The 46,241-nt window shown below is 56.1% G+C and carries 43 protein-coding genes, 2 tRNA genes and 1 pseudogene; 19 read left to right on the top strand and 27 right to left on the bottom strand.

Translation table 11 applies throughout. The annotated features are described in order from the left end of the window. Positions 1-188: 188 nt before the first annotated feature. From mksF to mksB, 3 genes are read right to left on the bottom strand one after another with little or no spacing between them, the layout of a single operon-like run. Positions 189-3,029 (bottom strand): Mks condensin complex protein MksF, encoded by a 2,841-nt coding sequence (mksF, locus tag CJF39_RS18960; RefSeq protein ID WP_094994820.1) that lies wholly within the window; start codon positions 3,027-3,029, stop codon positions 189-191. Then, positions 3,026-3,691, bottom strand: coding sequence for an Mks condensin complex protein MksE (mksE, locus tag CJF39_RS18955; RefSeq protein ID WP_094994819.1), 666 nt, complete (start codon positions 3,689-3,691; stop codon positions 3,026-3,028). The genes mksF and mksE overlap by 4 nt, the downstream gene beginning before the upstream one ends. Next, complete coding sequence (gene mksB, locus CJF39_RS18950) at positions 3,681-4,961, bottom strand: Mks condensin complex protein MksB (RefSeq protein ID WP_094994818.1); 1,281 nt, start codon at positions 4,959-4,961, stop codon at positions 3,681-3,683. Before mksB ends, mksE begins: the two co-directional genes overlap by 11 nt. A gap of 169 nt (positions 4,962-5,130) precedes the next feature. Between mksB and CJF39_RS18945 the strand changes: the two genes are divergently transcribed. Both CJF39_RS18945 and rimI read left to right on the top strand, forming a co-directional pair. Continuing rightward, the gene (locus CJF39_RS18945) at positions 5,131-5,904 is read left to right on the top strand and encodes an energy transducer TonB (protein ID WP_094994817.1); all 774 of its coding nucleotides are present in this window, start codon (positions 5,131-5,133) and stop codon (positions 5,902-5,904) included. Beyond that, positions 5,897-6,349: a ribosomal protein S18-alanine N-acetyltransferase gene (gene rimI / locus CJF39_RS18940; protein ID WP_047281800.1), complete on the top strand. Its 453-nt coding sequence runs from the start codon at positions 5,897-5,899 to the stop codon at positions 6,347-6,349. The genes CJF39_RS18945 and rimI overlap by 8 nt, the downstream gene beginning before the upstream one ends. 48 nt (positions 6,350-6,397) lie before the next feature. Here the strand turns inward: rimI and CJF39_RS18935 are convergent, their stop codons facing one another. Next, positions 6,398-6,814 carry a serine kinase/phosphatase gene (locus CJF39_RS18935; RefSeq protein ID WP_094994816.1) on the bottom strand — a complete coding sequence of 139 codons (417 nt, stop codon included), beginning with the start codon at positions 6,812-6,814 and terminating at the stop codon, positions 6,398-6,400. Between the two features lie 153 nt (positions 6,815-6,967). Here CJF39_RS18935 and can point away from each other — a divergent pair, with 153 nt between their 5' ends. Beyond that, entirely contained in the window at positions 6,968-7,612 is a 645-nt protein-coding gene (gene can / locus CJF39_RS18930) for a carbonate dehydratase (protein ID WP_094994815.1), read from the top strand. Between the two features lie 52 nt (positions 7,613-7,664). Here can and CJF39_RS18925 read toward each other — a convergent pair whose 3' ends face one another. Beyond that, entirely contained in the window at positions 7,665-9,083 is a 1,419-nt protein-coding gene (locus CJF39_RS18925; RefSeq protein WP_094994814.1) for a short-chain fatty acid transporter, read from the bottom strand. Positions 9,084-9,281: 198 nt separating this feature from the next. Between CJF39_RS18925 and CJF39_RS18920 the strand changes: the two genes are divergently transcribed. Continuing rightward, the gene (locus CJF39_RS18920) at positions 9,282-9,458 is read left to right on the top strand and encodes a metallothionein (protein ID WP_432760255.1); all 177 of its coding nucleotides are present in this window, start codon (positions 9,282-9,284) and stop codon (positions 9,456-9,458) included. Positions 9,459-9,513: 55 nt separating this feature from the next. Here the strand turns inward: CJF39_RS18920 and CJF39_RS18915 are convergent, their stop codons facing one another. Continuing rightward, positions 9,514-9,744, bottom strand: coding sequence for a DUF6555 family protein (locus tag CJF39_RS18915; protein WP_094994812.1), 231 nt, complete (start codon positions 9,742-9,744; stop codon positions 9,514-9,516). A gap of 223 nt (positions 9,745-9,967) precedes the next feature. Here CJF39_RS18915 and CJF39_RS23775 point away from each other — a divergent pair. The 7 genes and pseudogenes from CJF39_RS23775 to CJF39_RS18885 all read left to right on the top strand — a co-directional run. Next, positions 9,968-10,744: pseudogene (locus tag CJF39_RS23775) on the top strand (PAS domain-containing protein); the annotation flags it as partial. Between the two features lie 108 nt (positions 10,745-10,852). Then, positions 10,853-11,284, top strand: coding sequence for a methyl-accepting chemotaxis protein (locus CJF39_RS23770; protein WP_432760256.1), 432 nt, complete (start codon positions 10,853-10,855; stop codon positions 11,282-11,284). 97 nt (positions 11,285-11,381) lie between these two features. Next, on the top strand, positions 11,382-12,266 hold the full coding sequence (locus CJF39_RS18905; protein ID WP_094994810.1) for a Dyp-type peroxidase: 885 nt from the start codon (positions 11,382-11,384) through the stop codon (positions 12,264-12,266). Between the two features lie 114 nt (positions 12,267-12,380). Further along, a complete protein-coding gene (locus tag CJF39_RS18900; protein WP_094994809.1) occupies positions 12,381-15,149 on the top strand; it encodes an ATP-binding protein in 2,769 nt (922 codons plus the stop codon). 11 nt (positions 15,150-15,160) lie between these two features. Then, a complete protein-coding gene (locus tag CJF39_RS18895) occupies positions 15,161-16,357 on the top strand; it encodes an EAL domain-containing response regulator (RefSeq protein WP_094994808.1) in 1,197 nt (398 codons plus the stop codon). A gap of 279 nt (positions 16,358-16,636) precedes the next feature. After that, positions 16,637-17,287, top strand: a complete 651-nt coding sequence (locus tag CJF39_RS18890) for a response regulator (RefSeq protein WP_094994807.1) — start codon at positions 16,637-16,639, stop codon at positions 17,285-17,287. Positions 17,288-17,345: 58 nt separating this feature from the next. Continuing rightward, positions 17,346-17,990, top strand: coding sequence for a response regulator (locus CJF39_RS18885; RefSeq protein WP_094994806.1), 645 nt, complete (start codon positions 17,346-17,348; stop codon positions 17,988-17,990). 1 nt (position 17,991) lies between these two features. Here the strand turns inward: CJF39_RS18885 and CJF39_RS18880 are convergent, their stop codons facing one another. The 7 genes from CJF39_RS18880 to CJF39_RS18850 all read right to left on the bottom strand — a co-directional run bounded on the left by CJF39_RS18880 (position 17,992) and on the right by CJF39_RS18850 (position 24,485). Next, the gene (locus CJF39_RS18880) at positions 17,992-18,498 is read right to left on the bottom strand and encodes a fimbrial protein (RefSeq protein WP_170942703.1); all 507 of its coding nucleotides are present in this window, start codon (positions 18,496-18,498) and stop codon (positions 17,992-17,994) included. A 19-nt stretch (positions 18,499-18,517) separates the two neighbouring features. Continuing rightward, positions 18,518-19,000 (bottom strand): fimbrial protein, encoded by a 483-nt coding sequence (locus CJF39_RS18875; RefSeq protein WP_094994804.1) that lies wholly within the window; start codon positions 18,998-19,000, stop codon positions 18,518-18,520. 47 nt (positions 19,001-19,047) lie between these two features. Then, positions 19,048-19,539, bottom strand: coding sequence for a fimbrial protein (locus CJF39_RS18870; RefSeq protein ID WP_094994803.1), 492 nt, complete (start codon positions 19,537-19,539; stop codon positions 19,048-19,050). Between the two features lie 20 nt (positions 19,540-19,559). Beyond that, positions 19,560-20,486 carry a fimbrial protein gene (locus CJF39_RS18865; RefSeq protein WP_094994802.1) on the bottom strand — a complete coding sequence of 309 codons (927 nt, stop codon included), beginning with the start codon at positions 20,484-20,486 and terminating at the stop codon, positions 19,560-19,562. Continuing rightward, positions 20,479-23,109 (bottom strand): fimbria/pilus outer membrane usher protein, encoded by a 2,631-nt coding sequence (locus CJF39_RS18860; RefSeq protein WP_094994801.1) that lies wholly within the window; start codon positions 23,107-23,109, stop codon positions 20,479-20,481. The genes CJF39_RS18865 and CJF39_RS18860 overlap by 8 nt, the downstream gene beginning before the upstream one ends. A 35-nt stretch (positions 23,110-23,144) precedes the next feature. Next, on the bottom strand, positions 23,145-23,843 hold the full coding sequence (locus tag CJF39_RS18855) for a fimbrial biogenesis chaperone (RefSeq protein WP_094994800.1): 699 nt from the start codon (positions 23,841-23,843) through the stop codon (positions 23,145-23,147). A gap of 66 nt (positions 23,844-23,909) precedes the next feature. Beyond that, positions 23,910-24,485, bottom strand: a complete 576-nt coding sequence (locus CJF39_RS18850; RefSeq protein WP_094994799.1) for a fimbrial protein — start codon at positions 24,483-24,485, stop codon at positions 23,910-23,912. 180 nt (positions 24,486-24,665) lie between these two features. Here CJF39_RS18850 and CJF39_RS18845 point away from each other — a divergent pair, with 180 nt between their 5' ends. Beyond that, positions 24,666-27,902: a hybrid sensor histidine kinase/response regulator gene (locus CJF39_RS18845; RefSeq protein ID WP_094994798.1), complete on the top strand. Its 3,237-nt coding sequence runs from the start codon at positions 24,666-24,668 to the stop codon at positions 27,900-27,902. Positions 27,903-28,175: 273 nt separating this feature from the next. Here CJF39_RS18845 and CJF39_RS18840 read toward each other — a convergent pair. Further along, a tRNA-Met gene (locus CJF39_RS18840) sits at positions 28,176-28,252 on the bottom strand. A gap of 172 nt (positions 28,253-28,424) precedes the next feature. Here CJF39_RS18840 and CJF39_RS18835 point away from each other — a divergent pair. Beyond that, complete coding sequence (locus CJF39_RS18835; RefSeq protein ID WP_094994797.1) at positions 28,425-29,639, top strand: MFS transporter; 1,215 nt, start codon at positions 28,425-28,427, stop codon at positions 29,637-29,639. A gap of 28 nt (positions 29,640-29,667) precedes the next feature. On the opposite strand, the gene CJF39_RS18830 is transcribed toward CJF39_RS18835, so the two are convergent. The 9 genes from CJF39_RS18830 to CJF39_RS18790 form a co-directional block, all read right to left on the bottom strand. Beyond that, entirely contained in the window at positions 29,668-30,726 is a 1,059-nt protein-coding gene (locus CJF39_RS18830) for an FUSC family protein (RefSeq protein WP_094994796.1), read from the bottom strand. A 134-nt stretch (positions 30,727-30,860) separates the two neighbouring features. Beyond that, entirely contained in the window at positions 30,861-31,961 is a 1,101-nt protein-coding gene (ychF, locus tag CJF39_RS18825; RefSeq protein ID WP_094994795.1) for a redox-regulated ATPase YchF, read from the bottom strand. 23 nt (positions 31,962-31,984) lie between these two features. After that, the gene (gene pth, locus CJF39_RS18820; protein WP_048375550.1) at positions 31,985-32,569 is read right to left on the bottom strand and encodes an aminoacyl-tRNA hydrolase; all 585 of its coding nucleotides are present in this window, start codon (positions 32,567-32,569) and stop codon (positions 31,985-31,987) included. Between the two features lie 163 nt (positions 32,570-32,732). After that, positions 32,733-33,323 carry a 50S ribosomal protein L25/general stress protein Ctc gene (locus tag CJF39_RS18815; RefSeq protein WP_047273316.1) on the bottom strand — a complete coding sequence of 197 codons (591 nt, stop codon included), beginning with the start codon at positions 33,321-33,323 and terminating at the stop codon, positions 32,733-32,735. A 140-nt stretch (positions 33,324-33,463) separates the two neighbouring features. Continuing rightward, on the bottom strand, positions 33,464-34,405 hold the full coding sequence (locus CJF39_RS18810; protein WP_003208392.1) for a ribose-phosphate pyrophosphokinase: 942 nt from the start codon (positions 34,403-34,405) through the stop codon (positions 33,464-33,466). Between the two features lie 45 nt (positions 34,406-34,450). Beyond that, positions 34,451-34,525: transfer RNA gene (locus CJF39_RS18805), tRNA-Gln, on the bottom strand. Between the two features lie 10 nt (positions 34,526-34,535). Then, entirely contained in the window at positions 34,536-35,411 is an 876-nt protein-coding gene (gene ispE / locus CJF39_RS18800) for a 4-(cytidine 5'-diphospho)-2-C-methyl-D-erythritol kinase (protein WP_094994794.1), read from the bottom strand. A 1-nt stretch (position 35,412) separates the two neighbouring features. Next, positions 35,413-36,039, bottom strand: a complete 627-nt coding sequence (gene lolB, locus CJF39_RS18795; protein ID WP_094994793.1) for a lipoprotein insertase outer membrane protein LolB — start codon at positions 36,037-36,039, stop codon at positions 35,413-35,415. A gap of 3 nt (positions 36,040-36,042) precedes the next feature. Further along, positions 36,043-37,767 (bottom strand): tetratricopeptide repeat protein, encoded by a 1,725-nt coding sequence (locus CJF39_RS18790; protein ID WP_094994792.1) that lies wholly within the window; start codon positions 37,765-37,767, stop codon positions 36,043-36,045. Between the two features lie 210 nt (positions 37,768-37,977). Here CJF39_RS18790 and hemA point away from each other — a divergent pair, with 210 nt between their 5' ends. The 6 genes from hemA (at position 37,978) to CJF39_RS18760 (ending at position 43,342) form a co-directional block, all read left to right on the top strand. Continuing rightward, a complete protein-coding gene (gene hemA / locus CJF39_RS18785; RefSeq protein ID WP_094994791.1) occupies positions 37,978-39,264 on the top strand; it encodes a glutamyl-tRNA reductase in 1,287 nt (428 codons plus the stop codon). Beyond that, positions 39,264-40,346, top strand: coding sequence for a peptide chain release factor 1 (prfA, locus tag CJF39_RS18780; RefSeq protein ID WP_047292244.1), 1,083 nt, complete (start codon positions 39,264-39,266; stop codon positions 40,344-40,346). Before hemA ends, prfA begins: the two co-directional genes overlap by 1 nt. Then, positions 40,347-41,177, top strand: a complete 831-nt coding sequence (prmC, locus tag CJF39_RS18775; protein WP_094994790.1) for a peptide chain release factor N(5)-glutamine methyltransferase — start codon at positions 40,347-40,349, stop codon at positions 41,175-41,177. Beyond that, positions 41,171-41,926, top strand: a complete 756-nt coding sequence (locus tag CJF39_RS18770) for a molybdopterin-synthase adenylyltransferase MoeB (RefSeq protein ID WP_094994789.1) — start codon at positions 41,171-41,173, stop codon at positions 41,924-41,926. Before prmC ends, CJF39_RS18770 begins: the two co-directional genes overlap by 7 nt. Then, positions 41,919-42,710: a glutamate racemase gene (gene murI, locus CJF39_RS18765; protein ID WP_094994788.1), complete on the top strand. Its 792-nt coding sequence runs from the start codon at positions 41,919-41,921 to the stop codon at positions 42,708-42,710. The genes CJF39_RS18770 and murI overlap by 8 nt, the downstream gene beginning before the upstream one ends. Positions 42,711-42,823: 113 nt before the next feature. Beyond that, positions 42,824-43,342, top strand: a complete 519-nt coding sequence (locus CJF39_RS18760) for an acyloxyacyl hydrolase (RefSeq protein WP_094994787.1) — start codon at positions 42,824-42,826, stop codon at positions 43,340-43,342. A 2-nt stretch (positions 43,343-43,344) separates the two neighbouring features. Here CJF39_RS18760 and CJF39_RS18755 read toward each other — a convergent pair whose 3' ends face one another. The 4 genes from CJF39_RS18755 to CJF39_RS18740 are packed head-to-tail and all read right to left on the bottom strand — an operon-like array spanning position 43,345 to position 46,240. Further along, positions 43,345-43,650, bottom strand: a complete 306-nt coding sequence (locus CJF39_RS18755; RefSeq protein WP_094994786.1) for a YkgJ family cysteine cluster protein — start codon at positions 43,648-43,650, stop codon at positions 43,345-43,347. A gap of 56 nt (positions 43,651-43,706) precedes the next feature. Beyond that, positions 43,707-44,201, bottom strand: coding sequence for a DUF2878 domain-containing protein (locus tag CJF39_RS18750; protein ID WP_094994785.1), 495 nt, complete (start codon positions 44,199-44,201; stop codon positions 43,707-43,709). After that, the gene (locus CJF39_RS18745; RefSeq protein WP_094994784.1) at positions 44,194-45,465 is read right to left on the bottom strand and encodes an SAM-dependent methyltransferase; all 1,272 of its coding nucleotides are present in this window, start codon (positions 45,463-45,465) and stop codon (positions 44,194-44,196) included. The genes CJF39_RS18750 and CJF39_RS18745 overlap by 8 nt, the downstream gene beginning before the upstream one ends. Next, positions 45,452-46,240, bottom strand: a complete 789-nt coding sequence (locus CJF39_RS18740) for a DUF1365 domain-containing protein (protein WP_094994783.1) — start codon at positions 46,238-46,240, stop codon at positions 45,452-45,454. The genes CJF39_RS18745 and CJF39_RS18740 overlap by 14 nt, the downstream gene beginning before the upstream one ends. Position 46,241 lies beyond the last annotated feature (1 nt).

Raw genomic sequence — 46,241 nt, 5'->3', positions numbered from 1 at the left:
CAAGTTTTGCGGCGATGGTCTCATTGGCCTGCGCTATGCGGTGCTTGCGACAATACTTTACGTACAGAGCCTAAGGCCTGTTGCGGGAAGTCATTTTTTGCGTTATCGCGTGCGGTTATAAAGCACGTGTCGAAGGGGAAAAAAAACCGCGATCCGGGATCGCGGTTTTCGGTTACAGGTAATTAGCCTCAGGCTTCGTCCAGCTCAGGCAATGCCGCGTTTATGGGCTTCACGGAGTGTGCTTCGTCATGGCGGCGAATGTACTTCCAGTCGTCCTCATCGATATAAATCCCGTTAGGCCCGCTGCCGCCTTCAAGGTCGATAGCGACGTGAGCGCAGACCTGCGGTTTAACGCTGGCCAGAATCGGCACAAATCCCAGTTGCAAACTGGTTTCCAGTAGCGCGGTCTGGTTTTTTTCGTCGATGTCCGCCGCCTCGTCCAAGTAATACGGCAGGCGAATGCGCCCGGCCAGGTCGCGGTCCATCAAGTGCAACAACAAATACATGTTGGTCAGCGCCTTGATGGTCATGGTGGTGCCGTTGGACGCAGCGCCGTCAATGTCGGTGTGGATCACTGGCTGGCCATTGACCTTGGTGATCTCAAACGCCAGCTCGAACAAGTCCTTGAGGCCCAGCTGGTTATGGTTGGCGGCCACCAGGCGTGCCAAATACTCCTTGGCTTCCTCGTTTTTGTTGTCCTGCTCGGCGCTTTGGCTGAGGTCGAACACCGACAGGGTTTCGCCTTCTTCGTACTGGCCGGCGCTGTGGATAATTTGATCGATGTGCTTGAGCGCTTCCTTATTGGGCGCCAATACGATGCGGAAGCTTTGCAGGTTGGACACCTGGCGCTTGTTGATCTCGCGGTTAAACAGCGCCAGTTGATGCTCAAGGCTGTCGTAGTCACTGCGAATGTTGCGCAAGGTGCGGGCGATGTCGGTGACGGCGGCACGACGTGCCTTGCCCAGGGTCAGCGCTTCTTCGGTACGGTGCGCGTAAGCGTTAATCAGCAGTTGCAGGCGGCGTTCCATGTCGTCTTCGCTGTCGAACTTGGCGACGCCTTTCAAGCGCACTTGGGCATACAGCGCTTCGATCTGGCCGTCACAGCGCAGCAAGCCCTGCCAAGTGTCCTGGTAGTCGTTGAGCAAGGGCAGCAGGTTGTCCATGGTGTCGTCGACCGGGTCCATGAACGGCGTACCGAACGGCAGGTCGGCGGGCAGTAACTGACGGCGACGCAAGCTGTCATCCAGTGTGCGCTGTTTGGCTTCCATGTCGCCCAGTTGACGGGCAACCAGTTGCAGCTTGGCCGACAGCTGCTGAACGCGCTCAGTGAAGGCATCACTGGAGCGTTTCAACTCGTCCTGCGCGGCCTCAGCCTGGGCCAGTTGTTCGAGTTTTTCGCCTTCCTCGGCACTTAACGTCTGGCTGCGGCGGAAATCCTCCAGCGCCTTTTGCGCGTCAAGCACCTGTTGGTAAAGCGACTCGGCTTCGCTCTTGCTCGCTGCCCGATCAGACGTCACGGCCTGCTGGGTTTTAAGCTGCTTGAGCTCTTTGTCCAGACGCTCTTTCTGGTCGCGCAACGCTGCCCGGTCAGCCAGCGCTTGCAAGGCTGGTGGCTCGATGTGGCTCAGGTCGATAGATAACCCCGGCGCTTCAAAGCGCTCGCCCTTGAAGCCGTCGAGGATCATCTCCAATGACTTGACCCACGCGTTGCTGTCGTCCAGCGCAATCCCGTGCTCACCCAGCGGCAGGCTGAACAGGGCGCTGTTGAACAGGCGCATCAGGCGCTCGACGTCCTGCTGGGAAAACTCTTCGCGCAGGCGGGCATAGCTGTTGTTGTCGGCGTGATCTAGTTGCTGCTTGACCGACTTGAGGCGTTTTTCTAGGTCCCGGACCCGTTCGTCCAGGTCTTCGGCACTGAACTGACGCGATTGCGCCAAGGCACCGGCCAGTTCGTCGTGGGCGTCCTTGGCCGCGAGCAATTGCTGCTCCAGCACTTTCACATCATCGACCAGAGCGAAACGGTGCTTGAGCACGGAAAGCTCACCCAGCCAGCGCTGGATACTGGCGATCTCACGCTCCAGGCGCATCAACTCCTGAGTGCTGCTGCGCTGATCGTTTTGCAGTGCGTCTTGCTCATTGCGGTAGTGTTCGGACTGGATCAGCAGCTCTTCTTTGCGTGCTCCGCAATAGTCCTGCCAAGTGCCGAGCAACGAGTCCAGCAGTGGTGACAAGCGATGCAACTTGCCGCGCAGCAGGTCGCGCTGGCGCACCCCGGCCGCCAGCGACTCAACCAATGGCCCGGCACCGACCAGGGCGTTGTAGTCCTGCTCCATGCGACGTACGTCGCGGAAGGCCTCTTCACAAGCGGCAATGTAATCCACACTGCCCGAGCGCAGGCTGTGCTCGAAGGCATCGAGGAACAGCTGCTTGAGTTTGGCGGCGGTGATTTCGCGCATGTGCAACAGGTTGATAAACAGCGCGCGGAAGGTTTTCAGACTTTGCTCGCTGGTAGAACGCAGTGGAATCAGCGTCAGGTCCAGCGGGATCGACGTATGGCCGCCCACCAGCAGACGTCGCAGTTCATCGGGTTTGAGCTCGTAGGCTTTAAGGCCGTTGCGCTCAAGGTTGCTGAACAACTCTTTTTGCCGCAGGCAGGTGTCATCTTTTTGATAGTGCGCCAGATCCAGTTGACCGGCGTAGGCAAAAAACTGGTGCCCGAAACCGCCCCCCGGGCCGCGGCCGACCACCCCAATCACGTGAGGGCCGTGGGGCAACGAGACTTCGACGAGGATGTAGCTGGTGTCGGAAGCAAAGTAGAAGCGACGCGATTGTTCGAGGCTGTACTTGCCGAAGCTCATGTCCGACATGCGCGCCAGAATCGGGAACTGCAAAGCATTGATCGAGGCCGACTTGCCGAGGTTGTTGGCCCCGTACACCGACAGCGGGTGTTCCAGCGGAAACAGCCCGAGGCTGTAACCGGCGGTGTTCAACAAGGCGAAGCGGCGTATTCCGTAGCGTTCCTGGCTCATGCGTCCATCTCCTGTTGCTCGGCGGCAATGGCGCGTGCCAGAGCGGCTTCTTCGTCTGCTTCCTCGACCTCAACAGGGTCGTCCCCCGCCAATACCGGTGTGGGCAAGGGCAAGATGCTGTGCAGGCTGGCGGCCAGATCGCGGTCTTGCTGCACGGACAGGCACACGTCCAGGAAGCGGTGCATGGGCGGCAGAAAGCGATAAATCCCGTTTTCTTCACCCGCGAAGCCGAGTTGGGTCATGCGCCGCATGATCTTCTCTTCCAGCTCGTCCTGGGTCGTGACCTCGGCCTGAACAAACAGGTCGCGGTACTTTTCCAGCAGTGCGGGCAGTTCATCGCGCCCCAGGCTGCCGCCATCGAGCACGGCAATCGGGTCGCGGCCCTGATCGGCCAGGTGCTCGACAATGATGAAGGTGAACAGCGCCAGACGCTGTGCGGTTTTGTTCACCTGCGCGGTGGCGGTGTCGGGAACGAAGTAATAAAAGCCACGGGTATCACACACCAACTCAAAGCCCAGCGCTTTGAACAGCGCGCGGTATTGATCCTGGAAATTCGACAACTGCGCATACAGCTCAGGGTCGCGTCGGCTGACGTGATACCCCTTGAACAGTTCGCGAAAAATCGGTGCCAGTTGGGACAGTTCGGACAGATCAAGATGCATGGAGAGGGCTCGCAGTAGGCTCGGTTGCGTCTTCGCTACGTGACAGCAGGGCGAAAGAGCGCAGGCTGACCATGTGTTCGTGGGTGTGATACTCGCGGCGTTCGAGACGCTCGCGCACGAAGCGTTTTTCTCGCGACAGGCGCGAAAACCAGTACAGCAATTCGTCGGTGTCGCCTTCAGGTTCCTGGGTCAGCAGCCAGCTCATCAAGTCCGGCATGGGGAGCGCATCGCTACAACGGTCCAGCATTTCCTTGACCGTGCGCGGGGCTTTCGGGGCTTCACCGCCTTTTTGGGTTTTGTGCGCTTTGGGGAAGCGCGCCGGTTTGGGTTCAAAACGTGCCAGCGCATACACATACGCTTCGACCTGGCTGGCGCTGCCCAAGAACGTACTTTGAGGGCGGGTGAACATCGGCATCGCCGCTTGCGGTACCGCGTCCAGGCCCTTACGGCGGATGGCGGCAAGTGCCAGCGCCGCGCCGCGGGTCACGGCATTGTGGCGCCGGGCCTCTTCACGTAATGGCAGCAATAACTCACGGGCATGACGCAGGGTCAGTTGAGCACTGGTTTGCATTTCGAGGATGCGCGCGTGGGTACGCAGCAGCATGTCGTCGTCCACCAGATGGCCAAGGCGTTGCTGCTCGCTGAGCATGCGCAGCAGCACGTTTTCGACCTTGCGCACACCTTGCTCAAAGGCGCCGTCGGCGTTGACCAGCTGAATCATCGGCTCGACGTATTCATCCCACGTGGCCAGCACCTCGGCGTAACGCTGGCGCAACGGGATCTGCCGGTCGCTGGTCTTGGCGCGCTCTGCCACGGCCACCAGGGCCTGTTCATCGTTGGCCAGTTTTTTCAGCACATCGCGCACCCGCATATCCAGCAAGCGCAGCTGGCGCGCCAGGTCATTGCCGTCGCGGATGTCGAACGCATCCTGGATATAACCCGCCAGACGCTCCAGATGGCGCAGGTAGGCTTCGATTTCCAGGCACAGGCCGAGGCGGTGCTCACGGCGCAAATAGGCCAGGAAATCATGGATTTGTGCATTGAGCTCGAAGCGGTTCGGGCTTTTGGCGACCGGCACCAGAATGTCGAGTCGGATCCAGCTGTCGAGCACGTTCGTGATGTCTTGCGGGGTGCTGTCCAACTGGTGCGCTGCCAGTTGCAGGCGCAATTCGCTGAGGCTCAACGTGCCTTGGTCGAAGTGTTCGCACAAGGGCTCAAGGAGTGCCCAGTGTTCGGCAAGGGCACGTAAAACGCGCTTGGGTTCGATCATGGGAGGGCCGGTCGATTGGCAATGAAAGGCGGCGATTGTACTGCGCACATCTTCCCTTGGCGATCCGCCTCCCGGATCGCGCGTCCACCGTTTAGCGATCAACTGCGGGCGGGAAGGGCAGAAGGGCGGTAGAATCCCCGTTCTTTAGTTATCCACAGATGGCCGACCCTTGTTGAACGAGTCCCGCCGCCGCGCTTATTTGACTGCCATGCAGGTGGTTACGTGGTTACCCCGCACTGAGTTACCGTTCGCCGCCCCCTCGCGGCCCGAACTGCTGGTGCTCCCCGAGCCGCCCGCAGCACCTGTGATGGCGCCGCCAGCCAACGTGGCAGTGGTGCCGAGCAAACCTGTCGAACGGACGAAGATTGAAGTGCCTCGCCCGTCCGTCGCCCCGCGTGCGACGAGCGTTCCGGTGACTGAAGCCGAAAAACCGCCCGTGGTCGCCAAAGTGGTGCCCCTGCCAGCGCCGCGTTTTGCCTTGCAACTGCTGCGCGCGGGACGCTGCCTGGTGCTGGTGGAGTTACCCACAGGCGGCGCGTTCCAAAGCCGCGATCCGGCTTACCTGTTACTTAAAGACATGCTGCGCGCTGCCGGTTTACCTGACAGCCCGCAAATCATTGGCGAGCCGATTCGCTGGCCTTTGCTGCGCCGTGGCAATGTCGATCAAGGCCCGGAGGCCGCCCGCGAATTTGTGCAGGGTTTCCTGATGGCACGCCTTGAAGACGCAGAATGTGCCTGTTTGTGGCTGATCGGTTTACCGGCCGTGCGCTTTGCGGGCGAAGCCAACGCCGAGGTCTATAACCGCGAACTGGAAATTGAAGGGCTGGGCTGCGTCTGGGCGCTGCCGGGCCTTGAACTCTTAATGGATGAGCCACAACGCAAAGCGGATGTGTGGCAAGCCATGCGCCGGCTGATGGCGCGCTGGAAACCAATCAATGAGTGACGCTGTAACTTTCCGCCCGATGACCGAGGCGGACCTCGATGCGGTGTTGAAAATCGAATATGCCGCTTTCAGCCACCCCTGGACGCGGGGCATCTTCCTCGACGGGCTGGGCAAATATCACATTTGGTTGATGTTCGAAGGCGAGCAACAAGTCGGTCACGGCGTGGTGCAAATCATTCTGGATGAAGCACACCTGCTCAACATCACGGTAAAACCTGAAAGCCAAGGCCGTGGCTTGGGGCTCAAATTGCTGGAACACCTGATGTCGATTGCGTATCAACATGACGCTCGCGAGTGCTTCCTTGAACTGCGCGACAGCAATACGGCTGCGTTCAAGCTGTATGAACGTTATGGTTTCAACGAAATCGGCCGTCGTCGCGACTACTACCCGGCAGTGGGCGGGCGTGAAGATGCAGTGGTCATGGCGTGTACGCTGGTGGATTGATTCACACACCCTGTAGCCGCTGTCGAGCAGCGGCTACAAAAGAGGGACTCACCGTTTTTTGCGGCCCACCGGATCTATATCCGCCAGCTCAGCCTCATCCAGCCCGCGGCCTGCGCCGATCTCGTCTTCATTCACAACGCTCAAATCCCAGTCTGCCGCGCCGCCCTGTTCTTCAAGTGCTTCATATGCATCACGGGCACCGTCTTCGGGCGTTAGCATGTCGGCGTCCAGATCATCCGGGCTCGAATCGCGCCCCGGCAGCGCAGCACCGCTCACTTCCCGATTACGCGGGCGATGAGGGGCAATGTGACGTGCGTATTCCTCATCTGTCACCAAGTCGGTCAGCGGCTCGTGAGTATCTTCGGGATCATCGAAATCCAGCGGCTCAACCGATCCCATGCGGTCTTCGGTGTCGTCGATGTCCAATGGTTCTTCTGCCCCGAACGGGCGACGTGAATCGGTCATGGTAAATCCTCATACTGTGGGGCCTTGATACGGTGGACTGTAGCTAAGCTTGAAGATTCCACCCGATTGACCACTGGATTTGGCATTTGCCCACGTGACCCCGGCCATCGGTCGGCTGTCATACCTGCGCATCAACTCTTGAGGCCTTACCGTATGAACGAACTACAAGACCTGATTGATAACAACGAACGTTGGGCTGATGCGATCAAGCAGGAAGATCCCGAATTTTTTGCCAAACTGGCCCGCCAGCAAACGCCGGAATACCTATGGATTGGTTGTTCGGATGCGCGCGTGCCGGCCAACGAGATCGTCGGCATGTTGCCCGGCGATCTGTTTGTGCACCGTAACGTGGCCAACGTGGTGCTGCACACCGATTTGAACTGCTTGTCGGTGATTCAGTACGCCGTGGATGTATTGAAGGTCAAACACATTCTGGTCACTGGCCACTACGGCTGTGGCGGCGTGCGTGCTTCGATGAAGGACCAGCAATTGGGATTGATCGACGGCTGGCTGCGCTCGATCCGCGACCTGTATTACGAAAACCGTGAAGTGCTGGCGCAGTTGCCTACTGAAGAAGAGCGGGTTGATCGCTTGTGCGAGCTCAATGTGATCCAGCAAGTGGCCAACGTTGGTCATACCAACATTGTGCAAAATGCCTGGCACCGCGGGCAGAGTCTGTCGGTACATGGGTGCATCTACGGGATCAAGGATGGTCGCTGGAAGAGCTTGAACACGACCATCAGCGGTCTGGACCAATTGCCGCCCCAGTACCGTTTGCGGCCAGTTAACCCTGTCTAGTTGTTCCTTGATCCTGCCCCTCTCCCAAAAGGAGAGGGACAGGGCGAGGGTTTTACGGCATCACAGGCGGCAGGTAAGTCAGTGTCGTCCCCAGCGCCCACAGCAAAAATAGCACCAGCGGCGCATGCACCAGCAACTGCACGAACGAAAAGCCGATCAAGTCCCGTGCTTTCAAGCCCAGTACGCCCAACAGCGGCAGCATGTAAAACGGGTTGATCAGATTCGGCAGCGCTTCGGCCGCGTTGTAAATCTGTACCGCCCAGCCCAAGTGGTATTCCAGGTCATTGGCAACTTGCATCACGTAAGGCGCTTCAATAATCCACTTGCCGCCACCCGACGGAATGAAGAAGCCCAGCACTGCGGAGTACACGCCCATCAGGACGGCGTAGGTGTCGTGGGAGGCGATTTGCACAAAAAACGTGGAAATGTGATGCGCCAGGGTTTCGCCGTCAGTGCCTTTGACCACGGTCATCAGGGCTGCAATCGAGCCGTACAGCGGGAACTGGATCAACACCCCGGTGGTGGTTGGCACCGCGCTGGCCACCGCATTCAGAAAGCTGCGCGGGCGCCAGTGAAGCAGTGCACCGAGCATCAGAAACAAAAAATTGTACGTATTGAGACCTGAAATGGCGCTGATCGCCGGTTTGGTCGAGAACTCATGGAACAACCAGCCTGCAGCCAGCAGTACCAGCAAAAGGGTCAGCACCGGGCTGTATTCCAGCCACTCGCCGGGCCGTGTGCGTTCTGGCAACGTGGGCAGGCTGAAGGCCGGATCAACACCGCAGGCCGCCGCATCACGGGCAGATTCCGGTCCTGGCGCCGTGGCGTAGGCAACGATGAGCGACACCACCACCAGCGCCGCCAGCAACACACCGGATTGCCACAGGAAGATGGTTTCAGTGAACGGAATTACCCCGGTAATCGCCAGAATCGAGGGCGGCAAACTCGCCGGGTTGGCTTGTAACTGGGCCGCCGAAGATGACAGGCCCAGCGCCCACACGGCACCCAACCCCAGATAAGCGGCTGCACCGGCGGCGCGGTAGTCCATGCGCAGGTTCGTGCGGCGGGCCAGCGCGCGCACCAGCAACCCGCCGAACACCAACGACAACCCCCAGTTGAGCAACGACGCAACCATCGAAATCAGCGCGACCCAGCACACCGCCTGTCGGCCGTTTTTCGGGACGTGCGCCAGTTTGTCGATGAGTTTGACCGCTGGCGGTGAACTGGCCACCACGTAACCTCCAATCACGACGAAGGCCATTTGCATGGTGAAAGGGATCAGGCTCCAAAACCCGTCTCCGAACGCCATCGCGGCATCGGTGGGTTTGGCACCCATCGCCATGGTGGCCAGCGCCACGGTGATCACGGCGACGGCGGCAAACACCCAGGAATCAGGGAACCAGCGTTCTGCCCAATTGGAGCAGCGCAGGGCAAAGCGGGCATAACGGCTGGATTCAATCTCAGCGGCCATGGGAACTACCTCGTTTTTCTTATGATTATGGTGACGCCTCGCGCAGCCTTTTTTGTTTCAAGGCATCAATGGCGACGGCGCACACAGTAAATCAATCCGGGGGAATTTCCGATGGGCAGACGCTTTGAACCCTCGCAACCGGTCTACAGTCACTGCCTGTACGCGGCAATCCTGCCGTGGTGAAACGACCATGACAACATGGAGTTCACGATGAAAGAGCAAACGTGTGATTGTCCGACCTGTCATTGCAAAGTCGGTACTCAAGGGGTAGAGCGGGACGGTAAACATTACTGCTGCAAGGCGTGCGCCGATCATCATCCTGACGGCCAGGGGTGTGCATCATCCAGTGGTTGCCATTGCGGCGAAAAACGCTAAATGAGCTGAGTGCAGACCCGCGCAGTCGTGGACTGCGCGTTTGCGCGGTTGCCTCTCATGTTGAAGCCAGGCGCCACTTGACGTTGGCAATGCCTTTTCTCTCCATTTGCGCACGATCCAGCTTTTTAGCCGCTTCACGCTCATTGCGGGCAATACGTTCAACGCCTGCATCACACCCCGCCCAGTACCAGGCCGTGACATTGTCCAGCGCGGCATGGCGGATGATGAATGACTTGGGCTTGCCATGCAGCGTGTAATCAATAATGAATAATTTTGCCGAGTTCATGATTCAGATAGATCTCCCTGTATTGAATAAGTGAGTCTCTGGCGTTCAAAAAATTCACTCAAAATGAGCGCCGGATCACTGGGTCCGTTGCTATCAATCGTCTGATTGATGTGGATCCATAAAAAGGCTGAATTTATTTGATGGCCGGTCGTCTCACTGGCTCCAGAAAATCGGCTTGGCGCCGATCTCGTTCTACGCAGACATCCCTTTCATCAGGTACTCCATGTTTAACAAACGCTTGAAGCAAGAGCTATCGGCTCTTCGTGAAGAATTGTCCAGCCTCCAGCAAGTCAAGGAGAGTCTGGACAGTGAAATGCTGGTGCTCTCGCTTGGAGCGGACGGACGGATCGAGACCGCCAACCACAACTTTACCCAAGAAATGCTCTACGCCAACTGTTCGCTGGTTGGGCGACACATTGACGACCTGGTGCCCGTATACCTGAAAAATGACGAGCATTACCGCCGGTTCAAAACAGCGATGACCCGCAACGAGCATTTCAGCGGCACCGTGCGGTTGCTACGCGGTGATGGGCAGGAGGCGTGGCTGCGCTCGATCATGCAGCCGATTCTGGATTCCAGCGGCCGTGTGCTGCGGATTTCAATTTTCTCCAGCGACCTGACGCGCACCATCGAAGCTTCCCGCGATCATGAAAACCTGATGAGTGCGCTATTGCGCTCCACAGCCGTGATCGAGTTCAACCTCAAGGGTGAAGTCCTGACCGCCAATGATCGCTTTCTGCAAGGCATGGGTTACACCCTGGCGCAGATTCAGGGCAAGCACCACCGTATGTTCTGCACACCTCAGGAGCAGGGCAGCGAGGCGTATCAGGCGTTCTGGAAGCGGCTGAATGCCGGTGAATTTGTTGCCGGTCGTTTCCAGCGTATCGACAGTCATGGTCGTGATGTCTGGCTCGAGGCCTCGTACAACCCGGTGCGGGACGCGAATAACACGCTGTACAAAGTGGTCAAATTCGCCACGGTGATTACCGATCAGATCCATCAGGAACAAGCGGTTTCCGAGGCCGCCAGCATTGCTTACAGCACCTCCTTGCAAACGGATGAAAGCGCCCAGCGCGGCACTAAAGTCGTGACCCAGGCGGTCGAGGTGATGCGCGACCTGGCCAAACACATGCAGCAGGCAGGCAATGGCATTGAGGCGTTGAACGATCAGTCGCAGGTAATTGGCAGCATCGTCAAAACCATCAGCGGCATTGCTGAGCAAACCAATTTGCTGGCGCTTAATGCGGCCATTGAAGCCGCCCGCGCGGGTGAGCAAGGGCGCGGCTTTGCGGTGGTGGCAGACGAAGTGCGGCAATTGGCATCGCGCACCAGCAAGGCCACTGAAGAGATCATCAACGTGGTGCGTCAAAACCAGGACATGGCCCGTGATGCCGTGACCTTGATGGCCGACGGCAAGCTGCAAGCGGAAGAAGGGTTGGCGCTGGCGGCGGAGGCGGGCACGGTAATTGTCGAGATTCAGGACGGCGCCCAGAAAGTAGTGGATGCAGTCGGACAATTTGCAAATCAACTGTCGACCTAAGCATTGACGTGCGAGGGTTGCACCTAAGAAAAGTAACCCTCGGGTGACTGAAAAAGTACTGGTGGGAGTAAACTCTGCGCTTTCCAAAGGAGTTTCTATGAGTCTCTACCAGTCGAGCATTCTGGCTAAACCTATCCCTTCGCAAGCGCGTTACCTGTTTTTCGCCCTCAAGTCAGTAGAAGCATTGCCGGCTGCACTCGACGTTCTGTCGCAGTGGGTGGACGGCAAAAGCGTGGTGGCGGGGTTTGGCTCGCCGCTGGTAATGGCGTTGGGGGCAAAAGTCCAAGGCTTGCGCGTCTTCCCGGCACTCAATGCCATGGTTGAAAACCCGTCGACCCAGCACGCCCTCTGGTTGTGGCTGTTGGGCGATGACCGTGGGGAGCTGCTGCACCGCAGCCAAAAAATCGAGACTGCGCTGGCGTCTGCTTTCAACCTGCTGCAAGTGACTGAAGGTTTCCGCTACGGCACCGACCGCGACCTGACCGGCTACGAAGACGGCACGGAAAACCCTGTTGACGACGCGGCGGTCGAGGCCGCCATCGTCGCCAATGCTGGCGCGGGACTGGACGGTGGCAGCTTTGTGGCCATCCAGCAGTGGCAGCATGACTTGAACGGTTTTGCGGCATTGCCCCGCGAAGAGCAAGACAACATCATGGGCCGTCGCATGAGCGACAACGAGGAACTGGACGACGCGCCGGCGTCCGCCCACGTCAAGCGCACTGCACAAGAAAGCTTCACGCCTGAGGCCTTTATCGTACGTCGCTCCATGCCCTGGACTGAAAACGGCAAATCCGGCCTGATGTTTGTCGCCTTCGGTCGCACCCTCAACGCCTTTGAAGTGCAACTGCGCCGCATGAGCGGCATGGAAGACGGCATCGTCGATGGCCTGTACCGCTACAGCCGCCCGCTCAATGGCGGTTATTACTGGTGCCCGCCGCTCAATGATGGCCGTTTGGATTTGAGCGCGCTTCACCCCGCCTAAGCGCGTTGTCGCTGGCAAGGGACGCGGCCCTGCCAAGCTTGTCAGCGACATTTTTTTGGATGTTTCAGGAATCGTCTGATTATTTTCAAGCATTCTGCCGCTTAGGCTGGCGGTATGAAATCGACCCCTCAAGCTGCCAGAAAGCTGCTTTATTTATTTGCCGCAGGCCTGATCATCACGGTTATTGCCGGTTCGTTACTCTATTTGCGCGCTGTGTTTAACCAAGAGGTCTCTCAGCGTCGCAGTTTTATGAACGAGGCGGTGTTTCACGCCCAAGATTTTTTCGTCAGCCGCCAGACGTTACTCAAAAGTCTGGTGCTCACCGCTGTGCCTGATACAGCCGGGCACGAGCCCTTCATCAGTGTTGCCCCGGAAGAAGAGAAAAAAATCAGTCTTGGCAGTGAGTCTGACCACTGGAGTCTGTGGTTGACCCAACGGATGATGGACTACTTACGCGCAAGTAAAGTTAATCTGTTGTATGTGCCGCAAACTGAAGACCCTCAAGTTGTGCGCTTGTTTGATGTTTCAAGCAACTCGGGGGTTGTGCCCAAGGCAGTCTTGCAACGATTGGTGGATGTGGGCAGCCAGTGGTATTCACTGAGCGATGAGCTGTGGCTGACGGATACAAAAAAGCTGGACTCGGCTTTTTATTTGTTCGCTCGACTGGATGAGCGCAACCACGCCTCAGGGTGGTTGGGCATTGAGGTTCAGGTGCCTGATCTTGTAGCGGCGTTGGGCAGTGAAAACGCTGGCGATTTCATGTTGCTGGACGGTCAGGGTCAAATCATTTTCACTAATGCTGCGCAATCCACGTTGGTGGAGTCATTGCATAGCTTGCCTCCCCCAAATTCCTTTGGATTCATCGGAAGTCGATGGTTGCCGGACAGTCTGGCGATCAGCAAGAAACTCGGCTATTCAGGTTGGCAAATTGTTTACGCTGTCGATATACACGCTTTGCTGACGGTCTTGGTTTGGCCTTTGATTACTTGCGTACTGCTGTGTATCGCCGTGTGCATCGCTTTGCGTCTGCTCATACGGCGTATTGATCTGCGACTGATTACACCGGGTGAAAATCGTATTCAGGCACTGATTGAAAGTGAGGCATTCAACCGGGCTGTGCTGCAAGTGGCTCCGGTCGCCCTGTGTGTGATTCGCCGCACAGATGGCACCGTCGTGCTGGAAAACTCCCTCTCGCAACAGTGGTTGGGGCATGGCGGGGAACGAAGCAAACAGTGCCATGGTTGGATTTTTCGTGCGTTCGATCAGCAAGACGCGAGCAACAGCGATGAGGTTGAGATGGAAGATGGCCGGCTGCTGTACCTCGCGTTTGCCCCAACCCGTTATAACGGTCAGGACGTGTTGATTTGTGCCTTCAGCGATATCAGTGCGCGCAAGCAGATTGAGGTGACGCTGGAGCGTGCCCGGCAGTTGGCTGATCGTGCCAATGAAGCCAAGACGTTATTTCTGGCTACCATGAGCCATGAAATTCGCACCCCGTTGTATGGCGTCTTAGGCACGCTCGAGCTGCTGGCGCGCACGGAGCTCAATGAGCAGCAAGATAACTACCTAAAAGCCATCGAGCGATCTTCCGGCAATCTCTTGCAACTGATATGTGACGTGCTGGATGTATCACGCATTGAGGCGGGGCAATTGCAACTGGAACTCAACACCTTCAGCCCGATGGAGCTAATTGAAGAAGTGATCCAGGGCTATAGCGGCGCCGCGCAAGCGAAAGGGTTGCAACTGTTTGCCCTGATTGACTCGACAGTGCCCGAATGGCTCAGCGGAGATGTCTCTCGCATTCGTCAGATCCTCAATAACTTGCTCAACAATGCGCTGAAATTTACTGACAACGGCAAAATTGTCCTGCGGCTAAAAATGGACAGCCGTGATGATGAGCGCGTGCACTTGAGTTGGCAGGTTTCAGATACCGGCAAAGGCATAGCCTTAGAAGAGCAGGCTCAGCTGTTCGAACCTTTCTATCAAGCGGACTCGGCCAAGAATGTCGTTGCCGGAACCGGTCTTGGCTTATCCATCTGCAAGCGTCTCATGCACTTGATGAACGGCAGCATGCGCTTGGTCAGCGAACCCGGCTTGGGCAGTAGCTTTACCCTGCATCTGCCCTTGGAACAGGTCCGAGATGCAAAGCATGTCAGCCCTTTGGGCGAACTGGCACCCAATGTGGTGTATGTGGTGTCGCAACTGCGTGAAGTGGCTGAGTGTTATTGCGGCTGGCTGCGGCGTTGGGGCGCGCGTGCTCACTTGGGCCTTCCCAGACCAGGGGATGTACTTGACGGTGCTGTGTTGTTGGAGCTGCATCCGGGAGGTGCTCAACAGATGCTAGAACCCGGTTGGACAGGTCCGGTTGTAGTGGCTGCCAGCGACTTTTCGTCTATGTCGAGCTTGCCCGACATGTGTTGGCATGCCGACCTTAACAGCCTGCAAGACGTTTACCGGGCGATGGCTAAAGCCCAGGGAACGAGGATGGAGACACTTCTTGAAGCAGGCGCTGCCAAGCAAGAACTCAAACTGGGTTTAAGAATTCTGGTGGCCGAGGACAATGTGATTAATCAACTGATTTTGCGAGATCAACTTGAAGAGCTTGGCTGCACAGTGACCTTGGCCAGTGATGGTCTTGAGGCCTTGGAGTTATGGCAGGAAGCCACATTCGATTTGATACTGACTGACGTCAACATGCCCAGAATGAACGGCTATGAGCTGGCAGCGCAGTTAAGGGCCATGAAAGTGGCACTGCCCATTATTGGCGCGACGGCCAATGCCATGCGCGACGAGGGTGAGCGCTGTCTTAGCGCCGGAATGGACCACTGTTTGATCAAGCCTTTTACGCTGCACACCTTATACAACTGTCTTCAGCACTTCTAAAGGAGGGGCCAGTGAAGCCCTATCGTGTCTTGGTCGTCGAGGATCATCCTTTTCAGCATGAGTATTTACTGAATGTTTTCAGTGAGGTCGGCGGCTTTCAAGTTGACACCGTATGGGACGGAGATGAGGCGTTGGAAAGCCTCACACGTCGTGACTATGACCTGCTACTGACAGATCTACTGATGCCTGTAATGGATGGCGTGCAACTTATCCAGAAAATTGCCGCCCTGAAAAAACGGCCTGCACTGGCGTTGATGAGCGCATCGTCGCGCCGAATGTTAATTAGCGCGGGCTTGGCCGCAAAAAATTTAGGCATGTCGGTGGTCGGTCTGATCTCAAAACCTGTCGAGCTCAATGCCGTCATGCGGCTGAAGGAGCGGATGGCGATTTTTCGTGGAAACGGTGAAGTCGACCCCGCGTTGGCGATAGAAGTTGATCCTCAAAGCATTGTTCGGGCAATGGACAGTGATCAAATTCAGGCCTGGTTCCAACCCAAAAAGTCTCTGCACGACGGTAATATCCTCAGCGCCGAAGCCTTGGTCCGCTGGGTTCATCCGCAGGCGGGTTTATTACTGCCCAAAGACTTTCTATCGCTATTGATAAAAGAGGGGCTGGAAGAACCGCTGTTATGGCTAATGTTGAAGAAAACCTTGCAAGCGCAAAGAGAATGGCGCCGGCAGGGTTGGGATATTCCGGTTTCGATCAATTTGCCGACGCATTTGCTCGATGACCACGACCTGGCTGATCGCTTGCGTGACTATGTGATAGCCGATGGTGGCGAGCCGCGTAGCATCGTGTTTGAGCTGATGGAAAGCTCCATCACAGAAGAGCTCAGCAATTATTATGCGGGGGCTTGTCGCTTGCGCATGATGGGCTTTGGATTGGCTCAAGATGATTTCGGTAAAGGCTTTAGTTCCTACTTCAACCTGGTTTCCACGCCGTTCAGTGAACTCAAGATAGACCGTTCGCTGGTGCATGGCTGTGTTGAGAATGAGAACTTGGCCTCCGCTTTGCGCAGTCTGGTTGAATTAAGTCAAAAATTAGGCCTGACCGTGGTCGCTGAAGGTGTCGAAACCCAAGCCGAACTTGCTTTTCTAAGACGTATCGGCTGTGATCAAGCTCAAGGTTTTCTGATCTGCGGGGCGGTGTCCTGCGCTGATTTTGGAACTCTTTTATTCGAAGATAGCTCCAAGCCATCATGGGAATAACGCCAGGCAAAGCCTGATTTATACAGCGTTGGGTCACGTCTTTTTACTCTGATAAAACCATGTACGACGGTTCAGAGAATCACACGATCATCGTTTTTTGCTGGCTTTAGGCGCGCGGGCCAAGCTGATTGTCATAACCGTTCATGCGCTCCAGGTTCGTGATGTGTACTTCTATTCAAGCCTTGTTCAGTGCTCGCTCGATTGGCTGGCTGAACACTGACTCAGCGTTGAATCCACACAGCGATATATAGCAGTGCGTCATTCGTTTGGAGCCAGGCAATGCGCGAATTAAAGGCAGTAATTGCCGATGATCACCCGGTGGTTCTTCTGGGTCTTCGGGAGGTGATTCAACGTGATGAGCGCTTCGGATTGGTAGGTGAAGCGCTCAACTCATCGGCATTGGTCCGTCTGTTGGTCTTGCACCAACCGGACGTAGTAATCACCGATTTCAACATGCCAGGTGACGATACTTACGGCGATGGTTTGCCATTGATTGAGTACATCGTTGAGCATTTTCCAACGGTGAAAATCCTGGTGCTGACGATGGTCAGCAATCAATTGATCATTTCGCGGCTGCTGGAAATGGGTGTGGTCGGCGTCATCGCCAAGAATCACATCCATGAGGAAATCGGCAAAGCTCTGAATGCCTTGGTCAATGGCCGGCCTTATACAACCCCGATGGCTCAACCCACATCAGTGCTGGCTAACGCTAAAGTCATTGATGAGCGATTTTCCAATCTTTCGCCGCGCGAGGTCGAGGTGTTAAGGCTGTTTGTAGCTGGCAATAGCGTGAGCGAGATTGCACGCCTGTTGAGTCGCAGCGTTAAAACCGTCAGTACCCAGAAGGTCTCTGCCATGCACAAACTGGAAGTGCTCAACGATCATGCGCTGCTCACTTACTGCATTAAGGCCGATCCCTTTGAGTCATAAAGGTCTTTAGTGGCCGTTAATAGCGATCTGTTTTTCAAGGACTGGAGTTATATACGTCATGCCGCAAATGAGAGTCTTATTGGCCGACGATCACCCGATTGTTTTGATGGGCGTGCGCGAGATCATTGAGCGCGATGCGCGTTTTAAAGTGGTCGGCGAAGCCACGAATTCATCCGAGTTGATCGATAGGGTTTCTGAGCTGCGTCCTAACGTCATCATTACCGACTACAACATGCCGGGCGATGAGCAATACGGAGACGGAACCCGATTGGTGGAATACTTGCGTCGGCATTTCCCCGAGCCACGGGTGTTGATTCTTACGGTTATCTCCAATCCGCAGATTTTGACCTGGCTGTATGAGTTAGGCATCAGCGGGGTCATTTCAAAAAACGCCGGGCTGGAGCAAATTCTGGTAGCACTGGATGCCTTTTATCGAGAAGGCCACTATCAACTCGGGCCGAATGACCCAAACTCAAGCGCTGAAACCGATGTGATTTCGCAAAGGCTCAGTCAGTTGTCGGTCAAGGAGTTTGAGGTGCTGCGTTTGTTTGCCTCAGGTATGAGCGTGAGTGAAGTGGCGCAGAGTCTGAATCGCAGCATCAAGACCATCAGCACCCTGAAAATCTCAAGCATGCGCAAGCTTGATGTGGACAGTGATCAGGCCCTGTTGATTCTGTGCATCAAGGCCAATTTATTTGCCTGATTTACCGGTAAATAATTTCCATCAATAACGTTGAACTGTAACTGCCGATGGCGGGCAGTTCATCGCCTGTCTTCACCGGCCTGACCGACAGCTTAAGTTTGAGCAGCGTGTCTTCAACGGGGAAGCTCAATTGCTCGTCGAACGTCATGCTCAGCAGTTTGGCGGCGCTTGTCATGTCAGTAAGGCGTGTTTTCAAGCCCAGTTTGTCGAGGGTCGTGCGCAAAGTGTTGCTATCAAAAGAACCGTTGCCTGCGCTGAATCTTAGGAGCACCTGGCTGCCTTCGACGCACTGAAAATCAAGGGCCACATCAGTCCATTCAGTAGTGTCCGAGTGCAACGAATTAAGGTTTACCTTGGGTATTTCCACACTTTGCGAGGCCGGAAAGCTGGCCGTGCAAGGGGGCTTTGTCAGCGTGCCCTTGATATCCAGTGAAGGGGCGTCTGCGGCACAGCTGGTTGAACTAAAGCTCGGTACAAATACAACCAGCAGTGATAGCCATAGGCTCATTCGGGCGATCATGTTCATATCACAAGTAGTCGATATTAATGACGGCGGATGCCGAGAAATCGCCTTCTGAGAGCGTGCCTCGACTGATTAACTTAGCTTTCATGCTCAAGTCCACAGCACCGTTGAGGTTGGAAACATTCTTTTTCGTGCCTTTCACGTTGATGGCTGTGCTGTCATTTTTCCAGAACAGTGAATAACCCAAGTTGGTTCGGCCAGCGGACCCGACCGTATCGGTTAGCGCTGTGGCCGCCGTGACACTAATGTTCAAACCCGAGTTGGGCGGGCACGTCAGGGTGATGGGCACATCTATTTGAGGCGCACTGTCCACTTGGTCATAACGCAGCGAGCCGAAATCGGCAGTCAGGACCTTATTACTCGTTAACGTGCAGGGTGGTCGTGTTAGCGTGCCTTTGATAGTAAGTTCGCTCCTGTCGCTGGCCGCGAACGCAGCGTTAGATGCAAGCACGCCTAGTAGTGAGAGCGCTATCAGTTGTTTGTTCATGTTCTGTTCCTAAGGTGGTCGGCTGGCAGGGGCGGCGAGCAAAAGTGCTACAAGTATTCAATACTGATGACGCTAGAAGCGCTGAATGCTCCCTCGGAGACTGTGCCCAGCGCCGTCAGTTTGGCTTTCATGCTTAAGTCGACAGTCCCACTCTGGTTGGTCAGAGAGCGTTTTTCGCCTGTAACGTTGACTGCTGAGTTATTGCCTTTCCAGTACATCAAATAAGCCAGATTGGCTTTGCCCGCAGAAGCCTGTGTCGTTGAACCCTGAAATACACTGGAGGCCTTGACGCTGATGCTCAGTGCCGAGTTGGCCGGGCAGGTCAGGGTGACAGGGATGTCGACCATAGGCGCCGCCGTAATTTGATCGGCGCGCATCGTTCCGAAGTTAACCGTGAGTGTTTTACTGCTGGTCAATGTGCATGGCGGCCGTGTGAGCGTACCGCTGACATTCACGGTGACGGTGTCTGTGGCGGCGTTGACCGATGTGCAGGCCGTACCAACGATAAGTGCTGCGGCCAGCAAAGCGTTTAATCTCATGGTCGAGCTCCTGGGCCTGTTCAGCGATAGGTGATGTTGAGGGTGTATTGACTGGTGAAATTACCGGTCGGGGATACGCTGGTATTCAATCGCGGACGAAAGCCCACACCGATGGTGTTGGCGCCTGTTGCCAGCGATAACGTACGCGGACTATTGAAGGTGACGGCCGTGCCGGTGTCAGCCCAGGTAGCTGCCATCGAAAGCCCGGCCAGCGTGGTTGCTGAAACGCCGGCGCTACCACTGATTGCCGCTTGGGTTGGCACCAGCGTGGCTGTGGCTTGAGTGCCTCTGATGCAGTTCATCGTAACGTTGGCCACTTGCTGGGAAGAGGCAAAGTCGTTGCTGTTGAGCGTGCCGAACGACAGATTCAAAGTTTTAGCCGAACCCAGGGAGCAGGCAGGCTGGATCACCTTGAAACTGAGAATCACGGTCTGAAGGTAGTCGCCCCAAGCTTCGTAACCCCGAATTGAGGTGTCCGTCAGCGATACGCTGACCATGTAATTGCCCGGTGTGGTTGGGGCGGTTCCAGAAAGCAGAACGTTGTAAGAAAAGGTGTTGCCCACGAACAACTGAACACAGCTTGACGGCATGCAAACGCTGGTCGCGGTGCCGATAGGCAGTTCAGGTACCATTAAGCCCGAGTTGGTATGGAACACCTGAACTTTGCTGCCTCTGCCCACGTTATAGAACTGGCTGTGCTGCAGCGATGCACCATAGGGATACCAGCGCGTGACTCGGCAATTGGCCGTCATATTGGCGGTATAGGTTTGTCCGGGTGTCAGATCGCCCAGTTCAATAACGCCTGTGGTACCCGTTGCCGTGCAGTTAAGGTTGTTTTCAATCAAAGCAAACGCTTGCTGGCTGGCAAACATGAGAAGCATGCTCAGCAGCAGCAAGCTGCCCTTTACCCAGCGTGGGTAAAGAGGTCGAACTGTCGAGTTATTCATCGGGTGTACCTTGGGGTGCTGCTGGCGTTACCAGCTTGGTATCGCAACGGATTTGCAGTTGTCCGATGCCCGTTTCTGAAAGGTCATAGGTACTCAGATCCAAAGCCTTGGAGCACCACGGCTGACCGTTAACATTGATTAGCAGTCGCGCTTTGTCTGGCACACCTGTCATGAATACCCGGCCTTTATCTGCCACCATGGCCGTGCTCAGCAAGACGCCATTTAGGTCAAAAAGCTGAGACTCGGCGGCAAAAGGAGCAGGCTTGCCATCGCTGGAACTCACGCTTATCAACAGCCGACGGCCGTTGTGGGTCTCAAAGTTGGCGAGCACAAAGGCGCCGCGATTAGGCGTGACTTCCTGAACCAGATTCGCAATGTCGGTGTTGTCCGACAATGAGTCGGTGTTCAGGGATATCTTGTTTTTACGGTAAGGCTGGGCGGATGGAATGACCGTGTAGCCGCTGCTATTGGTTTTGATCCCGCTTTTTGTCAGTACGCCGACGTTTGCGGCACCCGGTGTGGCGACAATAATGTTGGTTTCGCCTAATGGCTGGGTGAACATCACCGTGTCACGCGTAGCCACGATCGCGCCCTCTACGCCGTAATCCGACTGGCTGGAGTTTTGATCCCTGTTGTAAGCACCATGCCAAATGGCGTTCGCAGCGTTGTAACGGGCCGCAATCGAACTGCCGAGCACGCGGTCGTCGTCATTGATCTGTTGATTGATGCCCACGTTGTATGACAGCGAATCGTCCTGAAATTGAGAGCCGCTGAAGGTCGCATTACGGCTGGCATTGCCGGCCGAGTCCTGGTTCGTACTCAGACCAATGCGGCTGGTACTGCCAGGGTTGCCGAACGGAATACTGACACTCAATGACAGGCTACGAACGTCATCACCGGTACCGCTGTTCTGTGCCAGTCCCAAGTTGTATGAAGCGCTGCCAACACTGAAGCTGTAGCCCACTTGAATGGAGGTATTGCTTTGGGCCCGGTTCCAGTAATCGGTTTTGGTCAGGTTGGCGTACAGACCGCCATAAGCCCCCAACTGTTGCGAGACGTTAGCGGTAAAGCTGCTTTTCATGTGGCCACCTAAATAAGGTGAAAAAGCACCGCTGTTGCTCAAGGTTTCATCGACATAGGGCGTCAGCGTGTTATTGGCGCGTGCATCAATTGCCTCGTTAAAACTGTAATAACCGCTGGTGGAGTAGCGGTAGCCCACCAGACTGAAACTGGTATCCGTAATGTCGATGGACTTGGAGTAGCGAAAGCGGTACGACTGGCCCGACAGCGTTTTGGCGTCCGTGCCGATGTCATCGCTGATGGCGTGAGTCACGTCCAGCGAAATGGCACCGAAACCGGCGAAGTCATGGGCGAACCCTATGAGCGCTGATTTGTACTGCTGACTGACAATGCTGCCGCCGAACATGGTGGTGCCTTCGGTCAGCCCGCGGCGGTAAGTGCCCTGAACAAAACTCGGTTTTTGCGAGTTCAGGGTGCCATCTGCCGGGCGATATTGGCCCGCAGTGACGCTGTAGCTTTGCTGGCCTTCGCGCAACATATAGGGCACAGACGAGAACGACTGGATGTACACCTGGCGTTCGCCATTGGGGCCTTCGACGGTGACTTCTATATCACCGTTGCTGGACGTCGAGTACAGGCCTTTAAGCGCAAATGGCCCAGAGGGCACCCACTGTTCGCTGATGACGTAGCCGCGCTGGCGCAAGGTGACCAATGAGCGGCCGTTGGCCACGCCGCGGATAACCGGTGCAAAGTTGCGGGCATCATCGGGCAGCATGTCCAAGTCAGTAGCAATGCTCGCGCCGCGATAAGAGATCGTGTCAAACAGATCGCTGTCGGTAGCGCTTTCGCCGAGCGTGGCGATGGCCATCATATTGCCCAGGTCGCGCTGGACATAGGTGTCCACCGATTTCCAGTTGCCGTCGACGTTGGTGCCTTTTTGCCACGTCGAGAAGTTGCGAAAGCGCCAGGCTCCGCTGTTGAATCCGCTGTGGACACTGCCGAACTGGGATTGACGCTTGCCGGTCTGGTTGTCGTAGTTGCTACCGGAAAAGCTGTAATTGGAAAACGCTACCTGCTCGCCGTCATTCCAGTTCTTACGACGGATTTCGAACGGCACTTCGCCGATAAAGGCCTGCGGTACTTGCAGGTTCAGACGCTGCGTATTGAAGTCATAGTCGTAGGTAACGCCGGTCAGCTCGCGGTTGAAGTACACGCAGTTGTCGCCACTGATGTCGGCGTCTTTCAGGCGCGCGGGATCAATGCCCAACTCCGTCAGGGCCTGAAGGCTGAAGCAAGGAAACAGGCCATTAGGGGTTGATACCTGACTGGCTGTTTCGCGAATAAAGTTCATGTCCCGTTGCTCGATCAGTCGGTCGTCCACTGACAGATCGATACGGTAAATGCCGGGCAGTTGGCCCTGGCTCATGGCTTTTACTTGTTCGGCCACTTCGGCTGACGCGTTGCCGCCACCAATTTCCAAAAAGGAGGAGTCGAAGCTGTAATCAGCATGCACGGCGGTCGCGGTAAGGCCGACAGCACTGAGGCTGACACTGCTCCAGCTTTTTACTCGGCGCGCGAAGGCGCACATGCGCTCTCGCAGCATGAGGAGGTCCTTCTATTCGGCTAATCATTCAGGGATTAATGAAGGGTGATGGGTGTTGCTTGGACGGTGCTGCCATATTCATTGATGTAGGAGAGTTGCAGCGTGTCGCTATTTTTTAGCGGTATCGTCGTGGTAACGGTGCTGCCCGGCTTGATCACCTCAGGCATGCCTTTGCTGGCGCTGTTGTTGATCTGTAAATCACTGACGACTACGTTAAAACCCGATGGGTTTTGTACGGTCAACTTTCCGCCTTCTGCATGCCACTGCAGGTTTTTCACCGCCTCCTCAAGAGAGCCTTGCAGGCCTGCGGGGCGGTAAAACAGTTTGATGGTGGTTTTGAGTGCAATCTGCAAAACGTTCTGATTGCTTTGCTCGGTGCTCTTGGCCGGGATCGCTTTAACATTCAGCAAAAACAGGCTTTCTTTGTCGGTCGGCAGTTTTTGTGCATTGGTCGCGATGATGCGCAGGATGTTCTGGCCCTTGGCGTCCAGACGGAACAAGGGCGGGGTGATGATGAATTCATCCGCACTGTCGTCTCGATTTTCGTAAGGGCTGACCCATGACTGCACCAGGTACGGCACGCCGTCTTCACCTGAGTTGGACAGAGAAAGGTTGGCTTCCTTTTCTTTGCTTTGGTAAATGACCCGGGTGGCGCCCACATTGACGCCCGCCTGAACGTGCGGCAGCCAAAAGCCTGCCGCCAAAGCCAAAATGGCTGCAACTTTTAAACGCATGTAGATGTCCTCTATTCAACGCCAGAGCCCGTGTAAAACCACGAGCTCAGGCGTTAAAAAAACGCGTTACTTGTAAGTAACGTCGAAGGTAGCCAGCGCGTTGACGGTACCTGTACCGATACCGCGGGTATCAGGAGCGCCATCAGCACCTGGGGTGTCAGCAACAAGACGTACGTAGGACGCCGTGAAGTCGAAGGTGTTGGATTGAGGGCGCAGCACGTAATCGGTACTTGCGGTGTTCAAAGGCAGTTTGTCACCGGTGCGGGCGTCTGCAATCTGGATGCCGATGCCTTTGACCTGGTTCGTACCGACCATACCGAGTACGGTTGCATCCGTTGCAGACTGTTGGCCGCTGAACTTGATGGACGCGTTTTTCAGCGTCGAGCCGCTGCAGTTTTCCAGAGAGATCGAGAACGGCGTGTCACCGGCAGTCGCGCCAACAGTGTTGGCGAAGTCAGCGATACGGACCTGGCCCATATCAACCGACTTCTTCACGCTTTCACTGTTAATGGTGCAAGCGTTATCGTTGACAACACCGGTGAATTCAACCTGGCCATCAGCTGCTTGCGCAGTCGCTGCAGCCATGGCGATCAGCAGGGTTGAACCGCATAGGGCAGTGTATTTGCCGATTGTTTGAAACATGAGAGATACCCTCTACAAAAGTTATGTGTCATATCCATTTTTAACAGTCCCCCCTGTTCACGGCTGGCCGCAGCAGGTGGTGCATAGCATGCAATGAGTGGGGTACAGCCCCTATCAGACGATTCCTGTTTTTAGGACGCTTAACATTTTTGGGCTCAAGTGCCCCTGAAAGGCTCTCTCATGAAACAAGCAAAATTACACCTCGGTGCGCTGGCACTGAGCTCTCTGAGGCTCAACAAGCTGCTGCTCGTGCTGACCGGGCTGGCCCTGTTGCTGGTGAGCATGAGTTATTGGGCGGTTGACAGGGTGTTGAATGAAGAGCGCGAGAAGACTGACTTCCACTTTGCTCGGCTGATGGAGAACATCCATGAACATGAAGCTTTTTTACGCAGTGCCGCAGAGAGCTATGGCCGAGGCAGTGAAAACTTGTGGGTGGACAGTAATCCGCGTTCGCACATCGAGTTGATGCGCCAAGGCGATGAGCGTTTGTATCAGAACCGCGACACAGCCAAATCACTGCCTTTCACCGTCAGTCAGCGAGATAAGTTCACCCCCGATGAAATGGCCGGGGTCTACTCGTTTGGCGTGCAATTAACCGATCTTTTTGCAGCGTACTGGTCCGATTCCTATTCTGCGGCGCCGCAAGTATTTGTCTTTTCACCGGTTGATCAGTTCACCATTGCGGTGCCCGGTATTGACGGCGCGCGGCAGTTTCCGCGGCTGCAAAAGAACAACTTTTTTGATGTAACCAAGCGTTTATATGACCAACTGATACCCCATAGTGGTTCGCTCAATAACAACCATTTGATGTGGATGCGAGCCCCGGTCGGTCTTATCTCAACGCACAAGTACATCGTGGGAGCTATTGGTGTCGATCTTTCTCATCACTTTCTACCCGCACCGCAAGATGATGATGGCGTCATTCTCACGGCCTTGCTGGATGTCAGTGATATCAGTGACCTTGAACGTTTATTGATGCGGCCGACCAAAAGCAGCCTGACGTTGATTTCGCCAGCCGGTGACGTTCTGTTGGGAGATGTTCAGGATGTGCAAGACCTGCCGTTAGGGCTGAGTTTTGCTTCCGACGGCTTGCACTTTAAATTGAGTTCGGGAGGGGACGCCCCCTGGACAGGCCTGTACGCCATCAGCTACCAGAACTTCTTTGGTTATGCTAAATGGCCACTGCTGGGGGCTGTGGGGCTGTTCTTGCTGTTTGCGTTGATTGGCTGGCGTGTTAATCGTTGGTACCGCTTGCAGATGATTGAGCCCGCGCAGCGTGCCAATCAGTCCTTGGCTGAAAGCGAAGAGTTCAACCGGGTCATGCTTGACAATGCGCCTGTGGGTTTATGCGTTGTGCAGCGCGGCACCGGTATCGTATTACTGGAGAATCAGCGTGCTCAGCAATGGCAAGGCACTCCTGAGCTGATTGCGTTGCTCAAGCGTGATTACGCCAATCGCGAGCCCGGTGAGGTTCAGCTTGAGGTTGCCGGTCGCTATCTTCAGGTGTGTTTTGCATTCACCCGTTACAAAGGCAGTGACGTAGTGCTCTGCGGCTTCAACGACATCACCCGGCATGTCGATGATGCCAACATGATGGAACAGGCGCGTCGCTCGGCCGATGAAGCCAGTAAAGCCAAAACCCTTTTTCTGGCCACCATGAGTCATGAAATTCGCACGCCTCTGTATGGCGTGCTCGGTAATCTTGAACTGCTTGAAATGACCCCCCTGAGCGAGCGTCAGCAGGAGTACCTGCAAACAATTCAGCGTTCCTCGGCGGTGTTGTTTCAACTCATCAGCGATGTCTTGGATGTGTCCAAGATTGAGTCCGGGCAAATGGCCGTCGAACCTAAACCCTTTAGCCCGCTAGATGTATTTGAAGACGCTGTGCGCAGCTATGCCGCGGCGGCAAACAATAAAAACCTGAACATGTTTGCCTGTGCGGACGTCTCCTTACCGCCTCTGGTGTGCGGTGATGCTGTTCGAATCCGGCAAATCATCAACAACTTGCTGAGTAACGCCATCAAGTTCACGGACTTTGGGCGGGTGGTCCTACGCCTGAAAGTTACCAATCTTGAGCGCGACCATGTCTCGCTGCAGTGGCAAGTCTCCGACACCGGGTGCGGAATCAGCGAGCAGCAACTGCCGAAACTGTTTAAGCCTTTTTCTCAAGTGGGTGATAGCGCGCTTGCGGGCGGCGCGGGGTTGGGGTTGTCGATCTGCGCTCGACTCAGTGAAATGATGGGCGCCAATCTGCGGGTGGTCAGTGAGCCGGGGCTCGGCAGCAGTTTCTCACTGCACATACGCCTGCCGATCATTGCAGGTGTGTTGGCCAACAGTGCGGACATTGATCTCAAGGGGGTAAATGTAAGTGTGCGTGCGCCGCTCAAGGACCTTGGCCAGAGCCTGGTCGAATGGCTCAGCCATTGGGGCGCGCGTGCGCAGGCGTTGCCAGTTACGGGCACGGGCATTGAGGACAGTGAAGTTGTGCTGCTGGACGTCGAGCCGGACTCGTTGAACACACAGCCGTGGCCGGGTCAGTGTGTGGTGGGCACGTGGACTGCAACGAGTCAGCCGCGAAGGACGGACCGCGGCTGGGAAGTCAATGCTTATGATATTCGCGCGATTGCCCGCACCTTGATGCAGGTGGCTCAAGGCACCGCGACTGAAGTGCTCGCCAGCGAGTCTCAATCCGGCTCAAGTTTGGGCTTGAGTGTGTTGGTCGCAGAAGACAATCCTGTTAACCGAGAGGTTCTCAAGGAGCAACTGGAGGCACTGGGTGTTCGGGTAACATTGGCCGAAGATGGTGAACAGGCCTTGCTGCGTTGGGGTGAGTCTGAGTTTGATGCGGTGATAACCGACGTCAACATGCCCAAGCTCGATGGTTATCTGCTGACGCAACGCTTGCGTGAATTGGACGCCGACGTACCGATTATTGGCGTGACCGCAAACGCCTTGCGTGAGGAGGGGGAGCACTGCCTCAAGGTCGGGATGAACGCCTGGTTAGTCAAACCCTTGAACCTCGACACGTTACGTCAGATCTTGACCGCCTTCGTTCGACAACCTGTTGCGGTAGCTCCGCAAGTAGTGAAAGAAGAAACGTCGGATGCATCGCCAGATGACGACCTTGAAGGCTGGATAACACTTTCCCCCGCCATGCATCGTCTGTTTGTCGCGACCATGCAAGAGGATCTGGCGCAGGCCGAATATGCTTTGCAAGCTTCCGATACTTCAACGCTGGTCAGCTACCTGCATCGAATCAACGGATCATTGGCCACGGTAGGAGCAAAAGATTTAGCCGCCGCGTGCAGCGTCTGTGAAATAACTCTGCTGCATCAACCGTTGAATTCAGAGTCAGCCAGTGCGGTAGAAGCATTGTTGAAGCGGCTGCACCGGGTTGTGCTCAGGATGGCCATTTAATTCAGGCAGTCGTGATCCTGGAGTTAAAACCGTTTTCCAGGTTTACGTGTGCTTCACATGAGGACGTGGCGTTGCAGAGCGCCACAACTGCTATACGGGGGCGTGTGCCACAAGGGCAGTAAAGGAGAGTTTGTCTCGCGATCTTTTGATCTTTGAACATTTCACGTAATGAGGTCACACGAGACAAGATTATCGCCAGACACAAAAAAGCCCGCACTAGGCGGGCTTTTTCGTTGGTTTCATTTCATCTTTCGATGATCTGAAACCGGTGTTTGGTGGCTACACAGGGACTTGAACCCCGGACCCCAGCATTATGAATGCTATGCTCTAACCAACTGAGCTATGTAGCCAATGGCGCGCATTATTCCTTCGAGCCGGGCATGTGTCAAGCAAATATCTAAAAAAAATCTTTGTTCAATCAACCGCTTAAGGATTTACGGGGTTTGGATGGCAATATCCTGTTAAAAAATGGCACATTGACCGGCCTGCAAGTGCGCATTCACCTGATGTACGGAAAGTCTCATGGCCCTTAGCAATGCTCAAACAACAACGACTGCCTCACAAACACCTCAAACCAGCCCGCTGGTGCTACGCATTATTGGTGCGGTGGCGCTGGCGCATCTGATTAATGACTTGATTCAAGCCGTCCTGCCTTCGATCTACCCGATGCTCAAGGCCAAATATGACCTGACCTTCACCCAGATCGGCCTGATTACCCTGACGTTTCAAATGACGGCATCGCTGTTGCAGCCTTGGGTCGGTTATTACACCGACCGCCATCCTAACCCGTTGCTATTGCCAGCAGGCATGGTGTGCACGCTGGTGGGGATTTTAATGCTGTCACAAGTCGGCAGTTTCCCGTTGATCCTCTTGGCCGCCGCGCTAGTGGGCATCGGGTCGTCGACCTTTCACCCGGAGGCTTCGCGGGTCGCGCGTCTGGCCTCGGGCGGGCGCTATGGCTTTGCTCAATCCACGTTTCAGGTAGGCGGTAATGCCGGTTCGGCGTTCGGTCCATTGCTTGCCGCATCGATCATCATTCCGTTCGGGCAAGGCAATGTGGCCTGGTTTGGCCTGTTTGCATTGTTCGCCGTTGGCTTGCTGTATGCGATCAGCCGCTGGTATCGCAGCCACTTGAATCTGTTCAAGCTCAAAGCCGGGCAAAAGGCTACCCACGGCTTGTCTAAAAAACGGGTGTTGAGCGCGTTGGTGGTGTTGGGGCTGCTGGTGTTTTCCAAGTATTTCTACATGGCGAGCCTGACCAGCTATTACACCTTCTTCCTGATCGAGAAATTCGGCGTCTCCATTGCCAACTCGCAGATGTACTTGTTCCTGTTCCTTGGAGCAGTCGCGGCGGGTACGTTCTTTGGGGGGCCGATTGGCGACCGCATCGGCCGTAAAGCCGTGATCTGGTTCTCGATTCTGGGCGTGGCACCGTTCACCCTGCTGCTGCCCTATGCGGACCTGTTCTGGACCAGCGTATTGAGCGTCGTCATCGGTTTTATCCTGGCGTCGGCGTTTTCGGCGATTGTGGTGTATGCCCAAGAGTTGGTGCCAGGGAACGTGGGCATGATCGCCGGTATCTTCTTTGGCCTGATGTTTGGTTTTGGCGGGATTGGTGCCGCGCTGCTGGGGCATCTGGCAGATATTCACGGTATTGAGTACGTGTATACCCTGTGTTCGTACCTGCCGCTGCTGGGTGTACTAGCGATATTTTTGCCGCGTACCCGAAAAGCCTGAGCGGCGAAGCAAGCCTCTGTACCGGTGCTTAAGGGGCAAGCTTTTCGCTTTGAGTCGTAAAACCAAACGTCAGGAGAGCGCTTTCAACGGTGCTCAAGTGCTGCATGCACAGTTGCCAGGGGCCCGACACTGCATCTGCGACATCGTCGGGCGCCACGGGCAGCAACACTGGGCGCTCATTGTCACTGGCGATCGCTGCACAGCCCGATGCCACGCTCGCCAGCCGCTCGTGCAATGACGCAGGCGGCGATCCCTGCTCCTTGCGCAAGGCATCGGCAAAGGCTTCTGCAAACAGCAGCGAGCTGGCGTACAGGCGTACGGCATGACGCTCGTAACGGCTGGCGATATCTTTGACCTCCCGCGATACAAAGCGTCCGCGCAACGTCCAGCGCGCAGTATTGCGGGCGCTACTGATGCCTGTTTCGAGCGCGATGAGGCTGTCGTGGGCCGCAGAGAAAATCAGCACGGCATTTTTGGCTTTGTTGGCGTCGTTCTCTTCCAGCGATTGCAGGTTTTTACTGAACCCTCTGGCCAGCTTTTCCAGCAAATCCTTGGCCGAGCTATCAATGATTCCTATGGGGTTAGGGGTCAGGAGGATTTGACTGAACACCAACCCCACGCCGGCGCCGACCAACACATCCAGCATGCGAACAAACCCGGCGCTTTCAGGCCCGACAGCGAGCATCAGGACGGCGGAAACCCCCGCCTGGATCGGCACTACCGCCCCCAAGCCATAGAGCGCCGCGATGGCGATGGCCGAAAACGTGGCAAACCCGATACGCAGCAACGGGTAGCCGTCAGGCAGCCAGAGCGCCGCTTCGCCCACGATGATCCCGGTGGCGACACCCACCATCAGTCCTACGGCTTGTTTGCCGTGGCTGGGCAGCCCGGGTGCCAGGCAGACGACGGCGCTGATGGCGGCAAATACCGGATGCTCATGCCCAAACAAATGCTTGGCCAGAACCCATGCCAGCGCGGCGGCGATAGCCGAAGCCAGTGCATCACGCCACCCTGAAGACCAGCGGGATTTGATTTTCTCGACCAGCGAATCGATGTAGCGACTCAGGAAGTTGGGGCGGGTAATCATTCAGGCTCCCAATGTTGATTGACCGTGGTGATAACCATAGACCTTAGCGGGCGGGTAGGGTGCGCGAAGGAACTTGAATCAATTGCGGGGCCAAAAAAAACCGCGCCTGAGCGCGGTTTTTATACGTGTAATGGTTACACGTTGAAACGGAAGTGCAGAACGTCACCGTCTTTGACGATGTAGTCCTTGCCTTCAAGACGCCATTTGCCAGCAGTCTTGGCGCCAGCCTCACCCTTGTACTGGATGAAATCGTCGTAGGCGATGACTTCGGCGCGGATGAAACCTTTTTCGAAGTCGGTGTGAATCACTGCGGCGGCCTGCGGGGCCGTTGCGCCCACTTTCACAGTCCAGGCGCGTACTTCTTTAACGCCAGCCGTGAAGTAGGTTTGCAGGTTCAGCATCTGGTAACCGGCGCGGATAACACGGTTCAAGCCTGGCTCTTCGAGGCCCAGCGCTTCCAGGAACATGTCCTTTTCTTCGCCTTCTTCCAGCTCGGCAATTTCAGCTTCGATCTTGTTGCAGACCGGAACTACCATTGCACCTTCTTCTTCGGCTATGGCCATGACCACGTCGAGGAACGGGTTGTTCTCAAAGCCGTCTTCAGCCACGTTGGCGATGTACATCACCGGCTTGGTGGTCAGCAGGTGGAAGCCACGGATGATGGCTTTTTCGTCTGCGGACATGTTCTTGATCAGGCTGCGGGCTGGTTTGCCTTCGGTGAAGTGGGCGATCAGCTGTTCAAGCAGGGCTTTTTGAGCCACGGCTTCTTTGTCGCCGCCTTTGGCGTTGCGCGCCACTTTCTGCAACTGTTTTTCGCAGCTGTCGAGGTCAGCGAAGATCAGTTCAAGGTCAATGATTTCGATGTCGCGTTTCGGGTCAACGCTGTTGGAAACGTGGATCACGTTTTCATCTTCAAAGCAGCGGACAACGTGAGCGATTGCATCGGTCTCGCGGATGTTGGCCAGGAACTTGTTACCCAGGCCTTCACCTTTGGAGGCGCCCGCTACCAGGCCTGCAATATCGACGAATTCCATGGTGGTCGGCAGCACGCGCTCCGGGTTCACAATGGCAGCCAGTGCGTCCAGACGCGAATCGGGCATCGGCACGATGCCGGTGTTAGGCTCGATCGTGCAGAAGGGGAAGTTCTCAGCCGCAATACCGGATTTGGTCAGGGCGTTGAACAGGGTGGACTTGCCGACGTTAGGCAGGCCGACGATGCCGCAGTTGAATCCCATGGTGTTTCCCCTCGGATAAAGAGTCAGGCCTTCTGGCTGTGCAGGTTTTTCATCGCACGGTTCCATTCCCCGGCGAGGATATCCGGCAGCACGCCGAGGGCAAAATCGATGCTGGCATCCAGCTTTTCCTGTTCGGCGCGCGGCGCGCGACCCAGGACAAAATTGGAGACCATGCTGGCGACGCCTGGGTGGCCAATGCCGAGCCGCAGACGGTAGAAATTATTGTTGTTCCCCAGTTGCGCGATGATGTCGCGCAGCCCGTTGTGACCTCCGTGGCCGCCACCCAGTTTAAGCTTGGCAACGCCTGGCGGGAGATCGAGTTCGTCGTGGGCCACCAATATGGATTCGGGTGCAATACGGTAGAAACCGGCAAGCGCCGCAACGGCTTGGCCGCTTCGGTTCATATAGGTGGTGGGAATCAACAGACGAACATCCTGACCCTGATGGCTGAATCGCCCGGTCAGGCCAAAATACTTGCGGTCCGCAACGAGGTTGACCCCGTGTGCCGACGCGAGACGCTCAACAAAAAGGGCCCCTGCGTTATGCCGGGTCTGTTCGTATTCGGTGCCTGGATTTCCCAGGCCAACGATCAGTTTTATGGCGGTCACGACAAGGGCCCTTCTATGGAGTTGTGGATAACATCACCGCTGGCAGTAGCGGCGAAAACGGACAAAAATGCGGGTTTACATGAGTAAACTTCGCGATCTTGTCCGCTTTACTCGCTGCGTGTTAGCTCGCGATGTTCCTCAAAACTCCAGACAGAGTAATGAATTACTCTGCTTCAGCTTCTGGTGCAACACGTGGAGCGTGAACGTTGGCTACTGCCAGGTCGTTACCGTGTGCCAGTGCTACGAACTCAACGCCTTTAGGAGCGGTGATGTCCGACAGGTGAATGATCGAGCCGACTTCGGCGTTAGCCAGGTCAACTTCGATGAATTCAGGCAGGTCTTTTGGCAGGCAGGAAACTTCGATTTCAGCAACAACGTGCGAGATCTCGCCGCCTTTCTTGATCGGAGCAGCTTCACCAACGAAGTGAACTGGAACGATTGCAGTCAGCTTCTGACCGGCAACAACGCGTACGAAGTCAGCGTGCATCACGTGGCCTTTGGCCGGGTGACGCTGCAGAGCTTTGATGATTACGTTTTGCTTGGTGCCGCCAACAGTCAGTTCGATAACGTGGCTGTAAGCCGCTTCGTTTTCGAGCAGCTTGGCAACTTCTTTAGCCAGCAGGCTGATGGATTCAGGGGCTTTTTCGCCACCGTAAACTACAGCTGGAACCAGGCTTGCGAGACGACGCAGGCGGCGGCTCGCACCTTTCCCCAGGTCGGAACGCACTTCAGCATTCAGAGTAAATTCGTTCATGTTGTATCTCCAAAATAACCACATCCGGCCTAGCGTTTGCGACCAGCGCTATGGACGGTATGGGCAAAAAAGCCCCGCCCCAACAGGCTGTTGGGGCGGGGCGCTTTTCGTCAACGAGACATTCGTGAAGGGCAGGGCCCTTATCGGAACATCGCGCTGATCGATTCTTCGTTGCTGATGCGGCGAACCGCTTCAGCCACAACCGGTGCGATATCCAATTGACGGATACGCGAACAGGCTTGTGCGGCTGCGGACAGCGGAATGGTGTTGGTCACCACCAGCTCGTCCAGCATGGAATTTTCGATATTCTCGATTGCCCGACCCGACAGCACAGGGTGTGTGCAGTAGGCGAACACTTTGGCAGCGCCATGCTCTTTCAAGGCTTTAGCCGCGTGGCACAAAGTGCCGGCGGTATCGACCATGTCATCAACCAGAATGCAGGTACGCCCTTCGACATCACCAATGATATGCATCACTTCCGAGTGATTGGCTTTCTCACGGCGTTTGTCGATGATACCCAGATCAACGCCCAGGGATTTGGCAACAGCACGTGCACGCACGACGCCGCCGATATCCGGGGACACGATCATAAGGTTTTCAAAGCGCTGATCTTCGATGTCATCCACCAATACTGGGGAGCCATAGATGTTATCTACAGGAATATCGAAGAAACCCTGGATTTGGTCAGCATGCAAATCAACCGTGAGAACACGGTCAATGCCGACAACGGTAAGCATGTCAGCAACAACTTTTGCGCTGATAGCCACACGTGCGGAACGCGGACGGCGATCCTGACGGGCATAACCAAAGTAAGGAATAACAGCAGTAATACGAGTCGCTGAGGAGCGGCGGAAGGCATCAGCCATCACGACGAGTTCCATCAGGTTATCGTTGGTCGGAGCACAAGTCGGCTGAATGATGAAAACGTCTTTACCGCGGACATTTTCATTAATCTCAGCGGTAATCTCGCCGTCGGAAAACTTACCGACAGAAATGTCACCGAGTGGGATATGCAGCTGACGTACGACACGCCGAGCCAGATCGGGGTTAGCGTTCCCCGTAAAGACCATCATCTTGGACACGCGCAGTACCTGAAGGCTGAGGGTAACCTGGATGAGTATAAGAAATGGCAGGGGCGGCTGGATTCGAACCAACGCATGGCAGGATCAAAACCTGCTGCCTTACCGCTTGGCGACGCCCCTGTATCTGTTGCTACGAGTACCGTGTACCCGTTTCCTTTGACAGATCTTGTAGTCTTCGGTGCAACATCGAAACGTTGCTTCCTTTGGCTACAAACCCTGTAAGGGTGTCTGCAAGAAGGTGCAGGACTTTATCAGCATCTGCTTCGTTTGGGAAGGCCCCAAATATACAACTTCCAGTTCCAGTTAATTTTGCTTCGGTATATTTACCTAACAAATTCAAAGCCTTACGTACATCTGGGTAAAGCTCCGTTACTACTGCTTCGCAGTCGTTTCGGCTGTTTCCCTTGGGGACGGGGCGCACTTTAATGGGCAAAGAGTCACGTGTCAACAAAGGATGCGAAAAAATTTCTGCTGTGCTTACAGAGACTTGCGGGACCAGTACGACATACCACGGCTCTTCGGGGTATTCGGGTGACAGGATCTCACCAACGCCTTCGGCAAATGCTGCGTGCCCCCGAACGAAAACTGGCACGTCCGCGCCCAGGCTTAGCCCCAGCGTTGCGAGCTTGTCCAGGCTCCAGCCCAGATTCCAAAGGTGGTTAAGGCCCAGCAATGTCGTCGCGGCATTGGAGCTTCCGCCACCGATTCCACCGCCCATGGGGAGAATTTTTTTGATGCGGATATCAATACCCAGCGTGCAACCGGATTGTGCCTGAAGGTGTCGAGCCGCTTTCACAATCAGGTTTTGATCGTGCGGCACGCCTGCAAACTCAGTGAGGAGGTGAATTTGTCCGTCCTCTCGCACTGAAAACGTCATTTCATCGCCATAGTCGAGGAATTGAAACAGCGTTTGCAGTTCGTGATAGCCATCTTCGCGGCGGCCGAGAATATGCAGCATCAAATTTAATTTTGCCGGGGAGGGCAAAATTAATGGATCGTTTTGCATGTCATTGTCCCAACTGACGGGGTTGCCAATCTTTCACCACCAGGGTGACGTCTAAATCAGTTCCGTGCAGTTTTACCCGCTCCGGGAGCCAGAAGCCATTTTGCTCAACGTAGCTCAGGTATTCGATTTTCCAGCCGTCCTGTTCCAGTTCGCCCAGGCGGCTGTCTGCATTCAAGGCTACGCGACTCTTGCTACCCGGTGCTGGCAAGCCGCGAACCCACCACACCAGGTGCGACACTGGCAAGCTCCAGCCCAGTTGTTCGCCGAGTAGCTCCTCAGGGGATGCGGCATCGTATCGGCCCTGATTGGCCACTTCCAGCGTGACTTTGCCCGGGCGCCCGGTCAGGCGTGCCGCGCCACGGCCGAGTGGGCCGGACAAGCGAATGTCGTAATAATCCTGGCGTTGCAGCCAGAACAGTGTGGCGCTGCCCGAGTCTTTCGGGGCGCGGATGCCGACTTTGCCGTTGATCTGCCAACCGTCGAGCTGGGTCAGATGCTGTTTGTGTTCGGCCCACAGTGCGGGGCTGCCATGGCCTTCGACCGATTCGCGGGCGCCAAACATCGAACAACCGGCCAGCAAGGCGATCAGGCTAAAGGCGATAAGGTGTCGCAGGTTGCGATAAAGCATGATTTAGAGAGTCTCGGATCCGGTCAAACGCAAAACGGTTTTGCGCAGGATAGGGCTTTCTGGGTTGTCTTTAAGGAACTTGGCCCAGACTTGCCTGGCTTCACGCTGTTTGCCGTTGGCCCAAAGCACTTCCCCCAGATGAGCAGCGACTTCTTGGTCCGGGAAGCGATCCAGCGCTTGGCGCAATAACTGCTCGGCTTCATTCAAATTGCCGAGGCGGTAATTTACCCAGCCCAGGCTGTCGAGCACGGCAGGATCGTCGGGGTTGATGTCATAAGCCTGTTGAATCAGCGCTTTGGCTTCGGCGTAACGTGTTGTCCGATCTGACAGGGTGTAACCCAGTGCGTTCAATGCCATGGCATTGTCAGGTTCGCGGGCGATGATGGCGCGCAGGTCCTTCTCCAACTGGGGCAGGTCGTTGCGCTTCTCGGCCAACATGGCGCGCGAGTAGAGCAAATTCAGGTCATCCGGGTATTGTTTCAGCGCTTGTTGCAGGACATCCCAGGCGCGGTTTGTCTGATTGTTCGCACTCAGCGTTTCTGCTTCGATCAAAAACAGCTGAATAGCGTAATCAGGTTGCTCGTCGCGGGCCGCCGCCAATTTGGCAGAGGCTTCCGTACCCCGACCGTGGTTAATCAGGATATCGGCCTGACGCAACTGGGCGGGCAAGTAGTCATTGCCGGGGCCAACCTGAGCATACTCAATCAACGCGCCTTGCGGATCGTTGCGTTCTTCAGCGATACGGCCGAGGTTCAGGTGGGCGGAGTCCACGTGGCTGTCGCGTTCGATCAGTTCTTGCAGATAGCCTTCAGCTTCGTTCCAGGCTTTGCCCTCGAGGCACACCAGCGCCAGGGAAAAGCGCAGCTCATCGTCTTCAGGGTATTGCTGAACCAGGCTGGCAAATTGCGCCTTTGCCTCATCCATACGGTTTTGCTCAACCAGTGCGCGTGCGTAGGTGAGGGCCAGGCGCTTGTCATCCGGGTATTGCTGGATGCTTTTTTTCAATAACGGCAGGGCTTCATCGCCGCGATTGAGGCTTTGCAGGATCCGGGCACGCAACAGCACGGGTGCGACTTCACCGGCTTGCGGCGGATTTTTCTCAAGTAATTTGAGCGCGCCTTCTGCGTCTCCATCCTGCTGCATCAGCAAGGCTTTACCGAAAATCAGCTGGCCGTTATCCGGATGCCGGGCGAGCAGGTTGTCGAAGCTTTTCAACATGCCACTGCGGGTTTCGGGGTCTGATTCAGAAGCCGACAACGCTAAAAAGTCGAAGTGAGTATCGCCTTTGGCTTGCAGGACCTTTTCCATGTACACAATGGAATCGTCGTAACGGCCGTTGCGCGCCAGTTGAATGGCGGCGGCGCGTTGGGCTTCAAGGTCGTCCGGGGCGTTTTTGGCCCAGATCAGCGACGTGTCGAGTGCGGCCTGATCGGCGCCCAGATACTCGGCGATGCGAAATGCGCGCTCGGAGATACCCGGGTCCTGCGTATTGATGGCCTGGGTCACGTAGTTGCCCAGCGCAATGTCCAGACGATTACGTTGCCCCGCCAGTTCGGCACTCAACAGGCTGTACAGTGTGTCTTCGCTGAAAGAACTGTAGACCTTTGGCTTTTCGGGCGCGGAAGTGGCGTCTTCAAGCGCGGACGATTCATCCGGCGACGTGGGAGCCAAGGCCTGGCAGCCACTGAGGAAGACGAGAGCAAGGAGCAACGCGGAGGATCTATTCATATAAGAGAAGGGCGACTTACCTGCGGTCGGGGCATCATGACACATGCGAAAGGGCAAACCTAACGGCTGCGACTATCGATATCAGGATGCACATGATGGCTAATTGGGCGTCAACAGACCTTAACTATAGAGACAATAGTCAGCAATGGTTGTTCTCAATCTGACGAAGTAGGACAATTGCCGGCTTCTCGTCATCATCAGCGATCTTGAATGGCCTTCCTTGCACTCGGTATTAACCACAAGACTGCTTCAGTAGACGTCCGCGAGCGCGTGGCTTTTACCCCGGAGCAGTTGGTTGAGGCCTTGCAGCAGCTCTGCCGACTGACCGACAGTCGTGAAGCTGCGATCCTCTCAACCTGCAATCGCAGTGAGCTGTATATAGAGCAAGACCAGATTTCAGCCGATACCGTCCTGAAATGGCTGGCCGATTATCATCAGCTCGACCTTGAAGAATTGAAGTCGTGCGCCTACATCCATGAAGACGATGCTGCCGTTCGTCACATGATGCGTGTGGCCGCTGGCCTTGACTCACTGGTGCTGGGCGAGCCGCAAATTCTCGGCCAGTTGAAGTCGGCGTATGCCGTGGCGCGCGAAGCGGGCACCGTCGGGCCGTTGCTGGGGCGTCTGTTTCAAGCCACCTTCAACTCGGCCAAGCAAGTGCGCACCGACACGGCCATCGGCGAAAACCCGGTTTCCGTGGCGTTTGCCGCGGTCAGTCTGGCCAAGCAGATCTTCAGTGACTTGCAGCGCAGCCAGGCATTGCTGATAGGGGCTGGCGAAACCATAACCCTGGTTGCCCGCCACCTGCATGACTTGGGGGTGAAACGTATCGTGGTTGCTAACCGTACGCTGGAGCGCGCCAGTCTGTTGGCCGAACAATTCGGCGCGCATGCTGTGTTGTTGTCGGACATTCCTCAAGAGCTGGTGCACAGCGACATCGTCATCAGTTCTACGGCCAGTCAGTTGCCAATTCTTGGCAAAGGCGCGGTTGAAAGTGCGCTGAAGCTGCGCAAGCACAAACCGATCTTTATGGTCGACATTGCTGTTCCTCGCGATATCGAACCAGAAGTCGGCGAGTTGGACGACGTTTACCTCTACACCGTCGACGACCTGCACGAAGTGGTGGCTGAAAACCTCAAGAGCCGTCAGGGCGCGGCGCAAGCCGCGGAAGAACTGGTCAGCATCGGCGCCGAAGAATTCATGGTGCGTTTGCGTGAGTTGGCGGCAGTGGATGTGCTCAAGGCCTACCGTCAGCAAGGGGAGCGCCTGCGCGATGAAGAGCTGCAAAAAGCGTTAAAAATGCTCGCCAATGGCGGTAACCCTGAAGATGTGCTGGCCCAATTGGCTCGCGGTCTGACCAATAAGTTGCTGCACGCTCCCAGCGTGCAGTTGAAAAAGCTTTCCGCCGAAGGCCGCCTTGATGCGCTGGCCATGGCCCAAGAACTTTTTGCCCTCGGTGAGGGCTCATCGGATAGCTCTGCGGATAAAAAATCGTAATGAAAGCGTCACTGCTTAATAAGCTGGACATCCTCCAGGACCGTTTTGAGGAACTGACCGCATTGCTTGGCGATGGCGAAGTCATCTCGGATCAAACCAAATTCCGTGCGTATTCCAAGGAATACGCCGAAGTTGAGCCCATAGTTGGTGCGTACGGCCAATGGCTAAAAGTTCAGGGCGACCTGGAAGGCGCTCAAGCATTGCTCAAAGACAGCGACCCCGACATGCGTGAAATGGCGGTCGAGGAAGTGCGCGAAGCCAAAGAGCGACTGATTGAACTCGAAGGTGACTTGCAGCGCATGTTGTTGCCCAAGGATCCGAACGACGGACGTAACGTCTTCCTTGAAATCCGGGCGGGCACCGGCGGCGATGAAGCCGCGATTTTCGCTGGCGATCTGTTTCGTATGTATTCCCGCTACGCCGAGCGGCGTGGCTGGCGGCTGGAAATTCTGTCGGAAAACCCGGGTGAGCATGGCGGCTATAAAGAAGTCATTGCGCGGGTTGAAGGCGAGAACGTGTACGGCAAGCTGAAGTTTGAGTCAGGCGTTCACCGTGTGCAGCGCGTCCCGGCGACAGAATCCCAAGGGCGTATTCACACCTCGGCCTGCACTGTCGCGGTATTGCCTGAGCCTGATGAGCAAGAAGCCATCGAGATCAACCCGGCCGATTTGCGCGTCGACACCTACCGTTCTTCGGGCGCAGGTGGGCAGCACGTAAACAAAACGGACTCCGCTATCCGCATCACGCACTTGCCGTCGGGCATTGTGGTGGAGTGTCAGGAAGAACGCTCCCAGCATAAAAACCGTGCGCGGGCGATGTCGTGGCTTTCAGCTAAATTGAATGACCAGCAAACCAGTGCCGCAGCCAATGCGATTGCCAGTGAACGCAAACTGCTGGTGGGGTCGGGGGATCGCTCCGAGCGTATTCGCACCTACAATTTTGCCCAAGGGCGAGTGACTGACCATCGCGTCAACCTCACCTTGTACTCACTGGATGAAGTGCTCGCTGGTGGCGTTGAAGCTGTGATCGAACCGTTGTTAGCGGAATATCAGGCTGACCAACTGACAGCCCTGGGTGAATAAATGACCGTTATTGCCAGCTTGTTGCGCGCCGCCCAATTGCCCGATTCGCCGACTGCACGTCTGGATGCAGAGCTGTTGTTGGCCGCAGCCTTGGGCAAGTCGCGCAGTTACTTGCACACATGGCCCGAGAAAATTGTCAGCAGCGAAGCCGCACTGACCTTTGCCGACTTCCTGCAACGCCGCCGCGGGGGCGAACCCGTGGCCTACATTCTGGGGCAGCAAGGTTTCTGGAAGCTCGACCTGGAAGTTGCGCCGCACACCTTGATCCCGCGTCCGGATACCGAATTGCTGGTGGAGACGGCCCTGCAATTGCTGCCTGCAACCCCGGCCAGCGTGCTGGATCTCGGTACTGGCAGCGGCGCCATTGCCTTGGCACTGGCCAGTGAACGTCCGGCATGGAAGGTCACTGCCGTTGATCGTATCCTCGAAGCCGTAGCCCTGGCAGAGCGCAACCGGCAACGGCTTGCTTTGAATAATGTCAGCGTGCTCAACAGCCATTGGTTCAGCGCGTTGGCAGGCCACCGATTTGATCTGATCATCAGCAACCCGCCCTACATTGCGGTCGGGGATGTGCATCTGGATGAAGGGGACGTGCGTTTCGAACCCGAAAGTGCGCTGGTTGCCGGTGCTGACGGGCTGGATGATATTCGCGAGATTGTCGCTGCGGCCCCGCAACACCTGAATGCCGGTGGATGGTTAATGCTTGAGCATGGTTATGACCAGGCGTCTGCTGTGCGTAATCTGTTGCAAGGCGCAGGCTTCGTGGAGGTTGCCAGCCGCAAGGACCTGGGGAGCCACGAACGCATTACGCTGGGCCGCCTGCCGTGCTGACCGATCTGGAACTGTTGCGCTACAGCCGACAGATTCTGCTGCCACAGGTCGATATCGAGGGCCAGCTGGCGCTCAAAAACAGCCGTGCGCTCATCGTCGGGCTTGGCGGGTTGGGCTCGCCGGTGGCGTTGTACCTGGCCGCCGCGGGAGTGGGCGAGTTGCATTTGGCCGATTTCGACAGCGTCGATGTGACCAACTTGCAACGCCAGATTTTGCACGACACGGCCAGCGTCGGTGAGAGCAAGGTTGACTCCGCCCTGAAGCGGCTTGCTGCGATCAACCCGGACCTCACACTGATTGCCCATCGCGCGGCACTGGACGAAGACTCACTGGCTGATGCGGTCGCTGCCGTGGACCTGGTGCTCGACTGTTGCGATAACTTTGGCACCCGTGAGGCGGTTAACCGGGCCTGTGTTGCCGCGCGCAAACCGCTGGTCAGCGGTGCGGCCATCCGCCTGGAAGGTCAGTTGTCGGTATTCGATTCGCGCCAGCCCGCCAGCCCTTGTTACCACTGTTTGTACGGGCACGGCAGCGACGATGAATTGACCTGCAGCGAAGCAGGCGTTATCGGCCCGCTGGTGGGCTTGGTCGGCAGTTTGCAGGCCCTCGAAGCCTTGAAGCTGCTGGCTGGCTTTGGTGAGCCGCTGGTCGGTCGCTTGTTGTTGATTGATGCCATGGGAACGCATTTCCGCGAGTTGCGGGTCAAGCGTGACCCCGCTTGCAGCGTATGCGGTTCAGCCCATGAGTGAAGCACCGATTGGCGTCTTCGACTCGGGTGTCGGCGGGTTGTCAGTGCTAAACGAGATTCGCGCTTTACTGCCCAATGAATCGCTGTTGTACGTCGGTGATTGCGGGCATATTCCGTATGGCGAGAAATCCCCGGAATTTATTCGTCAACGTTGTGCGGTTATTGCTGACTTCTTCCAGCAGCAGGGCGCCAAAGCCATCGTATTGGCCTGCAATACCGCCACCGTCGCTGGGGTGGCAGACTTGCGCCAACACTTCCCGCAGTGGCCAATTGTTGGCATGGAACCGGCTGTCAAACCCGCAGCGGCCGCCACGCGCACAGGTGTTGTGGGCGTCCTGGCCACCACTGGCACCTTGCAGAGCGCAAAATTTGCCGCGTTGCTGGATCGGTTTGCCAGCGATGTCGGCGTTATCACCCAGCCTTGCCCCGGTCTGGTGGAATTGATCGAAACGGGTGACCTGCACAGCGATGTCTTGCGCACACTGTTGTGCGGCTATGTCGAGCCGCTGCTCGCGGCGGGGTGCGACACGATCATCCTGGGGTGTACCCACTATCCCTTCCTCAAGCCTCTGCTCAGCCAAATGCTCCCCCCCTCGATCATCCTCATTGACACCGGTGCGGCTGTAGCCCGTCAACTGCAGCGTTTACTCGGTGAACGTGGGCTGTTGGCGACAGGGCCGGCTCAAGAAACCCAGTTTTGGACGAGCGCTTCACCTGAACAGATGAGAAATATCCTACCCGCGTTGTGGAATAAGTCTGGCGTTGTGCGAAGCTTCGCCCTGTAAAAAATGTGTGTCCGTTCAAATGGGTTGAACTTTCACGTTGTGATTGGATTCATAACGCCTGCCTGATGGGGCACACAACCAATGACCTATGCATACGAAAATAGGATTTTCTTATGAAGCGCTTTTTAGGCTTGGCTGCTTTTGCAGCAACTGTTCTGGGGCACAGTTATACGGCACAAGCGGCCGGTATCGAGTTTGGGGTAGGGCACACAAGCCAGTCGAGCATGACCTATCGCTTGGGCTTGAAGTCCGATTGGGACAAGAGCTGGCTACAAAGTGATGTCGGTCGTCTGACCGGCTATTGGGATGGCGCTTACACGTACTGGGATGGCAAAAAGTCATCCAGCAGTAACAGCCTGTCGTTCTCACCTGTCTTTGTGTACGAGTTTGCCGGTGAAACGGTGAAACCTTATATCGAAGCGGGGATCGGCATGGCCTTGTTCTCCAAGACCGAAGTGGAAGAACAAAAGCTGGGCACGGCTTTCCAGTTTGAAGACCGCATTGGTGTTGGCTTGCGCTTTAACGGCGGTCATGAAGTCGGGATTCGTGCGACGCATTACTCCAACGCCGGGCTTTCCAACACCAATGACGGGGTGGAGAGCTACGCCCTGCATTACACAATGCCGCTGTAACGTTAGCGATACGCGGTGGCAATGCCTTGACGCTCGTTAAGGCATTCGACCTCGCCCATTTCGAACTCGCGGCAAATCAGCGGGCGCTTTTCGTAAATGGTGCACATCATGGTGTTGCGGTCCAGGGCTGCACACCAGCCATCGCCCAGGCGCAACATCACTTCGCCGCCCCAGTCATCCGTGTCGATAAAGCGCTCGGGCACACCCGTGTCGGTGATCAGCATCACTTCGAGTTGGCAGCAGCACGCCGCGCATGTTGAACATGTGACGGCGGGTTCGGTAATTTCAGTCAGCGGGATGGTGGTCATAGGCGCGCAGTGTAAGGCAGTGCCGCATCAAGGTGTGAAAGAGCTGATAGCTGCACTTATCTTGCCGGGTGTGAAAATTTACCTGCCAGCCATTGCAGGGTCGGGAACAACCCGCCCCATAGCAGACCTAGCCCGATCAGGGTTGGCCACAGGCCTAACGGAAACGCCACCGCACCCAGCCGCTGCCCCGCGTAATACGAAAGAGGGCCTGACACGGCGCCCAGTACGGCGCACAGCCAGACCGGTTTCGCGGTCCACGCCAGGCAATGATTCAACGTTGTGGCCAGCAAAGCCCACAGCATAATCAACCAGAACGGGATGATCCTCCCGGGACTGTCGAATGCAAACACGCCCGCGTTCAACAGGACGCTGTCGATGACGCTGCCCAGCGCGCACACCAGCAACACCAGGCGGATGTCCGCTTTTATCCACAGCACTTGAATGGCCAAGGCTGCGGCTGCCAGCAGTAGCCAGCCGCTGTAGCCGCCCAGTACACAGGCAAACCAGCCGACTTGAAACAGCGCGGCGTTGGCCAGTGTCTTGTTAAGCATCGAGTCGACCCAGCAGCGGCTGGATCGTGGCGCCCGGTTTGGCCAACAGCAATTGTGCGGTGCCAATGCTGCGCTCCAGAAAGCCGCCTTCGCAGTAGCACAGGTAAAACTCCCACAGCCGCAGGAAGTAGTCGTCGTAGCCCAGCTCAGTCAAACGGCCATGGGCACGTCGAAAGTTGTCACGCCACAGGTGCAGGGTTTTGGCGTAATGCAGGCCGAAGTCTTCCATGTGCATCAAGTTCATGTCGGTGTCATGACCGACGATTTCGAGCATTTTCTGCACGCTGGGCAAGGCGCCGCCGGGGAAAATATAGCGCTGGATAAAGTCCACGCTGCGTTTTGCCTGCTCATAACGTTGTTCGCGGATGGTGATCGCTTGCAACAGCATCAAACCGTGGGGCTTTAGCAAGTGCGAACACTGTTTGAAGTAGCTGGGCAAGAAGCGATGACCGACAGCCTCGATCATTTCGATGGACACCAACTTGTCGTATTGCCCTGTCAGATCGCGGTAATCCTCAAGCAGCAGTGTCACCTGATCTTGTAGGCCAAGTGCATTGATCCGAGTAAGGGTGTAGTCGTACTGCGCCTTGGACAATGTGGTGGTAGTGACCTTGCACCCGTATTGCTGCGCGGCAAACAACGCCATGCTGCCCCAGCCGGTGCCGATTTCCAGTAAGTGGTCGTCGGCCGTCAGCCCGAGTTTCTGGCAGATACGCTCCAGTTTATTAAGCTGCGCCTGCTCCAGCGTGTCTTCGGCCGTCAGGAACTGTGCGGCGGAATACATCATGGTCGGGTCGAGAAACTGCTCGAACATCTCGTTGCCCAGGTCGTAATGCGCCGCAATGTTTTTTTGCGACCCTTTGCGTGTGTTGCGATTGATCCAGTGCAGGCCTCGAATGAATGGGCGGCCCAGACGTGCCAAACCACCTTCCATGGCATCCAGCACGTCCAGATTGCTGACCAGTACACGGATCACTTTTGTGAGGTCTGGCGAGCTCCAATAGCCATGTATAAAGGCTTCGCCGGCGCCGATGGAACCGTTGCTGGCGATCATGCCCCACACGCTGGCGTCATGAATGTGAACCTCGGCCACAAGCCCTGCGCCATGGTCGCCGAATGTCCGGCGCTCGCCTTTTTCGACGACGGTCAAATGGCCGTTTTTCAGCTGGTCCAGTTGACGGATCACCCCGCGGCGCAATAACGCGCTGGTCAGGTTATGGGTACTCGACAATGAAGGTTTACTCACCAGGCTAGGGCTTTTCATGGCGTTGTTCCTTGTTATGCGCAGCAGCAATGCGAAAGGCGCCATCGGCGGCCTGATGGGAAAAAATCGGTGTTCGTTTGAGAAATAACCGTACGGCTTGCCAGTAAATCGCCGCGCACGTCTTGGCAGTCATCCACGGGAACTGGCGCAAGTAGCGATGCAGCCCCGCACGGTCCAACGACGTACGTTGTAGATTGAGGGTGGCATCAAACAGCTTTAGCTCACCTTGCCAGTCAGCCATGTGCACGCCGAGACGCGCATCGGGCGCACTGAAGCTCATGCGGTATTGCACATCGCGCGGTAAAAACGGCGAAACATGGAAGGCCTTGGCCACGGCGACGTGCTGAAAACCGTCTCCTTGTGCCGGGAGTACATAGTGATAGCGTTCGCGCCAGGGCGTATTGGTCACTTCGCACAAGACAGCAGCCAGTGCGCCGTCAGCCTCAAAGCAGTAAAAAAAACTCACCGGGTTGAACGAAAGCCCCCAGCTGCGCGGTTGCGTGAGCAGGCGAATTGCGCCTTGTGGGGTGTGCCCCAACGCGATACCGACTTGTTGGCGCACCGCGTCGATCAGGCGCATGCCTGACTGGGTGTAGGTTTTCAGGTAATCGGTTTCGCGGAAAGAGAATGGCGCCAGTCGGCTTTTTCCAGCCAGCGTGGACAGCCCGAATACCGCGTCCTGTTCATCCAGATCGAGATTGTAGTGGTCTAATGAAACCGGACACTCATTTAGGCGAGAATGCTCGCCATATCGAGGTGTCAGATGACCAAGCAAC

Source organism: Pseudomonas lundensis (assembly GCF_002269125.1).
GTDB classification, from domain to species: domain Bacteria; phylum Pseudomonadota; class Gammaproteobacteria; order Pseudomonadales; family Pseudomonadaceae; genus Aquipseudomonas; species Aquipseudomonas lundensis_A.
Note: the sequence above shows the minus strand (reverse complement) of the source record. Positions and strands in the feature narration are given on the sequence as shown.

Coding starts and splice junctions, on each gene's coding strand:
- CJF39_RS18835 (WP_094994797.1), top strand. CDS start 28,425: ATGGCCCTTAGCAATGCTCAAACAACAACGACTGCCTCACAAACACCT.
- can (WP_094994815.1), top strand. CDS start 6,968: ATGAACGAACTACAAGACCTGATTGATAACAACGAACGTTGGGCTGAT.
- CJF39_RS18875 (WP_094994804.1), bottom strand. CDS start 19,000: ATGAACAAACAACTGATAGCGCTCTCACTACTAGGCGTGCTTGCATCT.
- CJF39_RS18890 (WP_094994807.1), top strand. CDS start 16,637: ATGCGCGAATTAAAGGCAGTAATTGCCGATGATCACCCGGTGGTTCTT.
- CJF39_RS18850 (WP_094994799.1), bottom strand. CDS start 24,485: ATGTTTCAAACAATCGGCAAATACACTGCCCTATGCGGTTCAACCCTG.
- CJF39_RS18915 (WP_094994812.1), bottom strand. CDS start 9,744: ATGAACTCGGCAAAATTATTCATTATTGATTACACGCTGCATGGCAAG.
- prmC (WP_094994790.1), top strand. CDS start 40,347: ATGACCGTTATTGCCAGCTTGTTGCGCGCCGCCCAATTGCCCGATTCG.
- CJF39_RS18920 (WP_432760255.1), top strand. CDS start 9,282: ATGGAGTTCACGATGAAAGAGCAAACGTGTGATTGTCCGACCTGTCAT.
- CJF39_RS18790 (WP_094994792.1), bottom strand. CDS start 37,767: ATGAATAGATCCTCCGCGTTGCTCCTTGCTCTCGTCTTCCTCAGTGGC.
- CJF39_RS18755 (WP_094994786.1), bottom strand. CDS start 43,650: ATGACCACCATCCCGCTGACTGAAATTACCGAACCCGCCGTCACATGT.
- CJF39_RS18925 (WP_094994814.1), bottom strand. CDS start 9,083: ATGGCCGCTGAGATTGAATCCAGCCGTTATGCCCGCTTTGCCCTGCGC.
- CJF39_RS18900 (WP_094994809.1), top strand. CDS start 12,381: ATGAAATCGACCCCTCAAGCTGCCAGAAAGCTGCTTTATTTATTTGCC.
- CJF39_RS18815 (WP_047273316.1), bottom strand. CDS start 33,323: ATGAACGAATTTACTCTGAATGCTGAAGTGCGTTCCGACCTGGGGAAA.
- CJF39_RS18750 (WP_094994785.1), bottom strand. CDS start 44,201: ATGCTTAACAAGACACTGGCCAACGCCGCGCTGTTTCAAGTCGGCTGG.
- CJF39_RS18870 (WP_094994803.1), bottom strand. CDS start 19,539: ATGAGATTAAACGCTTTGCTGGCCGCAGCACTTATCGTTGGTACGGCC.
- ychF (WP_094994795.1), bottom strand. CDS start 31,961: ATGGGATTCAACTGCGGCATCGTCGGCCTGCCTAACGTCGGCAAGTCC.
- mksE (WP_094994819.1), bottom strand. CDS start 3,691: ATGCATCTTGATCTGTCCGAACTGTCCCAACTGGCACCGATTTTTCGC.
- CJF39_RS18760 (WP_094994787.1), top strand. CDS start 42,824: ATGAAGCGCTTTTTAGGCTTGGCTGCTTTTGCAGCAACTGTTCTGGGG.
- CJF39_RS18905 (WP_094994810.1), top strand. CDS start 11,382: ATGAGTCTCTACCAGTCGAGCATTCTGGCTAAACCTATCCCTTCGCAA.
- CJF39_RS18845 (WP_094994798.1), top strand. CDS start 24,666: ATGAAACAAGCAAAATTACACCTCGGTGCGCTGGCACTGAGCTCTCTG.
- CJF39_RS18855 (WP_094994800.1), bottom strand. CDS start 23,843: ATGCGTTTAAAAGTTGCAGCCATTTTGGCTTTGGCGGCAGGCTTTTGG.
- CJF39_RS18745 (WP_094994784.1), bottom strand. CDS start 45,465: ATGAAAAGCCCTAGCCTGGTGAGTAAACCTTCATTGTCGAGTACCCAT.
- CJF39_RS18935 (WP_094994816.1), bottom strand. CDS start 6,814: ATGACCGATTCACGTCGCCCGTTCGGGGCAGAAGAACCATTGGACATC.
- murI (WP_094994788.1), top strand. CDS start 41,919: ATGAGTGAAGCACCGATTGGCGTCTTCGACTCGGGTGTCGGCGGGTTG.
- CJF39_RS18885 (WP_094994806.1), top strand. CDS start 17,346: ATGCCGCAAATGAGAGTCTTATTGGCCGACGATCACCCGATTGTTTTG.
- prfA (WP_047292244.1), top strand. CDS start 39,264: ATGAAAGCGTCACTGCTTAATAAGCTGGACATCCTCCAGGACCGTTTT.
- CJF39_RS18830 (WP_094994796.1), bottom strand. CDS start 30,726: ATGATTACCCGCCCCAACTTCCTGAGTCGCTACATCGATTCGCTGGTC.
- mksF (WP_094994820.1), bottom strand. CDS start 3,029: ATGAGCCAGGAACGCTACGGAATACGCCGCTTCGCCTTGTTGAACACC.
- lolB (WP_094994793.1), bottom strand. CDS start 36,039: ATGCTTTATCGCAACCTGCGACACCTTATCGCCTTTAGCCTGATCGCC.
- CJF39_RS18860 (WP_094994801.1), bottom strand. CDS start 23,109: ATGCTGCGAGAGCGCATGTGCGCCTTCGCGCGCCGAGTAAAAAGCTGG.
- rimI (WP_047281800.1), top strand. CDS start 5,897: ATGAGTGACGCTGTAACTTTCCGCCCGATGACCGAGGCGGACCTCGAT.
- hemA (WP_094994791.1), top strand. CDS start 37,978: ATGGCCTTCCTTGCACTCGGTATTAACCACAAGACTGCTTCAGTAGAC.
- CJF39_RS23770 (WP_432760256.1), top strand. CDS start 10,853: ATGCGCGACCTGGCCAAACACATGCAGCAGGCAGGCAATGGCATTGAG.
- mksB (WP_094994818.1), bottom strand. CDS start 4,961: ATGATCGAACCCAAGCGCGTTTTACGTGCCCTTGCCGAACACTGGGCA.
- CJF39_RS18880 (WP_170942703.1), bottom strand. CDS start 18,498: ATGAGCCTATGGCTATCACTGCTGGTTGTATTTGTACCGAGCTTTAGT.
- ispE (WP_094994794.1), bottom strand. CDS start 35,411: ATGCAAAACGATCCATTAATTTTGCCCTCCCCGGCAAAATTAAATTTG.
- CJF39_RS18865 (WP_094994802.1), bottom strand. CDS start 20,486: ATGAATAACTCGACAGTTCGACCTCTTTACCCACGCTGGGTAAAGGGC.